The 57,671-nt window shown below is 43.0% G+C and carries 52 protein-coding genes (2 of these 52 cut by a window edge); 13 read left to right on the top strand and 39 right to left on the bottom strand.

Translation table 11 applies throughout. The features are described 5' to 3' along the window. From atpB to FK220_RS07165, 7 genes are all read right to left on the bottom strand, one after another. Positions 1-732, bottom strand: the 5' portion of a protein-coding gene (atpB, locus tag FK220_RS07195; protein WP_152573567.1) for a F0F1 ATP synthase subunit A. The gene continues 408 nt to the left of window position 1, outside the view; only the first 732 of its 1,140 coding nucleotides appear in the window; the start codon lies at positions 730-732; its stop codon lies off the left edge, out of view. Between the two features lie 119 nt (positions 733-851). Continuing rightward, on the bottom strand, positions 852-1,244 hold the full coding sequence (locus FK220_RS07190; protein ID WP_152573566.1) for a DUF6168 family protein: 393 nt from the start codon (positions 1,242-1,244) through the stop codon (positions 852-854). Next, positions 1,244-1,471 (bottom strand): AtpZ/AtpI family protein, encoded by a 228-nt coding sequence (locus tag FK220_RS07185; protein ID WP_152573565.1) that lies wholly within the window; start codon positions 1,469-1,471, stop codon positions 1,244-1,246. Before FK220_RS07185 ends, FK220_RS07190 begins: the two co-directional genes overlap by 1 nt. Beyond that, positions 1,449-1,919 (bottom strand): bactofilin family protein, encoded by a 471-nt coding sequence (locus tag FK220_RS07180; RefSeq protein WP_152573564.1) that lies wholly within the window; start codon positions 1,917-1,919, stop codon positions 1,449-1,451. The genes FK220_RS07185 and FK220_RS07180 overlap by 23 nt, the downstream gene beginning before the upstream one ends. A gap of 4 nt (positions 1,920-1,923) precedes the next feature. Beyond that, a complete protein-coding gene (porW, locus tag FK220_RS07175) occupies positions 1,924-4,470 on the bottom strand; it encodes a type IX secretion system periplasmic lipoprotein PorW/SprE (RefSeq protein WP_152573563.1) in 2,547 nt (848 codons plus the stop codon). Positions 4,471-4,782: 312 nt separating this feature from the next. Continuing rightward, entirely contained in the window at positions 4,783-5,511 is a 729-nt protein-coding gene (locus tag FK220_RS07170) for an ABC transporter ATP-binding protein (RefSeq protein ID WP_152573562.1), read from the bottom strand. 91 nt (positions 5,512-5,602) lie between these two features. Next, a complete protein-coding gene (locus FK220_RS07165; RefSeq protein ID WP_152573561.1) occupies positions 5,603-7,072 on the bottom strand; it encodes a DUF5687 family protein in 1,470 nt (489 codons plus the stop codon). A gap of 131 nt (positions 7,073-7,203) precedes the next feature. On the opposite strand from FK220_RS07165, the gene FK220_RS07160 reads away from it, so the two are divergent. The 3 genes from FK220_RS07160 (at position 7,204) to FK220_RS07150 (ending at position 9,333) form a co-directional block, all read left to right on the top strand. Then, positions 7,204-8,253, top strand: a complete 1,050-nt coding sequence (locus FK220_RS07160) for a ferredoxin--NADP reductase (protein ID WP_152573560.1) — start codon at positions 7,204-7,206, stop codon at positions 8,251-8,253. A gap of 64 nt (positions 8,254-8,317) precedes the next feature. Further along, positions 8,318-8,878 (top strand): Crp/Fnr family transcriptional regulator, encoded by a 561-nt coding sequence (locus tag FK220_RS07155; protein WP_152573559.1) that lies wholly within the window; start codon positions 8,318-8,320, stop codon positions 8,876-8,878. 77 nt (positions 8,879-8,955) lie between these two features. Beyond that, entirely contained in the window at positions 8,956-9,333 is a 378-nt protein-coding gene (locus FK220_RS07150) for a hypothetical protein (protein ID WP_152573558.1), read from the top strand. On the opposite strand, the gene FK220_RS07145 is transcribed toward FK220_RS07150, so the two are convergent. From FK220_RS07145 to FK220_RS07130, 4 genes are all read right to left on the bottom strand, one after another. Beyond that, positions 9,299-10,078: a patatin-like phospholipase family protein gene (locus tag FK220_RS07145; protein WP_152573557.1), complete on the bottom strand. Its 780-nt coding sequence runs from the start codon at positions 10,076-10,078 to the stop codon at positions 9,299-9,301. The two genes, FK220_RS07150 and FK220_RS07145, sit on opposite strands and share 35 nt — an antisense overlap. A gap of 69 nt (positions 10,079-10,147) precedes the next feature. Next, positions 10,148-11,671 (bottom strand): Do family serine endopeptidase, encoded by a 1,524-nt coding sequence (locus FK220_RS07140; protein ID WP_238718924.1) that lies wholly within the window; start codon positions 11,669-11,671, stop codon positions 10,148-10,150. Between the two features lie 199 nt (positions 11,672-11,870). Further along, the gene (locus FK220_RS07135) at positions 11,871-12,326 is read right to left on the bottom strand and encodes an Hsp20/alpha crystallin family protein (protein WP_152573556.1); all 456 of its coding nucleotides are present in this window, start codon (positions 12,324-12,326) and stop codon (positions 11,871-11,873) included. Between the two features lie 105 nt (positions 12,327-12,431). Beyond that, complete coding sequence (locus FK220_RS07130) at positions 12,432-12,593, bottom strand: hypothetical protein (protein WP_166204809.1); 162 nt, start codon at positions 12,591-12,593, stop codon at positions 12,432-12,434. A 164-nt stretch (positions 12,594-12,757) separates the two neighbouring features. Between FK220_RS07130 and FK220_RS07125 the strand changes: the two genes are divergently transcribed. The 4 genes from FK220_RS07125 to FK220_RS07110 all read left to right on the top strand — a co-directional run bounded on the left by FK220_RS07125 (position 12,758) and on the right by FK220_RS07110 (position 15,814). Next, the gene (locus FK220_RS07125; protein WP_152573555.1) at positions 12,758-13,447 is read left to right on the top strand and encodes a TIGR04282 family arsenosugar biosynthesis glycosyltransferase; all 690 of its coding nucleotides are present in this window, start codon (positions 12,758-12,760) and stop codon (positions 13,445-13,447) included. A 106-nt stretch (positions 13,448-13,553) separates the two neighbouring features. Continuing rightward, positions 13,554-13,889 (top strand): arsenosugar biosynthesis-associated peroxidase-like protein, encoded by a 336-nt coding sequence (locus FK220_RS07120; RefSeq protein WP_152573554.1) that lies wholly within the window; start codon positions 13,554-13,556, stop codon positions 13,887-13,889. Positions 13,890-13,947: 58 nt separating this feature from the next. Continuing rightward, positions 13,948-15,003 (top strand): arsenosugar biosynthesis radical SAM (seleno)protein ArsS, encoded by a 1,056-nt coding sequence (gene arsS, locus FK220_RS07115; protein WP_152573553.1) that lies wholly within the window; start codon positions 13,948-13,950, stop codon positions 15,001-15,003. A 193-nt stretch (positions 15,004-15,196) separates the two neighbouring features. Beyond that, on the top strand, positions 15,197-15,814 hold the full coding sequence (locus FK220_RS07110) for a TetR/AcrR family transcriptional regulator (RefSeq protein ID WP_152573552.1): 618 nt from the start codon (positions 15,197-15,199) through the stop codon (positions 15,812-15,814). A gap of 9 nt (positions 15,815-15,823) precedes the next feature. On the opposite strand, the gene FK220_RS07105 is transcribed toward FK220_RS07110, so the two are convergent. From FK220_RS07105 to FK220_RS07095, 3 genes are read right to left on the bottom strand one after another with little or no spacing between them, the layout of a single operon-like run. Next, positions 15,824-16,885, bottom strand: coding sequence for a glycosyltransferase family 9 protein (locus FK220_RS07105; RefSeq protein WP_238718923.1), 1,062 nt, complete (start codon positions 16,883-16,885; stop codon positions 15,824-15,826). After that, complete coding sequence (locus tag FK220_RS07100) at positions 16,882-17,484, bottom strand: DUF4254 domain-containing protein (RefSeq protein ID WP_152573551.1); 603 nt, start codon at positions 17,482-17,484, stop codon at positions 16,882-16,884. The genes FK220_RS07105 and FK220_RS07100 overlap by 4 nt, the downstream gene beginning before the upstream one ends. Before the next feature lie 31 nt (positions 17,485-17,515). Continuing rightward, positions 17,516-18,139, bottom strand: coding sequence for a hypothetical protein (locus FK220_RS07095; protein ID WP_394352413.1), 624 nt, complete (start codon positions 18,137-18,139; stop codon positions 17,516-17,518). Between the two features lie 459 nt (positions 18,140-18,598). On the opposite strand from FK220_RS07095, the gene FK220_RS07090 reads away from it, so the two are divergent. After that, positions 18,599-18,820 (top strand): DUF6341 family protein, encoded by a 222-nt coding sequence (locus FK220_RS07090; protein ID WP_152573549.1) that lies wholly within the window; start codon positions 18,599-18,601, stop codon positions 18,818-18,820. Positions 18,821-18,915: 95 nt separating this feature from the next. Here the strand turns inward: FK220_RS07090 and purD are convergent, their stop codons facing one another. The 10 genes from purD to FK220_RS07040 all read right to left on the bottom strand — a co-directional run bounded on the left by purD (position 18,916) and on the right by FK220_RS07040 (position 30,229). Then, entirely contained in the window at positions 18,916-20,187 is a 1,272-nt protein-coding gene (gene purD / locus FK220_RS07085; RefSeq protein ID WP_152573548.1) for a phosphoribosylamine--glycine ligase, read from the bottom strand. Between the two features lie 49 nt (positions 20,188-20,236). After that, positions 20,237-21,208: a UDP-glucuronic acid decarboxylase family protein gene (locus tag FK220_RS07080; protein ID WP_152573547.1), complete on the bottom strand. Its 972-nt coding sequence runs from the start codon at positions 21,206-21,208 to the stop codon at positions 20,237-20,239. A gap of 57 nt (positions 21,209-21,265) precedes the next feature. Next, positions 21,266-22,456 carry a glycosyltransferase family 4 protein gene (locus tag FK220_RS07075; protein WP_152573546.1) on the bottom strand — a complete coding sequence of 397 codons (1,191 nt, stop codon included), beginning with the start codon at positions 22,454-22,456 and terminating at the stop codon, positions 21,266-21,268. A 107-nt stretch (positions 22,457-22,563) separates the two neighbouring features. Further along, on the bottom strand, positions 22,564-23,586 hold the full coding sequence (locus tag FK220_RS07070; protein ID WP_152573545.1) for a hypothetical protein: 1,023 nt from the start codon (positions 23,584-23,586) through the stop codon (positions 22,564-22,566). Positions 23,587-23,594: 8 nt separating this feature from the next. Beyond that, on the bottom strand, positions 23,595-25,319 hold the full coding sequence (locus FK220_RS07065) for an alginate O-acetyltransferase AlgX-related protein (RefSeq protein WP_152573544.1): 1,725 nt from the start codon (positions 25,317-25,319) through the stop codon (positions 23,595-23,597). A gap of 4 nt (positions 25,320-25,323) precedes the next feature. Further along, positions 25,324-26,592, bottom strand: a complete 1,269-nt coding sequence (locus FK220_RS07060; RefSeq protein WP_238718922.1) for an MBOAT family O-acyltransferase — start codon at positions 26,590-26,592, stop codon at positions 25,324-25,326. A gap of 164 nt (positions 26,593-26,756) precedes the next feature. After that, positions 26,757-27,476: a glycosyltransferase family 2 protein gene (locus FK220_RS07055; protein WP_152573542.1), complete on the bottom strand. Its 720-nt coding sequence runs from the start codon at positions 27,474-27,476 to the stop codon at positions 26,757-26,759. 51 nt (positions 27,477-27,527) lie between these two features. Further along, positions 27,528-28,382: a glycosyltransferase gene (locus tag FK220_RS07050; RefSeq protein ID WP_166204807.1), complete on the bottom strand. Its 855-nt coding sequence runs from the start codon at positions 28,380-28,382 to the stop codon at positions 27,528-27,530. Positions 28,383-28,420: 38 nt separating this feature from the next. Continuing rightward, entirely contained in the window at positions 28,421-29,092 is a 672-nt protein-coding gene (locus FK220_RS07045) for a porin family protein (protein ID WP_152573540.1), read from the bottom strand. A gap of 3 nt (positions 29,093-29,095) precedes the next feature. Beyond that, positions 29,096-30,229: an NAD-dependent epimerase/dehydratase family protein gene (locus FK220_RS07040; RefSeq protein ID WP_152573539.1), complete on the bottom strand. Its 1,134-nt coding sequence runs from the start codon at positions 30,227-30,229 to the stop codon at positions 29,096-29,098. Between the two features lie 163 nt (positions 30,230-30,392). Here FK220_RS07040 and FK220_RS07035 point away from each other — a divergent pair, with 163 nt between their 5' ends. Continuing rightward, positions 30,393-33,371, top strand: a complete 2,979-nt coding sequence (locus tag FK220_RS07035) for a sulfatase-like hydrolase/transferase (protein WP_152573538.1) — start codon at positions 30,393-30,395, stop codon at positions 33,369-33,371. 13 nt (positions 33,372-33,384) lie between these two features. Beyond that, complete coding sequence (locus FK220_RS07030) at positions 33,385-34,263, top strand: diacylglycerol/lipid kinase family protein (RefSeq protein WP_166204805.1); 879 nt, start codon at positions 33,385-33,387, stop codon at positions 34,261-34,263. Here the strand turns inward: FK220_RS07030 and FK220_RS07025 are convergent. The 13 genes from FK220_RS07025 to FK220_RS06965 all read right to left on the bottom strand — a co-directional run bounded on the left by FK220_RS07025 (position 34,244) and on the right by FK220_RS06965 (position 48,731). Next, the gene (locus tag FK220_RS07025; protein WP_166204803.1) at positions 34,244-35,938 is read right to left on the bottom strand and encodes an O-antigen ligase family protein; all 1,695 of its coding nucleotides are present in this window, start codon (positions 35,936-35,938) and stop codon (positions 34,244-34,246) included. The two genes, FK220_RS07030 and FK220_RS07025, sit on opposite strands and share 20 nt — an antisense overlap. A 44-nt stretch (positions 35,939-35,982) precedes the next feature. Beyond that, a complete protein-coding gene (locus FK220_RS07020; protein WP_152573535.1) occupies positions 35,983-37,173 on the bottom strand; it encodes a hypothetical protein in 1,191 nt (396 codons plus the stop codon). A 192-nt stretch (positions 37,174-37,365) separates the two neighbouring features. Beyond that, on the bottom strand, positions 37,366-37,809 hold the full coding sequence (locus FK220_RS07015) for an FISUMP domain-containing protein (RefSeq protein WP_152573534.1): 444 nt from the start codon (positions 37,807-37,809) through the stop codon (positions 37,366-37,368). Positions 37,810-38,007: 198 nt separating this feature from the next. After that, a complete protein-coding gene (locus FK220_RS07010) occupies positions 38,008-38,352 on the bottom strand; it encodes a hypothetical protein (RefSeq protein ID WP_152573533.1) in 345 nt (114 codons plus the stop codon). A gap of 128 nt (positions 38,353-38,480) precedes the next feature. After that, complete coding sequence (locus tag FK220_RS07005; RefSeq protein WP_152573532.1) at positions 38,481-39,893, bottom strand: oligosaccharide flippase family protein; 1,413 nt, start codon at positions 39,891-39,893, stop codon at positions 38,481-38,483. A 9-nt stretch (positions 39,894-39,902) separates the two neighbouring features. Continuing rightward, a complete protein-coding gene (locus tag FK220_RS07000) occupies positions 39,903-40,862 on the bottom strand; it encodes a ComEC/Rec2 family competence protein (protein ID WP_152573531.1) in 960 nt (319 codons plus the stop codon). 23 nt (positions 40,863-40,885) lie between these two features. Continuing rightward, a complete protein-coding gene (locus FK220_RS06995; RefSeq protein WP_152573530.1) occupies positions 40,886-42,577 on the bottom strand; it encodes a class I SAM-dependent methyltransferase in 1,692 nt (563 codons plus the stop codon). A gap of 8 nt (positions 42,578-42,585) precedes the next feature. Further along, complete coding sequence (rfbD, locus tag FK220_RS06990) at positions 42,586-43,452, bottom strand: dTDP-4-dehydrorhamnose reductase (protein ID WP_152573529.1); 867 nt, start codon at positions 43,450-43,452, stop codon at positions 42,586-42,588. Continuing rightward, entirely contained in the window at positions 43,449-43,994 is a 546-nt protein-coding gene (gene rfbC / locus FK220_RS06985; RefSeq protein WP_152573528.1) for a dTDP-4-dehydrorhamnose 3,5-epimerase, read from the bottom strand. The genes rfbD and rfbC overlap by 4 nt, the downstream gene beginning before the upstream one ends. Next, positions 43,991-44,860 (bottom strand): glucose-1-phosphate thymidylyltransferase RfbA, encoded by an 870-nt coding sequence (gene rfbA / locus FK220_RS06980; protein WP_152573527.1) that lies wholly within the window; start codon positions 44,858-44,860, stop codon positions 43,991-43,993. The genes rfbC and rfbA overlap by 4 nt, the downstream gene beginning before the upstream one ends. Before the next feature lie 66 nt (positions 44,861-44,926). Next, positions 44,927-45,976, bottom strand: a complete 1,050-nt coding sequence (rfbB, locus tag FK220_RS06975) for a dTDP-glucose 4,6-dehydratase (protein ID WP_152573526.1) — start codon at positions 45,974-45,976, stop codon at positions 44,927-44,929. A gap of 55 nt (positions 45,977-46,031) precedes the next feature. Further along, complete coding sequence (locus FK220_RS06970) at positions 46,032-47,042, bottom strand: hypothetical protein (RefSeq protein WP_152573525.1); 1,011 nt, start codon at positions 47,040-47,042, stop codon at positions 46,032-46,034. A gap of 3 nt (positions 47,043-47,045) precedes the next feature. Next, a complete protein-coding gene (locus FK220_RS06965; RefSeq protein WP_152573524.1) occupies positions 47,046-48,731 on the bottom strand; it encodes a DUF6909 family protein in 1,686 nt (561 codons plus the stop codon). A gap of 230 nt (positions 48,732-48,961) precedes the next feature. On the opposite strand from FK220_RS06965, the gene FK220_RS06960 reads away from it, so the two are divergent. Continuing rightward, positions 48,962-50,299, top strand: coding sequence for a glycerophosphodiester phosphodiesterase family protein (locus FK220_RS06960; protein WP_152573523.1), 1,338 nt, complete (start codon positions 48,962-48,964; stop codon positions 50,297-50,299). Positions 50,300-50,315: 16 nt separating this feature from the next. On the opposite strand, the gene FK220_RS06955 is transcribed toward FK220_RS06960, so the two are convergent. Both FK220_RS06955 and FK220_RS06950 read right to left on the bottom strand, forming a co-directional pair. After that, positions 50,316-51,812: a GH3 family domain-containing protein gene (locus tag FK220_RS06955; RefSeq protein ID WP_152573522.1), complete on the bottom strand. Its 1,497-nt coding sequence runs from the start codon at positions 51,810-51,812 to the stop codon at positions 50,316-50,318. A gap of 5 nt (positions 51,813-51,817) precedes the next feature. Further along, the gene (locus FK220_RS06950; protein ID WP_152573521.1) at positions 51,818-52,687 is read right to left on the bottom strand and encodes a M23 family metallopeptidase; all 870 of its coding nucleotides are present in this window, start codon (positions 52,685-52,687) and stop codon (positions 51,818-51,820) included. A 200-nt stretch (positions 52,688-52,887) separates the two neighbouring features. Between FK220_RS06950 and tatA the strand changes: the two genes are divergently transcribed. Together tatA and FK220_RS06940 are read left to right on the top strand one after the other, a co-directional pair. Then, positions 52,888-53,070: a twin-arginine translocase TatA/TatE family subunit gene (tatA, locus tag FK220_RS06945; RefSeq protein WP_152573520.1), complete on the top strand. Its 183-nt coding sequence runs from the start codon at positions 52,888-52,890 to the stop codon at positions 53,068-53,070. A 387-nt stretch (positions 53,071-53,457) separates the two neighbouring features. Then, positions 53,458-57,671: the 5' portion of a T9SS type B sorting domain-containing protein gene (locus tag FK220_RS06940; protein ID WP_152573519.1), read on the top strand. The gene runs 2,866 nt beyond the window's last position; only the first 4,214 of its 7,080 coding nucleotides appear in the window; its start codon is at positions 53,458-53,460; the stop codon falls past the right edge of the window.

The raw sequence follows: 57,671 nt of genomic DNA, 5'->3' as shown, positions 1-57,671 counted from the left end.
AAGAAAGGTCAAAAGTGCTAGGGCTACGGTAACTGCAATATTACCGGTAACGTTGACCCCCAAGGGTGTCAGTCCGAATATATTCAGGAACCATATAAAGAAGAAAATCGTCAACAAATACGGCATATACTTTCTGTATTTCTTTTCCCCAATATTCGGCCTGGCGATGTCATCCCTTATATACAAAACAATGGGCTCAAAAAACCGTCCTGCCCCCTTTGGGACACCCCCATTTTTGGCATAGGATTTAGCCAGGCTGGAGAACAGCCAAAACATTAATAGACCTGTAATGAATATCATGACCACGCTTTTGGTAATGGAAAAATCCAGGGGTTTGACATTGGTCGGGTGGTGGTCTTCATCGTAATTAATGGTTCCCTCCGCATCGGTTCTATATATTTTACCGTGATGTAGGGCATAGTAGTTGCCATCTACTTCAGCCAAAGTCTCGCCATGATGGAATTTGGAGGAGGAAAATACTTTTAGACCATTGTCCCATAAGATTACGGGCAATGGCGCCCCAACATACTTGTGCTCCCCTGCATCATTGGTATAGGAATACAGCGAAAAATCATGTGAATCCTGCAAGTGATGGGCGATGTATTCCTTGATTTCGGTTTTCAGATCTTTTTGAGGTTCTTCGGATGAACGTTCACCCTCTTTCGCGAAAACGGCTCCACCCATAAAAAGTATTGCAACAAAAAGAAACTTGGTAAAGTAAGTTATGCGCATATAGCTTAAAAATATCGGTCCTAAAAAGGTTCTCTAAAAATCGGTGCAAATGTACACTATTCCTGCAAAAAGAAAAAAGCATTTTAGTGTTTATTTTAAAGGGATTCGAGCATTGATTTTTAATACAGTTTTTTAAGCATTTTGGCTATAAAAACGGTCTCTATAACGAGACAAATTGCATAGGGTACAAAGAAGGCCGCAAACTCTAAACGGCTCATTTCTCCATCTGCCTTGTAAGCAGGATAGAACAGTATAAAAAAGAAGATAAACTTTAAAAAACTACCCCCCATGAAGAGAAAACCAATATGGTTTTTGAGTCGCTGCCTGAAATAAAACAGGGAACCGTAAATAGCAGCCGCTAAAATGGCATTAACAACGTAGCACAATATAATCCGGTCTGCGTACTGGGGAAGTCCGTTACGGGCAAGTATATTAATATGGATAAAAAAAGCAAGTGCCAATGTAATGAGCATAAGCACTAGGAACTGAACAACAGGATGCAGTTTGGCCATCAATATTGAATTCGTTTCAACTGGCGCAAAACTACCCAAATTGCAATTGCCACACCCAAAAGTGTGGCAATTGCCGTATAAATTCTTTTTTCCGTTTGGTAATGTTCATCCAACCAACTACCGCCCTTGGCCGCCAAAAATATAATGGCGCCCATTTCAAAAGCGATGCCCGAAAGTACCGCAAAATTCTTAAGATTGTTCTTCTTACGAGGCTTTTGCTGGTCCATTTACATTGGTACTGCCAATCGAGGATTTAAAGCTACTTCCCGAGGAAGAGCTTGGGGTGCTACTTTTAGAACCACCGCTGCTTAACGATCCTCCTTTGCCCTTCATGGTACAAGAGGCGTTGAAGGTTGCTCCTGGCTCTACAGCCAATTTATTCACGGAGACCGTACCTTCTATCACCGCGGAGGATTTCAGGGAGAGTAGGTCCGAAACCAGAAGTTCGCCGTTAAAGCTACCTTCGATATCGGCATTTACACATTCTACCTTTCCATGGATGTAACCGTCCTTGCCGATAACTACTTTTCCGGAAGTTTTGACGTTGCCATCCAATTTTCCGTCAATACGAAAATCGGCTTCCGATACAATGTCACCTTTGATTTTGGTGTTCTTTTCTATTCTGTTTGGCTGTCCGCCTATTTCATGCATAGGTCTTTTGTTGTCTGAAAACATGGATTTATGGTTTTGGGGTTAAAATTTGACTTCTATAGTCTTGTAAGTTTTTATGTACTTGGATGATTTTATAGTTGGAGGATAAAATTACAAAATTCTCATTATCAACCTTGTAATCCTTGTTAATTTTTAGCAATTCCACATAGCCCTCCGCATAATTTTTCGATTTGAAGCCGTGAACTACCACGAATTGGTCTTCCAAGTTGTAAATGTCCTTGGAAACAATATTCTTATACCTCAGATCGGTGATCGATTTCTCGAGCAGTCTTTTTAGTTTTTGGGCCTCGTCGTCGTTACTCCTTTTAAAAGGAAAGACCACCTTCCAGTTGCCGGATTCGGTCTCCGAAGAAAACTCCTTTATCGCAAGCTTGGGCAATTGTTCCGCAATGATCTGTTCGGCCTTTTTCCCTTCCGGATTGTTGGGATAGGTGAGCGCCACGTAGTTTAGCTGTTCCTTGAAGGGTTCGAAGCCCTGCAGCCTTCCAATCGCATTGGCCTTCAACATCTCGAATTTGGGCACTATGGGATCCCCCGTGAACTGATTGATATTCTCTTCGGCACCGGTAATGGTCTTCAAGAACTCCTGTTGCCCATAAAGCTCGTACAAGGCAGCATAGCGGGCATCCGGACTATCCTCACCATCCGTGAGTACTGCCCTGGGATTTAAAATGATTTCCGCATAGCGCGAATCGCCATGGTTTTGTAGGATATTTTCTTTCATTGAGGCCATCAAAGGGCTTCCCTCTTCCTCATAGATTTTGTAGAGGTTGTATTTGGAGGGTAGAATTAATCGCTCCTCGGGATTGTTCTTGAGCACATCTTCCAACTTACCGGCGGCTAACAGATTCTCCTTGAATTTTTCTTTGTAAATGAGTCCCAATTGGTAGTTGGCAAAGTTACGTTCCGTGTTCAGGCTATCAATGACGGCAGGATCGGTAGGAATACGGTCGGTATAAAAAGCCACCGAATACCGTTGGTCCTCGGAAGGTTCCGAGCTTAGTGTATCATTTACTGCAACTGCGTCTCCCGCAGCTTCGGAAGGCAGTGATATGGCCTTATTGCTCCATCGCCAGTCATCTTCCAGCTCACGGTTGCCCCATCGTTGTCTAAATTCGGTTTGTCCGTAGCCCAAACTGGTAATATTATAAAAATAGAACTTGCCTTTGTTTTCCTTGCCCCCCTTGGTTTCCCCAAAGGCCGCAAAACCGGCATCCCGCATCTCCTCCTCTTTCTTGGCTGCCTCCTCGGCCGCTCTTTTTAGTTCAGCGATATGCGCTCCAAAATAAGCTTCCCTTTCCTCTGGCGACATCTTATAAAGCGCTATTACGCTATCGGTATACTGAACCACATCCTCAAAAGCGATAACATCTTCCAAATTATCAAGCTTCTTTTTAGTGGCCCTATACTTCTTGGTGTTCTCGGGAAGGTTGGTCAAAACGCTGTCATAATAAGCTCCCGCAGTCTTATACTCGTTTTCATCAAAATTATACTCGGCTAAATTTTCATAGTTCAGGGCATTGAGCTTGGGTTCGTTCTGAGTGGCCCGCAGCGACTTATTGAAATACAATAGGGCAAGACTATCGGACTCTTGTTCTAGATGGTACTCGGCTATCTGGCGATATATTTTATCTAGAAACGGACGGTTTTCACGATTTTCTTCCAAGTCGGTCAAGTGCTCCAAAACCTCCTCCTGATTTTCACTGGTAACCTCCGTATTCCTGATTTTCTGTATCTCGGCATTGATCATATAGACCCTGGGCGACTTTCTATTCAGTTCGACGACCTTATCGAACGCATAGTTCGCACTATCTTTATGGCCCAATTCGTTATACAGTTGCCCGATGATATAATAGAAGCGTCCCTTTTCAGGGTTCTTTTTCGTGTAGAAGGAAGCAATTTTTAACTGCTGTACCGCAGTGTCGATAACTTTCAAGTTAATGTAGGCCTGTGCCATCATCGCCCTTGCATCGGCATATTCCTGGTCTTTCAGCTTCTCATACTTCATCAACCGCTTTAGGTTCTTGATGGCGAGCTCTTCATTCTCAAGACGGATGTTTACCTTTTCGCGCCAAATATGTGCCTCGTTCAGCTTGTCGCTGTAGGTGTATTTTTTGATGATGTAGTTGAAGGCTTCCAATGCTGGAATATAGCGCTGGTCGAAATACCGTGCCTTGCCCAACAGTAAAAATGCTTCATCGGTCTGCGGATTGCGCTCCTCATCCTTGATATCCATACTGTGCTTTTGTATGGCTTTGGTCGCCTTTTCCTCGGCAATAATGAATTTCGGATTGTTGTCCTCCGAGTCGAGTTTGATTTCATCGGTTACCTGAAGACGTTCTATGGGTAGCGTTTCCCAGTAATCATCCTGATAGCTTGCATTCAATTCCTCACGACCTTCCTCGAAGGCATTATTCCCATTATACAAAACATTGTACTTGGTGTTCAGCGCATGGAAATTGCGGTTCAGGAAAGCGTCCTTTTTTGTGGAGCAGGCGGTCAAGGCCAACCCACCTAAAACGGCGCCTAAAATAAGTTTGTATTGAAGCTTCAAAATTGTGTGTATGCGTACGTATAACCTTAACTGAAAAACAACCGTATTATTATGTAGTTCATCGATAAAAATAATAAAACCGGGAGGATGCCCCATACAAGGCTATTCAAATATGTGTTTTAAAAGGTATTTTGCAACCGACCAAACGGTCTGTGCCTTTTGTACTACATGCGTTGTACACCGCAATTTATGCGCTTCACCGACGTAAGCCATCTTGTCGTCGAAGCATTGGAATGATACCCTCCCAAAACCGATCTTACTAACCGACCAAGCGGTCTGTTGCGGGATGATGCCGGTGAAAACCAAGCAAATCTAGGTTCCTGAGGCCGTTTTTGATGAATCGGACTTTTTTCCAAAAAACAATTCCAATTCTTCGAGCGTCTTTTCGGAGGTTTGAATATCTTTCACTACCTCTCCCTTATTCAACACCACGATGCGCTCACAGACCTCGGTTACATGCATTAAATCGTGGCTCGACACTAACACGGTTACTCTTTGCTGGGCCGCCAAATCTTTCAAAACACCTTTTAACCGAATCTGCGTAGTAGGATCCAAATTGGCAAAGGGCTCGTCTAAAACAACCACCTCCGGGTTACCGATAAAGGAGGCGACAATACCAGATTTCTTTTGGTTTCCTTTGGAAAGGTCTCGAAGGTATTTTTTCTGACCTAGAATCTCACCGTGAAAAAAGTCCTCAAAATTTGCCAGCAACGCATTCACGTCGGCCTTGTTCTGTCCGCGCAGCTCCCCTATAAAATAGAAATACTCTTCGGGCGTGAGATACCCGATCAAAAACGATTCGTCTATAAATGCCGAGGTGAAAGGTTTCCAAGCTTCACTGGTATTTACTTGCATGCCATTGTTCATGATGTGACCCGTGGTAGGCTGAATCAAATCTAGCAACAAACTAAAGAAGGTAGTCTTTCCCGCCCCGTTATTGCCGACCAAGCCGAAACTTTGGCCTTTGGGAATCTCCAGACTTTCTATGTTGAGCACTATCTGATTTCCATATTTTTTGGTAAGGTGCTGTGCTGTTATCATAATACAATCTTCAATTTCTAGCCAAAGGCGTTTATGAGGTTGTTACGGTTCAATTTTCAGGTCCCCCTCAAACATACTATTCCGTTATTAACTATCCGTTCTTTTCTTGAAAACCAGCGATCATACCGTATTTTTTCTTGCGATAACTGAGAGTTATGGTGTCAAGAATAGGTTTTCGATACGCAAAACCTACAATACCTAAGATGGCCAGACTTGCTATCGCCACTTCAAAAGAAAACAATAGGGTCAAAATACCATAAATGAGCATAGGGGCTCCAAAAAGAGGTATCCCGACCAAAAACTGGGCCGCTCCGGTGCCCTGTATATTGCCTACAGGGCTTTTTGTGAGATCAATTCGTTTTTTGTTCATAGACCCAAAAAAAAGAATGACTGGAATATTGATTCCCAAATTGTACAAGGCCGTACTAAAGTTGATGGCCAGTGCCTGCCATCCAAAATATACATAGGGAATCGACAGTAAGAACATGACGACGACACTCAGGGCAATCAATCCGGCTTTGGCCTCGAGATACTTTCTCAACGGAATGTTCTGGGACATGATCATGCTGAAGTAGGCGCTATCCCAAGCCGGAATAAACTGCCCGAAATTCATTAAAAAAATACCGGTCATCAATATACCGACGACCACCATAATCACGGAGTTAAGACCAAAATCTTCTATCGAATAGAAAATGAGTCCATAAAAAATCATCGCCAGCGATACGAATACCTGTACTTTGGTACGCTTGTTACGCCATATCAATTTTAAGTCTAGCTGTAAAAAAGGGGCAATATCACCAAATTTTCGGGTCCATGACAAATCCGAAGTCACCGCCTCTTTCGTTTTTTGCCTTAAGGAAGCATCTAAAAAAATCCTATTTCTCAAAAAGCGATAATTGATCGAATAGAGCGCTATGGTCAACAGAATAGGAATTATAGCGAATACAGGTTGTTGGTACAGCGTATAAAAAAGCCTGCCGGCCAGCTCATGAACCGGATAGATATCAAAATAATCGAGGCCATACGACCCTCCCAAAAGTATCAGCAACGCTAAAAGGGCCGTATTGCTTTTATTGATCAGAAAATTGATATAGTTGATACTTAGCACCACTGCTATCATCGCCACGAACCAACCAATAACATGTAGGACCGGATATCCCTGAAAAAGCAAAACAACGGTGAAAGGCGTGAAGAATACTAAATCGAAAAGATTGTAAATCGACACCCCCGAACGCCCAAGAACATAATGGGTGATTGCTCTTTTCTTTATTGGAATGGTAAGTAATGGTTTGATGTCCATCACTGGAAGTTTCTGCATAAAATAACGAAAGAACAGTTCCGCCAAGACCCAATAGATGAGGTAATTACTCACCATTGTCAATGGGTCTGTTCCTGGAAAGGCCTTTTGCAGTCCAAAAAAAAGTCCGATACCGGCCATAAGCATCGTACTCAACATATAGAGCGCAAAAAAGCCCATCAAAATCTTGATAGCCAAACTTTTCCCTAGGGAAGCGGATCTAAAAAAAGATTTCCATTGAAGGGTCGTAAAATGCTTGAACATGTTTGACCTGCAATTTGGTGCTATTCGTTTGTGTTTAAAAATAAGCTATTGTTACAAAACCCTTGTATTTTTTAGACCTTCCAGTTTCAAATGGTCGCTTCAATGCTTAGTTTTGCACCAAAATTGTCTGCATGAGCCTTTTTCACCCACTAACCGTATCAAAAGTCAAAAAATTGACCCCCAATTCGGTCGCCATCACCTTTGATGTTCCCAAAGACCTTCTTCAGACCTTTGCTTTTACGGCGGGGCAATATATTACCATCAAGAAGGAAATAAAGGGCGAAGAACTTCGCAGGGCCTATTCGATAAGCTCATCCCCAAAAAGTGCCGGTATTACCATTGGGGTCAAGAAAGTAGATCGTGGTGGATTCTCGGATTATGCCAATTCCCGATTAAAGGCGGGCGATATACTAGAGGTTATGCCTCCAGAAGGAAGGTTCGTTTTCAAGGCATCGGATCAAGCGAAGAATATTGCAGCTTTTGCAGCTGGTAGTGGTATTACCCCGATTATGAGCATCGCCCGAACAGTGCTGGACAGCCACCCGGACAATAAATTTGTTTTGGTCTACGGGAACAAATCGAACGAGGAGACCATGTTCTATACCGATTTGACCAAATTACAATTAGACTATACCAATCGGTTTTTTGTTTATTTCATTAATAGCCAGGCCAGGGAGACAGATGCGTTGTTCGGTCGTATCGATGTTTCTACGGTGAACTACGCGCTCAAAAACAAGCACAAAGACCTACAATTTGATGCCTACTATATCTGTGGACCGGAACCTATGATCCGTTTGGTCGAGGATACCCTTAAGGAAAACGGGGTGGTAGAGGAAAACATTCATTTTGAGTTGTTTACGACCGACGAAATACTGGAAGAGTTTCCCGTAGCCGAAGATGGACAGACCCAAGTTGAAGTGACGGTAGACGACGAAACCTTTTCGTTTAGCATGGACCGTAAAATGTTGGTGCTCGATGCAGTCTTAAAGGAGAATATCGATGCTCCCTACTCCTGTCAGGGCGGGGTGTGCAGTAGCTGTATTGCCCGGATAAAGGAAGGGAAGGCCGACATGGTCAAAAACCAGATCTTGACCGATGGGGAAATTGCCGACGGATTTATCCTTACCTGCCAGGCACATCCGCTGACACCTACCTTGAAGGTCGATTATGACGATGTTTAGCCAAAGATGGGGCCTGGATCCTTCGCGCCAATAGCAAGATGCTTTTGGTTTTAATTACAAATGGTTGGAAGCTTTTAGAACTTTTTTTTCCCGGTATGTCGACTTCACCCCTGAGGATTGGAATACGATAGCGCCCACGTTTCAGAAAATTGTTGTCGGGAAAGGGCAGTTACTATTGAAGGAAGGCGACATCAGCAACCACCTTTGCTTTTTGGAAGACGGTCTTTTGCGGTTCTATCTTTGGAAAGATGGGGAGTCTGTTACCAAGTTTTTCACAGAGGCTCCTTATATGTTCACCTCCCAGCGTAGTTTCAACCAACGACAGCCAGCCAGGGAAAGCATAGAAGCGTTGGAGGATAGCATCATTTGGCAAATAAGTTACGAGCAACACCAGGAATTGCTTCAAATGACGGTATGGAAACGATTCGCCGATAAGATTACCCAAGAGGTACAGTTCTTTACCGAAAACATTCTGGAAGAGCTACAAAACGAAACCGCGGAACATCGTTATCGGTTGCTATTGGAAAACAGGCCAGAATTAGTACGGCGGGTACCCTTGAAACATTTGGCGTCCTATCTGGGAATCACCCAACAATCATTGAGCCGCATCCGTAGAAATATTTGATGAAGAAACAAAATTTACCATACGGTAACTAATTTGTGCTTTGTCTCACTTAGATTTGCTTCACATATTTGCTGAAAATGATTGCCTTAAAAATTGTTTATATCGCCAATATCGTGGTGGCTGGTTGGATTGGTATAACCTCCTTGTTCGACCCCAAAAAAGCAGGCGCTACGGTATTCCAAAATGCTTATCCCTATTCGGAGGTCATCCGATTGGTCGGCAGTTTTTGGTGGGCTATCTTCCTACTCTCCGTCGTCGGTCTTTTTTATCCCAGGAAAATGGCGTTGGTTCTCCTTTTTCAGTTGATATATAAAGGCTCCTGGGTACTTTTCGTACTGCTTCCCGCGTTATGGCATAAACAGCCCTATCCTACTGGTATGGGCACCTTTTTTATTGTCTGGTGCGCGGTGCTGCCGTTTGTTATTCCTTGGAAAGATATTTTTCCAATTTCCTAGCCGCATGGTCGTAGCCAATGACATAGGCTTTTTCGATACCCTTCTTATCCAATACCCCGATTTTTTCCAATTCCATCGCTTCGAAAATAAGGTCACATTGGTGTATTTTTTGCCGATTGATCGCGTAGATCATTAGCGCCGTGGTTCGGTTGGCCAGCTGTAACGAAGAACTGATATTCTTTTTTTCGACCTGCTTAATGACCGAAACGTTACTTCCAATCATAAAGTCGGCCTTATCTTTAATAGGCTCTAGGGGAAAATTGTTCATGATACCCCCATCGGCATATAAACAGTTGTTGATTTCTACCGGTCCGAACACCGGTGGTAAGGCGGCCGAGGCCAAAAGTGGATGTATTAACTCCCCTTGGGAGAAAAACTCCTCCTCCCCTTTCTGTAAGTTCGTAGCAACCACATGTAGCTGCCGTTCGAGGGCTTCGAAACTGTTTTCGGGGAAATAGCCCTTGAAAATATCGAAATAACGTTCAGTATCAACAAGCCCCGGCTTCAAGATGGTGATGAAGTTGTATTTGAACAGCGGCGTCTCCTTAAAGAATTTTAGCATATCCTGCACCGGGTTTCCGTTTGCGTACAAGGCCGCTACCAAGGCACCGACACTACTCCCCGAAACTATTTGTGCCGAAATACCATGCTGTTCCAAAGCTCTCAACACTCCAATATGCGCCATCCCCCGTACACCTCCCCCCGAGAGCACAAGGCCTACGGATTCTGATTGCAATGCCTTCATCTTATTCGATTACAAAAAATGCCGTATGGATAGATTCCATACGGCATCAAAACTACTCAAAATATCGACTTAGAAAGAATTGTCGAGACCAAAGGCATAATAGTATTTGCCCGGTTGACCGTCGTAGACTCCCTCTAACATAACGCCTCCCTGCTTGCCTTCCAAAATTTCGGCCACTTCGGCAACCGTTTCCACTTTTTTACCATCGATGTGGGTGATGACAAAACCTTCCCGCATTTGGGTTTGCTTTCTGATTTGTCCAGGATACAGGCGTACTACTTGTACACCTCCGTCGATATTCAGCTTTTTTGCCATCTCTTTGTCAATGGTCTCAAAATCTGCCCCTAAGAGGTTAAGTACTTCCTTCTTCTCTTTTTTGTTGATGTCTGTGGTGCCCTGGGTATTTTGAAGTACTACTTCAAACTCCTTTATTTTACCTTCACGATTAATGGAAATATCGACCTTATCGCCGGGTCTTTTGCTTGCAATGATCTCCTGTAATCTCGGTGAGGTAAGGGTCTGTTTTCCGTTGGCCTCCAAAATAATATCCCCGGGTTCGATTCCTGCCTTTTGAGCGGCGCTGCCTTCCCCGACGTTCTCTACCCAGACTCCTTTGACAAAATCGACCCTTTTCTCTTTGGCTAAACCACTATCCATTGTACGAATGGTTACACCCAACATGCCCCGTTGCACGGTCCCATACTTTAAGAGGTCCTCGACAACTTTGGTCACAATGTTACTCGGTACGGCAAAACCATAACCATTATAGGTGCCTGTTCTACTGGCGATGGCCGTATTGATTCCAATGAGATTTCCGTCTAGGTTCACCAAGGCGCCCCCGCTGTTTCCAGGATTGATTGCCGCGTCGGTCTGGATGAAGCTCTCCACAGCAAACTTATCTTTGTTGATATTGATATTCCTGGCTTTGGCACTAACGATACCGGCGGTTACCGTAGAGTTCAATCCCAAGGGGTTTCCAACGGCCAACACCCACTCCCCGACCTCAACATCGTCGGAGTTGATCAGCGCCATCGTTTTTAGATTGTCAGCCTTTATTTGAAGCAATGCCAAATCGGTCGAGGGATCGGTTCCGATCACCGTTGCCTTGTAGGATTCATTATTGTATAGGGTTACCTCGACCTCATCGGCATTCTCAATAACGTGATTATTGGTCACGATGTACCCTTTTTCGTTAATAATTACACCAGAACCTGTGCCCACCATAGGCATGGGTTGTAGTCCTTCCGGTGATTGGCCTTTAAACCTATCCCCAAAGAATTCCCTAAAGGGATCTGGCAATTGGCGTGCCTCTGCCATTCCGGAAGAAGCTGTTTTTGTAGATTTAATATGCACCACGGCGTCCAGCACCTTGTCGGTCGTTTCGGTAAAATCAAGGGGTTTGATATTGCCTTCATTATCGGCCGTGTAGAGTACCTTCTTGCTAGGCACATCGACTACCTGTACCGCTGCGGTATTTTTTGATTCTTCGTTCTTGTTCAAACTCATTGCCGCAAGGCTTACAATGAGGGCTATCAAGGCCGAAAAGAAGTAAACTGTTAACTTGGATCTGTTCTTTTTCAAATGTGTCATCATAGAAATTTGATTTATAGGTTTTCTAATTTTTTGCGGGTTCCAATGAGCAAATCTTATGCCATCAAATGTTAGTGTTTTGACAAAATATGATAATAAATAGTTAAAAACAGGTTATTCCTATTGCGGAAGTTTGACCGTGCTGTTAAGCGCGTACTGGACAAAAATGAGGAGCGGCGTTCGGCCGCTCCATAAAAACGATTTAGGAAATTGTAATGGTCCTAGCCGGTTTCTTTTTCGCCTCCTCCTTTTTGGGTAGATGCACTGACAATAAGCCATCTTGATAGGTGGCCATAATTTTTTGTTCATCCACCGTTTCAGGTAAGGTGAAGCTTCGGCGAAAGGCTGAGTAGCCGAACTCGCGACGGGTATAGGTACCCTCTTCCGATTCTTCCTGATGTTCCCGTCCTGTCGAGATGAGCAAAACGTTATTTTCCAAGGCAATTTCAAAATCGGACTTTTTCATTCCTGGAACCGCCATCTCGACGAAATAAGCGTCGCCTGTTTCCCTTATATTAACGGCTGGGAGTGTGATACCTCTGTTGAAGTTGCCGTTAAACATACTACTTAGATCGTCGCCAAACCAATCGCTTATCCATGAATTTAAACTTGGCCTGACTACATTACCGTTGTTAGGTACGGTTACTTCTGTACTCATAACTTAAAAATTTAGGTTAAACAATCAATTAAACAAAGTGCTATCCGTAATGCCGGAAAATGGTCAAAAGAACTGAAAAATTGACAGCTATCGCATAGAAAACTGTCATTTTTTCAAGTGCCGCTTGGGATGTTTCCCATCGGCGCCGTTCGACTTTTCCCGACGCGGAATTATCCTAAAGTCCTCAAAAAACAGCTTGGCGGTGAAGTATAAAAACACCAAGTAGAGAACCGTCAGAATCGATAGACCGTATGCCAACTTTTCCATAAATAGATGTTTTAATAACCGTGATTCAACAGGACAAATTCCGTGCCACCCAAATTCTTGGTATTGCTAAAAATTTTTTAATTTTTTCCAACGTAGAGAATCCACAAAGTTCACGACCTAGGCACTAATTATTTCTTTGTAATTTTATTGACTAAAGGATCGCAATGGGTCGCCCCATAAAAGATAACACCCTCGTTCTCGTATTTGCCCGTTCCCCGGAAGAGGAAATGAGGCATAAGGCTATTGACCAAGGTAATCTGCTCTTCGATGCACTCACGCAACAGACCCTCAAAACAATTCGCAAAACAGGGCTTTCTTATCTTCATATGGATGAAAGCTCTCAAAAAGGTGAAACTTTTGGGGATAGGTTTACCAATGCCATTAAAACGGTTTTTGAGCAAGGATATGAGCAAATAATTACCTTGGGAGGCGATACCCCTCAGCTTCGGGTTTCCCACATTTTACAGGCTAAAAAGCAGTTACAGGAAAATAAATTCGTTTTAGGACCTGCAACCGACGGCGGTTTTTATTTGATGGGAGTCCATCGGTCCCAATTCAACGCATCTACTTTTAGGGAGCTCCCCTGGCAAACTTCCAGTGTTACGAAGGCACTTCTTAAGTTGGTTTTAAAGGACAAAGTCAAGGTTTTCAAGCTTCCGACCTTATTCGACATTGATACTGCCGCAGACTTGCCCCAATGTTTCCGGCTTGTCAAAGGCGTTTCGACGACCGTTCTGGGAATCGTCGTATTCATCCTAGGTATTGGCGAGCACGGGTACCATTATCAGTTCCCTGGCGCTCTTCTATTCAATTCCTCGGTGGCCTATAACAAAGGTTCTCCTTTTTCCTGCTAATCTCCTTATTTTTTAGGGCTCAAGCCCTTCTTAAAACGTAACAGCGTCTCCTAGGCCATCGTACATAGTCTAAAGAGACCACACTATTCTATTAAAACAAATTCACATGGCAAATTCATATTACGATCCGGCAGACCTTAGAAAATTTGGAAACATCACGGAATGGAGCGAAGAACTTGGTAACAGGTTTTTTGAGTATTACGGAAAGGTTTTCGAGGAAGGGGCCTTGAGCGCTCGGGAAAAATCCCTCATTGCATTGGCAGTGGCCCATGTGGTCAAATGCCCTTACTGTATCGACGCCTATACAAAAGATGGCCTGCAAAGAGGCATCACCAAGGAGGAAATGATGGAAGCGGTGCATGCCGGTGCCGCCATTGAAAGCGGAGCCACTTTGGTACATGGCGTACAGATGATGAATAAGTACAATAAATTAAGCATGTAAGTGCTGGGCGGTTGCAAGATGCGACACTAATGAACACTAAGTTACCGAATATTTAAAAATGGCTACAAAATCGTTAAGGGCAAGAGAAAACATGCTTGCCGAAAGCAACAAACAATTGGAAGTTCTCAACGGTGGTGTCTTTGCCAATGGGGAACTCCCCTATTTTAAGGACAAAATTGCCAAAACGGGGCATTTTCCCTTGCGCCCTAGAAAGCTCGAAATTCTTCAAATCAATGTGGGGTATATGTGCAACCAGGTTTGTGAGCATTGCCATGTCGATGCCGGCCCCGATCGAAAGGAAATTATGACTCGTGAGACGATGTCCCTGTGCTTGGACATCGTTCGCACTACCGGTGCGCATACACTGGACCTTACGGGCGGAGCCCCCGAAATGAACCCTGATTTTCGATGGTTCGTCGAGGAAGCGGCCAAGGCGGGTATCAAAGACTTTATCGTGCGGTCTAATTTGACCATCATCAGAGCCAATAAGAAATACCACGATTTGCCCGAATTCTTCAAAAAACACAATGTGCACGTTATCTCTTCGATGCCCCATTATACCCGGGGCAAGACCGATAAGCAACGTGGGGATGGTGTTTTCGATAAATCGATAAAAGCCTTACAAGAACTGAACGCCATAGGGTATGGGATCCCCAATAGCCCGCTCCGCTTGGATTTAGTCTATAACCCCTCCGGAGCTTTTTTACCGGGGGACCAGGCCGCAATGGAAAGGGATTTTAAAAAGGCGTTGAAAGAAGATTTTAAAATTGATTTCCACAACCTCTTTGCCATTACCAACCTGCCGATTTCCCGATTCTTGGACTATCTCATCGCCTCCGGTAACTATGAGGATTATATGTATGCCTTAGTGGAAGCCTATAATCCCGCCGCGGTCGAAAACGTAATGTGTACCAACACCTTATCAATTGGTTGGGACGGGTGGATCTACGATTGCGATTTCAACCAAATGTTGGGCTTGAAGGTGGCTAGCAAGATTCAACACATAAGGGACTACAACGAGACCGTCCTCAACGACCGAAATATCATCATCTCCCAGCATTGCTACGGATGTACCGCCGGGGCGGGGAGCAGTTGCCAAGGTTCTGTCGTTTGAAAAAGCGGTGCTTTTGGTGATGTACTTACCGACCAAAAGGTTGGTCACTCTTAGGAATAGGGGGCCGATCGCTAGTATTTTTTGCACTTTGTCGATTTTAATTACCCTTTGACCCCTATTAATGAATAACCTAGCGCTTTCCTTGTTATTCATAAAAGACTTAGCGGTCGGTTTAACATAAAACCCAAATCTTATGGATAAGAACCTAAAACGTATGGCAACTATGCAACGGATGCAAGTTACCGGTCTGCGCCTTTTCTACACCAACGGTTATTACAATACCAGTATTGACGACATCCTCAAAGAATTGTCCCTTTCAAAAGGTGCTTTCTATTACCATTTCGAATCGAAAGAGGATTTTTTTATCCAGATTATCGAAAATCTGTTGGTACGCAAAGTATACAGCATGCTTATCGAGCCAATAGAAGGGCATGAACATACCTTGGACCTGATTTCAAATTGCTTTGAAGATGCACTTGAAACCGCCGTACATAACGATCTTGATTATGGCTTTGTACTGAACAACTTCATCAATGAGTTCAACGGCAGAAACCAAAAAATCATGAAACACTTGAACGATATCCTGAGGGTATGGGAGGTAAATCTGGTGTCTGCCATACAACGTGGAAAGTTCAATGGCCATATTGATCGACACGTCGATGCCGAAGGCGTGGCTGTTTTTTTGATGAGCGCCTATATGGGTGTTCGTACCTTGATGGTCGAAAATGCCCCCTCGGCCCGAAAGTATCGGTTTATGTCGCAGCTTCGACATTACTTCAAATCGTTGGAGGCAAGAACGACTCCCGTCTAGGAACGTTGCTCAAGTGACCGTAAGTACTTCTTGTATCTTTTCTACAACCTTTTCGGGCGGAATACTCGCGATTGCCTTTTCATAGCCTTTGGGAGCTTTGTTCCCGTAGACGGATGTGGGAATGAGCGGAAACCGTTCCCTATCGGCCAATAATGCCAGGCCCTCTTCCTGTCCAAAAGGATAAAACCCCGCAAAGGGATGCGTTATGCCCCATAAGGTAATTACAGGAATCCCGTACATAGCTGCCAAATGGGCGTTTCCACTATCCATTGCGACCATTAGGTCCAAATTGGAAATTAAGGCCAGTTCCTCTGCAAAAGATAACTGCCCTGCGACAGAAGTGCAGTCATTATCGGCTGCCATTTTTTCCAACTGTAGCTGCTCTTCCTTTCCACCGCCAAACAGCAAAACTTTGTACTTCTTCGTTTTTTGAAGGGATGTAATGACCTGTTGCATAAGCTCGATCGGATATTGCTTGCCCTTATAAGCGGCAAAAGGGGCGATACCCAGCCATTTTTGGGTATTCCTTCCTACCAAGGCGTGCGCTGTATTGGACAATGTTTCCTTGGATAAAAAGGATGGGACGGAAAGGTTTAAAGGATATCCCATTTGGACGAAAACATCCGCATAGCGTTGATGTGTGGTTTTCAAAGGTTCGAATACCTTATTTCGTGCAGCCGTCAGCGTCTTTTTGCCTGCCCGTCCTTTATCAATCTGAAAAAAAGGGAATCCGCCCCACAAGAAATATCGTTTTAGCACATTGCTACGCAACACATTGTGCAAATCGGCCACACGCTCTATACCTAAGGCTTTTAGCTCTTTGTACAGCCTAAACAACCCAAAAACCCCTTTATGCCTTCCCTTTAGATCGGCTGGGAAAACATGGGTATTTGAAAGCTGGGAAAACATGGGTGAAAAAAAACCTCTTGTCAAAACGGTAATCTTCACGGTAGGATATTGCCGTTGGAGGGCCACAAGCAGCGGCACAGTCATTGCCACATCGCCCATCGCGGACAGGCGCATGACCAAAATATGTTCTTTTTTATCCATGACCGCCGGGGAAGGCTTCATTTTTGTCGCCGAAGTACAGGATTCAGTTCGTCGTCGTTGTACATCTTCATCTGCCGGTACACTTTCATGTACTTTCTGCCTGTTTCGATATCTGCCAACAACTGGTCAATAGCCGTAGAAAGGTCTTTTCTTTGCTCTAACAAGACTGCAAGTTTCCCTTGACACTTTTTAACATGTTCCGAAGTGGCATCGGTTCGGTTCGCTTCCTCCTGCATGTGGTAAATCTTTAGTGCCAAAATAGACAAACGGTCGATAGCCCAAGCAGGACTTTCAGTATTGATCGTGGCGTTTTCAAGCACTTCTACCGATTGGTATTTTTTTAAAAAATAACCGTCTATGTACTCGACCAAATCGGTACGATCTTGATTGCTCGCATCAATTTTGCGTTTAAGTACCAAGGCATCGGCGGGATCGATTCCCGGATCCCTAATGAGATCTTCATAGTGCCATTGCACCGTATCGATCCAATTTTTACGGTATAACAAATGGGCGACATCATCCTTTGGGTAAGGATTTTCAAAAGGCTGATCCACTTTGTCCTTGATGTGGTAGTTGTTAATACTCTCTTCAAAAATGCGAAAGGCAAAATCACTGAACATAGGATACGATTTAGGGGCAAAGATACCCATATTATTTTACGGTCAAGCCTACAAAAAATATCATGAACGGCACGAAAATAGAAAGCATCAACGCAATCTCCTTGATATTTGGTCTTCTAATGGACTCGATGTATTTCGTCAAAAAAACCGAGGCTGGAAAAAAGGTTACCATAATAGGGTATACACCCTCGGAGGTAGTTAATATCTTTAGGACGATTCCTAGAAAAAAAAGCATTGCAATAAGCCTCATGGTGGCTACTTTCCCCATACCGGCCTTTCCCAATCGTATGAAAGAAAACAGGCCGACCGTCGAAATGCCTATGACATAGAGCACTAGCTTGGTACTGTTGCCCCAATTCAGAAAATAAGTTTGGTTGAAAACATAGTCAAAACCGTAATGTTCCCACATGAAATCGGTTCTTCCGGCGAGGACCAGTACGCAGTAAGAAATCATTAAAACCGTGAAGATGCCAGCGAATGGAACCAACCAATTTCGAAAGTTTTTCGGTTCGTAGATATAAATGGCCATAAACACCAAAATCAGGTAGAGCACGGCCCAATCATAAAACAAACTGGCCACCATGATCCAAATCGTGGCATCAAAAATCTTGACCCTTATGTTCTTTAACGAACGTAAGCTAATTAATCTTCTCATCGATAAAAGAAGAAAAAAGCTGCAGCAAATTGCATTGTTATCTACCAAAGTCTCCGGAAAAACAACCATTAAAAGGGCAAAAAATAACAGACTATAAGAATTTGGTGCCGTTACCTTATTGCGTTTCAATATGAAGTTGATCACGAAAAACCCGAAAGATAGTATCCCTAAAACCACCAGGTGTAATAGCAATTGTTCCGGGCCAAAAGAACTATCAAAAACAAAAAAAAGGGTGAACCAGTAGAAAATAAAAACGAAAGCGAGGATAACAATATAGTTTATTGGCTTTGTTTTGCTAAAAAAGCTTGAAATCATCTCGTGTTTTTATATTTTTGCAAAGCAAATATACTGATAACATCGGCCTTGGGGAATCAAAACTGAGGGCAGGTCATGCAAAACAAACCGTTTTAAACAATCAGTGGCCATCAGTTCGCGTTGAATAAGCACTAATACAAGCACATGAAAGCATTTTTTGAAGGTATCGAGGATTTGTTCGTTAATTATCTTTTTTCTCCCTATGATTTCTTTCGTTTTATGGAAAACTGGTGGACCTCCAATGTCGTAAATTGGCTGTTTTTCATTATCGGTATGGTTGCCTTCGTATATTGGATGCTTGAATTGAAGAAGTACAACGACCGGGGCGAGGAGGATAAGAGCATCACCTCTCATTCGTATCTATAGGTGGCATTTACTAAGCTAGCCTGCCCGAAGTAGCTGGTTCGTGGGATACCAGTAACGGCCATTCGTGTTTGGATTCCTGGTTCATAGAAGGTTTGTCATAGGTCGAATCCTATATCCTTTCTGTAGTTCATGTTATCGAAATGGACCTTCTTCACATTTCCGTACGATTTTTTGAGCGCTTCCTTAAAATCAATCCCAAAAGAGGTAATTGCCATGACCCTGCCGCCACTGGTCACGACGTGTCCCCCTTTATTTTGAGTACCGGCATGGAAAACCAAGGAGTCTTTGATATGTTCGTACCCTGTAATATGCTTTCCCTTTTCATAGGCTTCGGGATAACCTCCCGAGACGAGCATCACAGTAGTGGCTGCTGCCCGCTCAATCTCTAGGTCAATATCCTCCAAGGTACCCTGGGCCACGGCCTCAAAGAGTTCGACCAAGTCATTTTTTATCCGGGGGACCACCACCTCGGTCTCGGGGTCTCCCATTCGTACGTTGTACTCGATCACAAAAGGATCATCATCTACTTTTATCAGACCGATGAAAATAAAACCCTTATAAGGCAGATTATCGATTTTAAGCCCTTCTACGGTCGGTTTCACTATTCGCTCGTGTACTTTATCCATAAAAACGGTATCGGCGAAAGGAACGGGTGATATGGCCCCCATACCGCCTGTATTGAGTCCGGTGTCGCCCTCTCCAATGCGTTTATAGTCTTTCGCCGTTGGGAGTACTTTATATCCTTCGCCATCGGTAAGCACAAAAACACTGAGTTCGATACCTGCTAAAAACTCTTCTATCACGACGGTTGCGCTAGCGTTTCCGAATTTGGCATCGACTAGCATGGTCCTGAGTTCCGTCTTCGCTTCTTCCAAATCGTCCAAAATCAATACACCTTTGCCTGCCGCCAAACCATCGGCTTTCAAAACGAAGGGGGGGTGTAACCCTTCCAAAAAGGCATATCCTTCCTCTAACGTATCCGACGTGAAGCTCTTATAGGCCGCGGTAGGTATGTTGTGCCGCTTCATGAACTCCTTGGCAAACTCCTTGCTCCCTTCGAGCCGGGCCGCTGCCTTCTGCGGACCGATTACCGCAATATGGCCCAATGCCGAATCGGTCAAAAAGAAATCGTGCACCCCGTTGACCAAGGGATCTTCAGGACCGACCACCACCATGCCGATGTCTTCTTGGAGTACGGTTTCCTTAATCTTTTCGAATTCATTTACACCAATCAGTATATTATTTGCGATTGTTGCGGTACCGGCATTGCCTGGAGCCACAAACAACTTTCCAAGCTTGGGGCTCTGACTAAGTTTCCATGCCAAGGTATGTTCCCGACCTCCGGAACCAAGAATTAATATGTTCATTTTTTTCACTAGTTTATACCAATAATGCGCTACTGTTATTCACCCTACCCTATTTGAATTCCCTATGCGCTTTTCGCTGTAATACTGCTGTTGGCAGCGATTTGAAATAATCGTATACGATTTTTAATCCTTGTGAACGGGCTACTTTAGGTTCCCAATCCAAAATTTCCTTCGCCCTGGATATATCTGGTTGCCGTTGCATTGGGTCGTCCTGCGGCAAAGGTTTGTAGACTATCTTTTGGTGGGTGCCCGTTAACTTTATGATCTCTTCCGCAAACTCCTTTATGGTCGTTTCATGGGGATTACCAATATTGATAGGGTCGGTGTATTCACTAAATAACAATCGGTATATGCCCTCTACCTGATCGTCTATATAACAGAAAGATCGGGTCTGGCTGCCATCACCGAACACCGTCAAATCTTCCCCTCGAAGTGCCTGACCCATGAAAGCGGGCACCACCCGCCCGTCGTTTAAGCGCATCCGTGAGCCATAGGTATTAAATATTCGCACAATTCGTGTATCGACCCCATGAAAACGATGGTAGGCCATCGTAATCGACTCCATAAAGCGTTTGGCCTCGTCATAGACTCCCCTAGGGCCGATGGGGCTTACATTCCCGTAATACTCCTCGTTTTGGGGGTGCACTAACGGATCGCCATACACCTCCGAGGTAGAGGCCACCAAAATCGTCGCTTTCTTTTCCTTGGCCAGTCCCAATAGATTTAAAGTTCCCAGCGAGCCTACCTTCAAGGTCTCAATGGGAATTTTTAGATAATCGATGGGGCTTGCGGGCGAAGCAAAGTGAAGAATATAATCCAACTTCCCAGGAACATGTACAAACTTGGTCACATCGTGGTGATAAAACTCGAACTGCTCCAGGGGAAAGAGGTGTTCAATGTTCTTAAGGTCGCCCGTAATCAGATTGTCCATCGCAATCACATGAAACCCTTCCTTTATGAAACGGTCGCACAAATGCGATCCTAGGAAACCGGCAGCTCCGGTAATCAATACTTTTTTCAACTTCTACTTTTTAGTCTTTAACCGAACATTGGGAAACACTTTCAAATAATAAACAAACTAATTTTCCTGTTGCTCTTCCTTTAAATTTTTCCTTTCCTTTTTCGTCTTTTTTCTTTTAAAGTTTGTCTCCTCCACCTTTCCCTTAATCCGATTTACCTTTCTTCTCAACAAAATTTTCTGTTTCAAGGTGGAAAAGCTGTAGTTGTACTTAAAGAAAATATAGCCTAAGATGATAACGACCGAAACAAGCATAATCACCATTCCTAAATTTTTAGCGGTACTGCCTAAAACAATAAACAACATTACAAACAGCAAATTGAAACAACCGATAATAAAACTGGCCTGTTTATGGGTAAGCCCCCAATAATCGATTAGTACATGGTGGGTATGGTTTCGATCCGGCGAAAAAGGTGCTTTTTTATTGGCAATCCGTATGGCAAATACCCTTGCTGTGTCGAATAATGGAACGATTAGAATACTAATCGCTATCAAAGGGGCATTTTCAAGAAGAAAAGGCAGTTCTGTATAGGCATGGGGCCGAAGGGCCAAAAACTTCAAGGTTAAAATACTGATTACAAAACCGACAATAAGGGAACCCGTGTCGCCCATAAATATCTTTTTGTCGGAAGAAAGATTAAAACCGAGAAAAGCCATTAAACTGGCATTCACCGTAATGCTCAATAATGCAAAAAAATATTCCTCGGTCAGGTAAAAGATGGTTGTATAGATGACCATGATCACGATACCCACTACAGAGGCCAAACCATCAATCCCATCGATCAAATTGTACGAATTGATGATCGTGAGCATCATGAATCCCCCAATGATCAAATAAAGATAAAAGGGTATTTCATTAATGTTCAGAAAACCGTTCAGCGAGAAAATGGTAAAGCTTGGGTTCGCCAAAATAAAAGCGATTGCCAATACTTGTGCAATGAGCTTGGCCCCCGGCGAGATGACCACCAAATCATCTTTTAATCCCACAATGAATAATATCGTAAGACCAGGAATAATGTACATCGCCTCATCGAACGCATCACGGCCCCTGATGAAAAATAAAGCAAAAACCAGCGTGTAAAAGAAAGCCACACCTCCCAAAGTGGGAGTTCTTAATGAGTGCGAACTACGCTGATTAGGGTCATCCATCAAACGTTTATGCTCGACCACTTTAATGATTTTTGGGATGGTGAGATAGGTGAGTAGGAATGCTCCTATAAATATCAATATTGCCGTTTCTAGAAAAAACAACTGCTAGGTTTAAAGATTATTGGAAGGTATGGTTTATTGTTCAAAAGACGGTTTTCATAGCATAATTTTTAAGCGTTGCCCGCAAAGTTACTAAAACTGGGCGAAGTTTATTTTGCAATGGGCGTCCAAAACACCTCCTCTAACCACCCTTCGATAGAATATTTATAATAAATATCATTATCTAAGTCTTGGTAGGGTGTCTCAAAAAAACTGCTTTCCAAGACCATGTTTTTCCTATTCATATAGTAGATATTGTTGGGGTTATAAAAATCATAGTCTAAAATTTCCTTGTTGGTCGTTATTATCTTCTTTTTGGCCCCTATCATTTCAATAGTGCGCATGGTGAGCCCTTTTTGACTAGGATGTTGGATGTCCAGGACCACCCTGCTCTTTGATATCTTTTGAATCAAAGCTTGTTTGCCTAAGGAGTTGAACTCAAAATCTGATATTTTGGCGGTCTTGAATGACTTGTTAGCGGCTTTTTGGGCGTAAAACAGCTTCTTGCTTGGAAAGAACATAAAGAAATCAACGTTCTTGCCTAATTTCCCGCATTCTTTTTTTACATCCATCAACAGTTGATAACGATCACTATGTACAGTGCCTACGAACAAAAGGTCTGTAACGGTCTGTTCGTCGCAGCCATTAATATCTCTGAACATGTCAAGAAAAAACAAGGGTCTAAAATGAAATCCATATTGAGGAACAAGGCTATCTTCCTTATCAAATGTAAGTTTTCGATCAAAATGTGGTAACAGGTCCAAAGTGTATTTCTTGTTTTTCAGGGAATCCCACATATAAAGAACAAAGGTTGCCGCCCGCTGATTTTCTCGCAATAGCCGAAGGTTTTGGGGGGATATCGCCTCTGCATTAAGAAACACTACAAAATGATAGGTATCCTTTTTTAATTGTGAAATAATCCTTTGGTAATACCTATCTATTTTTTTTGATAGTAGGGATTTGTTAAGACGAATAATAGCCTTGGTAACGAAATCATTTCCCGGACGCTCATCAAAATAATCTACTTCAGCCCCAAAAGATTCCAATTTATTTGCAATTTCTTGACCGTAACCAAAAAATTGGGGTGAAAAAAGTAGGATTCTTTTACTAATGAAGGCTTTCGTCGTTTTCATGCTACTTCTTACTTAATTTTCTCTCCTATTTCCCTTTCCACAAAACCCTCTATGATAATATCCGGCTGTACTTTGCCAACATAATATTCCTTATATCCCCATATATAGGTTACTTCGTAAAAATGCAATGAGAAGAACTGGATTAAACTATTCGAGAATGAATCCCTAAAAATTAGAGCTTTTATTTTGTTACCGCAATGTTCGTTTCTTGTTCGAACGGTTAATCTTGGAAACCCATCTATTGGTAAATATTCTATTTGGTCTTTGTTTTCCTTAATAGTAAATTTTGGGTTTTTTTCCTTAAAAAACCCTTTGTTCCTAACGCCGAGCATTTGTATAAACTCCCCGCCGGAATAATCCTCCCATCGGATTTCAAAGTCTTCCTCAGACTTTGGTAACATTCCAAGTGCCTCCTTATTTGCGTTAAAAAAAGAACGGTATGCCAAGAAAGCTCCATAATCGTTCCAATGGGAATCGAACTTATGATACAACACTTTTTCTCCCTTTGATTGCAATAACTCTGGTCTAACATCGTGTAACTTAATAGGGGAGTTATCCTTTGCAAGTTGCTGAAGGATTTGGTCTACCCTAGAGAGGGTATCCTTTATCTGCACTTTCATTGTAATCGGGAGATACTCGGGGTAAATACTGTGCTTATTAGGCCAAAAGGACAAAAAGTACTTTCGCCCCTCTGCATCGAACCGCTTTTTTTTGTCCTCCCACTTGTTTATGACCATACGCAGGGTATCTTGAGGAAGTAAGTTGGTCCTAGCATAACTTTTAAACATTCTACTTCCTTCCATCTTGTTGTAAAAAAGCCATTTTTTCTTCCCAAATTTCACAAGTTCGGGATGTATCGAGGATCGAAAAAGCTTCGTTCTGTAGGTGCCTCCCCAGTTGACGAGATTATTTCGGAGGCCAAAATTATCATTGTAATAGGTTTCAAATTCCCTGGTAAATGATTTACTCCATGAATACTCCGGCATTTCGGCAAGTTCCCTTTTCTCAAGGTTCTCCAAGGGTTCAGTAAGCTGTAGTTGGTTCTGCAGCGTAGGCAGTATGAGAATAAGAACGAAGGCTCCTACAAAGAGGGCTTCTGGTGAAACGGAAATTCGATTTACGTTATATCCCACAAATAAAAAAATGGCCAAGCAGATAAAAGCTGAAATCAGGTATGGATATTGGGTAAGCTTGTTCTCGCTGATCGACTCCATTTCCGTGGAGCTGTCCACCGAAATAAAATAGGGGTCATAAACGGGTTTCATGTTAATGGTATCTCGTTTTCCCTCAAAGCTCCCGTTTTTGGATTGAGCAACATACTTGTTTGGCGCAAACAACCTCTTAAATTCCTCAATTCCATATACCAGTGCTCCCCCCTTTTTGATAAACCTGATTTGTTTAATATTGACAGTCCCTTGGTTCAAATTTTCTCCGATATCCAACCGCAAACGAAAAAGATCGTAGATGTTGGGGAGTTCAAAGGTGATATTCTGAAATTGTTGAGATCCGGTAACTTTCGTCCGAACTGAATTGGCAATCTGAAACTTCGATTCGCCCCTTTCCCAATAGAACAGTTGGAAAACGTCATCCTGTGGGACTTTTGCATTCAGTACCACCACCATTTGCTCCAATTCTTTGCTCTCGGATTTTTTCAAATAATTGGCCAAGAACAAAAACGTTGCCATCCCTAGCAGGGCTACGAGATACCTCTTTCCGATGTTATTCAATATCATTATCTCAAAATCTATAATAAATAAAAGGGTTATAACTGGATTGTGCCAATTCTATAATGGACAATACCAACAAGGCGATATAAAAAAAATAAATCCCAGTTCTAAACCCTGTCCGTACCCAAGTCGACTTAACCTTCAAAATGGCTTCATTCATTCTTTGACGTACCGGCATGGAAAAAATAATTGCTAATAGCATTATAAACAGCACATAAGGGTTTACATAGATTAGAGCAGTAGTATCGTCCCCTCCAGACCGTCCGATCATATTGTTTAAATAAGCGAATGCATCGGTCATCGTTTCTGCCCTGAAAAATACCCATCCCACGACAACAGTTCCCAAGACATAAATATGCTGAAACATTATAGGCCATTTTTTAGTATCTAAAATCCCGCTTCGCTCCAATATAAGAAAGGCACCATGGAAAAGGCCCCAAAAGACAAAGTTCCAACTAGCCCCATGCCACAGCCCGGTAACAAAAAAAACAATGATCAAATTGGCATAGGTTCTCCCTAGGCCTTTTCTGTTGCCCCCCAAAGGAATGTATAAATAGTCCCTGAACCAGGTTGAAAGTGAAATATGCCATCTTCTCCAAAAATCCTGGATAGACTTAGAAATGTAGGGATAGTTAAAATTCTCCTTAAAATTGAACCCCAACATTTTTCCCAATCCTATGGCCATATCCGAATAGCCGGAAAAATCAAAATATATTTGAATGGTATAGCATATAATGCCCATCCAAGCGGTAAGGGTAGATATTTCAGTAACTGTAACAGAAAATACCTGGTCGGCAATTAGGGCGGCACTGTTTGCAATAATTACTTTTTTGGCAAGGCCACGGATAAACCTAATTACTCCCGCGGTGAACAAAGACACATCGATAGAACGCTCCTTTATCTCTTGGGCAATATCATGGTACCGCACAATGGGGCCTGCAATCAACTGTGGAAAAAACGAGATATATAACCCCAAATGAAAGAGGTTATGTTGCACTGGAGTTTCTTTTCGGTGCACGTCCACCAAATAAGAAATGCCTTGGAAGGTAAAGAATGAGATCCCAATTGGCAAGAGAATATTTTTATGGTCGTATTCCAGGTAAAACCCCATTTCCTTGAGGGTCGCTACAATGAAATTGGCATACTTGTAATAAAACAAAAGGCTAAGATTGACGGTCACCGCCAAGGCCAAAATTATTTTAGAATAGCTGTGCTTGCGTTCGAGAAAATACGAGATACCAATTCCTGAAATGTAATTGACACTTATAGAAGAAAGCATAAGTAAAACTAGGATGCCCTCACCCCATGCATAAAACACCAAACTGGCAAGAAGGAGGAAAAAATTTCGATACTCCTGTTTCAATAAAAAATTGATAGTCAAAACCAGCGGCAAGAAAATAAAAAGAAAAACCGTAGAGCTAAATACCATATTGGAAGTAAAACTTAGTTGTTTTCTGGTTTCTTAAACCAAACGCGCTTGCATAGGTTGATTACAAGGTCATATCTGATCTTTATTTTAGTGTAAAGGGAATTTTTACTTTTATTACCTGCGGTGGAGGCGGTATTTTGGTGCCTTCGATAATAAATAAGAGGTTCATCGATATAAAAGGTAGAGGCCGTTGTTTCGGCAATCATTCCCAGCCAGATATCATGCATCGCCAAATTTCGCGGAAAGGGAAGGGCCCTTTCCAAAATAGCTCTTCTAAAGGCCATCGTGGCCCCCAAAAACTTAACTTTAATCAAATTGGACAGTGTGCCGGTCTTCTTTCTGGAATCTTTAAAGAAAAGCTCGTTTTCCTCTATTTTTTCTCCTTGAAACATGGCCGCATTTGAAAATACCAATGCGTATTTTTTTAGATAGTGAACACATTTCTCTACCTTATTATCGAACCAGATGTCATCTTGGTCGCATAGGAAAATAAGGTCCCCGCTTGCCCTTTTCAAGGCATTTTCGAAATTGAAGATCAGATTTTGATGGGTTGAGTGAAATAGTTGTATTCGCTCGTCAGCGTAAGACTCAATGATATCGACCGTTCGATCTGTGGAACCATCGTCCGAAATAATCAATTCGTCATTGGCGGATAATTGCTTCAATACAGAGTCCAGTTGCTCCCGTAAAAATTGCGCTCCATTGTAGGTGGCCATGCAAACTGAAATCTTCATGCGGTCAGGGATGGTATCTGGGTGCAAACTTAAGACAAATCCAGGTGTTTGCTATGGCTTTGAATGGTTAGGAAACAAAAAATTGTTGAAATAGGTCTTTAAAAACTGCCATTCCCTGTACCGCCCCGTTAGTCTCAAGGCCCTAAGAAAAACGACTCCATTATACTGAAGCCAATCCCAAACCCCTCTTTTTTCGATATTTCGCGCCCCTTCGCAATAATACTTAAACCGGTTTGCCTGACTGGAATAAGAAACTTCGTCATCCGAGAAATCCTGTTGGCATTCCACATCCATCACATAAAAATCGGGATATCGCTTTCGAAAACGCTCAATAAACTGAAAGTCGGCAAAATCCAGTTTTACCTGCTCATTATATCCTTCAACACTAAAAAAAGCTTCAACGCTCACCAGCATTCCACTGTTCACCGGGGATAATCGGTCTAGTGGGTTTACACCCAATTTCAGATCATCGGGATAAAACCCCCTTTTAAATTTAAAGGTACAAGGAGAGAATATTTTGCCGTTGGCCAAACGTAGTATGGGAACAAACAGATCAATTTCCGGGTTTTGGGCCACTGCTTTTTCATAGTCGGCCAGGATGGTATAGGGCAAAACAGTGTCTTGATCGAGAAGTAAGACCCATTTATTTTGGTGCTGCCGGGCATGGGCGGCCCCGGTATTGTATGCTTTACTCACCCCGGAGTTTTTTGGGTCATGAAAATAAGTAATCCGCAATCCGGGATACTCTCCAATGCGCTGTGGGTTGGGGGAGTTGTCATAAACGAAGATATCTAGCGGGGTTCCGTTCCCTACCATTGCCACCACCGATTGGAACGACTCGGAATCATCCAGGGCGGTGTTGTATACCACGATAATAATCGAGAGGGAGTTTATGAAATCATTCATATAAGTCTGATTACGCCTATGGTGAAATTTTGCAAAATCTATTTTCGTACATTTATCCAGTACCTCAATGTAGCGTTCCATCCCACGTTCTTTTTTCTGGCACCAAAAGGAAAGGGGCCAGTAGCATTATATATCCCTGCCACAAAATTTACATCCATAGAAAACCTTAGATAGGTAACCCCCAAACCCGCTCGAATGCCCCAATCAAAATTGTCCATAAGCTCATCTACCGAATTGACACGAACATTTGGTGGAGCATCGTATAGCTGGTGCCTACCACTTAGCAAATATGAAAAATAGATTCCTCCCAATGCATATGGAGACCATTTTTTTTGTTTCCCGATGGTTGCTTTTAGCATTATGGGGAGCTCCAAATAATTAAGTGTGAGTTTTCGGGCATAATATTCGGTTTGAAATTCCAGAAAAGGGTTTTTGACGCCATCTGCCTGAAATCCTTTTTGACTATATTGCAGCTCTCCCAAGATTGACAACAGGTCGTTGAGTCTAAAATTCGCAAATCCGCCAAAGTTGACACCAAATACGTTTTGATAATTTAAAAAATCCGACGTGCTGGTCTTGCAACAACTTCTAGGGGTAGGAATAAAATGCTCCCTTAGGTTGAAACTGTTTATTCCAGCACTTATCCCAAAGTCCTGTCCATAGGAAGCGATTGAAATTAGTAGTAGGAATAAGGAAAGGATTTTTCTCATAGCTTACCTGTACATGCCCTTCTTCTTCATTTCAGCGATGGACTTTTCATAATGGTCTTCCTTGATTTCTTGGGTGTTCACCCATTCCGTGAAACAGCGAATGCCCTCTTTGAAATCGACCTTCGGTTCAAAACCCAGTTTGGCCCTTATCTTACTAAGGTCTGCATAATTATGTCGTATATCCCCAAGCCTGTAATTCCCAGTAATGGTCAATGGGGTTTCGATCCCATAGTTTTGAATTAGGGTATTGGCAACGGTAACCACATCCGTTGCCACTCCCGTTCCTACATTAAAAACTTCCCCATTGGCCTCCTCCTTTTCCAGTCCAAGAATAGTCGCATCGACCACATCGTCTATATAGACAAAATCACGGCTTTCTTTGCCGTCCTCAAAAATGTTGATGCCGTTGCCATTCTTGATCTGGGTGGAAAAAATGGATAGAATTCCGGTATATGGATTGGACAAGGATTGCCCAGGGCCATACACGTTTTGGTAACGGAAGGCCACGGGCGAGATTCCAACGGTAGGGCATACGGTCATCACCATCTGCTCCTGATTCTGCTTGGTTATTCCGTAAACCGATGATGGATGTATTTTTGATTCTTCATCAGTCGCTACCAATTCCAAGGGCGAACTGTCAGGGTACTTCACCTCAAAGTCCTTTTGGTCCATATCGGCCCCGTCCCTGTGCTCCGGATATACATGCCCCAATTCTTTGCTAAAGTACTTTCCCTCTCCATAAATTGATCTAGACGAGGCGATAATCACTTTTTTTACACCGTTGGACATATTGACCAAAAGGTCTAACATGAGTGCAGTTCCCTGTATGTTGACAGATACATATTTATTCACTTCGTACATAGACTGACCCGTTCCTGTCTCTGCCGCAAAGTGGACTATAGCATCCTGCCCTGCTATGGCTTTTTTCCAATCCCCAATATTGGTAACATCCCCTTTGATCAATTTGACCTTATCTTTTATGGAATTGTACAAGGGTGAGGATTCCTCGGGGTCTTTTCCATGGATTTGCTCTGAAAGACTGTCCAAAACAGTAATTTCATAGCCCTTGGAAATCAGTTTTAGTGCGAGATTGGAACCAATAAATCCTGCCCCACCGGTAATCAAAATATGTTTCATGCAATGATTGGTTTTTGTTCCGTGATGAATCTAAGTTTCAAAAGTAGGAAATTTGAGTCTTTATCCGTCTCTGGTAAGTTGCGATTCTTTTCGTTCATAACTGCGATTAGCGTTTTAAGTGGTAGTCCGCTATATTTGCAGACAATTATCCAAATGACATGGAATGTTGGCAATTCAACTGATTATACTATTACTGATTCTGTCAATTATCAGGTCTTTTATTCCATTAGGAAACAAGGTTTTTTCAGTATTCCTATCTTTTTTTTTAGCCCTTATATATGTCGTCCAACTCAGTTCGGTCATTGTAACCGGAGAAATTGCCGATTATAGGTTTTATGAGAATTTTAATCTAGGAGACGTGCTCTCTGTTGCCGGATTTTTTGGAAAAGAAGGGGTCTTAGTAGTCTTGGCCCTATTTGGAAGTATAGTGCTCATCCACTACCTCGCTAGGTTTATTAGGTCCAATTTTCATAATCGGCTTCCTTTGGTCGTAGGACTGGTTGTAGGTGTCATTGTGTTGAGTTTATCTGGCGGTATTCTCAATAACGCCTATTCAACAATACTGCTAAAATTTGCTGGGAACGCTTCCTTCAATGAGGCACTTTCTTCCCTTAACATTGATGAAAACCAGTACGTTGGAAAGGAAAAAATAAAGGCCTCCAAGGGAAAGAATATCATTGTTCTATCCTTGGAATCCATGGAAAAGGGATATTTGGGAGCAAAATTAAAGCACCTTACCCCAAACCTATCCGACCTAGCGAAGCGCCATTCCTTTTACAATATGAAGCAATCCCCGGCTGGAGGATGGACCTCAGCATCTATGTATACCATGGTGACCGGGGTACCTGCTTTTTTCGGGACCCATGGCAACAGTGTTTTTCAGAATAGTTATGAAAATAAACTCACGTCCCTAGCGGATGTACTAAAAAGTGCAGGTTATGATCTCCAATATTTTATTGGAAAAAAAGAGTATTCCGGAATTGATGATATGCTAAAAACCCTCGGCTTTACAGTCAAATCGGAAAAAGACTTTGACACCAAATATGACGTAGTGGATTGGGGTATTCAGGATATGGACCTGTTTGCCGAATTTAAGAAGGAGCTTCTTTTAAAAAAAGAATCCACAGAACCCTTTGCCTTGTTCCTCTCCTCAATTTCAACACATTTTCCCAATGGAGTTCCAGATAGAAGGGTTGACAGTCTATTACCCTCTCAAAAGAGCAGGTTGGAATTAATGGTCTCGGCAACAGATTATTTTGTGGGAGACTTGATAGATTTCATGGACAAGGAAGGGATGCTTTCGAATACAGTCTTTTATATATATCCCGATCATCTCTTAATGGGAAACAAATCAAGGGTTTTGGAAGATTTTGAGGAACGGTCCCTATATGTTATCACGAACTCAGAAGCTGTACGATCAACATATCGGCTGAACCAAGACATTTACCAAATTGACCTTCCTAAACTTATCTTGGATGGGGCGGGGGTCAAACATAATGCAAAGTTCCTGACCGATTTTATAATCGAGCCGGATAAAAACGCATTTTTGCGCCAGAACGATAAAAATCTGTTAAGGCTGAATGATGCAGCGCTTAAAACACTGGACTGCGAAGATGGAATTTACGTTACGATAAACAAAGAAAAGGCGGAATTTGAAATCAGGAACAGCGAAGACCTTATGGTGCTGTCGAACAAGTTACCGGATAGGGGATCGTGCCAACGTGTTTTATTTGATAAAAATCTAAGACCTTTTAATGACTATCAAATAGAGATAAACCGATTGCTCAATGATCCCAAGTCATTTGCCTATTTGGATATTTTTGTGACGAATGGGAATCTTCATGGGTCTCTTAAGGGTGAACATCACTTTGGAATCACAAAAAAAGGTACGGACGAACTAGTTTTTGACAAGGATGATTTAGCACTCTTGGGCAGTATTGCCCTTGTGGAGGATAAACAGGAATACATCATCCTTGAGAGCAATAGCTGGAACGCCAAAAAGCCCAGTAGTTTCTCAATAAGGGGTAAGAAAGAACAGGTATCTAGAGGCCTGACCCTCCTTTACTTCAATACCACGAAAATGGGGTACGAACACAGAACTTTTGATACTTACGGTAGTCGGGAGGATACGAAAGCATTTATCGGCATATTGGAAAGCTTGACGAAAGACAATGCACAGTACATCATTCTTGCCCATGACTCGGCCGCCAAAAGTCTACATCATTTTTCAAATGAACTCAAGGCATTAGGGTTAGAAAAACTAAGTGGACTATTGGACAGACAAGCCTATTTAGGCTATAGCCTTGAGGGAAAACAAATTGAGCTCGTAGATGGTACGACCTTAAAAACGGACGTTCCCTACCCTAAAGATATCAAGAATAATAACAGCTATTTTGCTCCATCCAAATTGGAATTTGTTCCCAGGACAGATCGTTATATTGCCCATGCTGGTGGAATGATAAATGGCATTAAGTATACAAATACCAGGGAGGCACTCGATTATAATTACGCGGAAGGATTTCGTCTTTTCGAACTTGACATACTCGAAACTTCCGACGGGGAGTATGTCGCCGCGCATGATTGGGGTCATTGGGCCAAAGAAACCAAATACCTGGGGAATACCCCTGTCTCCCTTTCAGAATTCAAACAGTATAAAATACGCGATAAGTACACCCCCTTGGATATGCGCACGATCAACGAGTGGTTTGGGAAGCATTCCGATGCGATACTGATAACCGACAAGGTCAATAACCCGGAAAATTTTGCCTCACAATTTGTAGATAAAAATCGTCTCATGATGGAACTGTTTAGTCTTTCTGCGGTTAAAGAGGCGGTCACGGTCGGAGTAGTCCCCTTGCTTTCAGAAAGTCTTTTGGGCAAGATTGAAGGGGATATTATGTCCTACTTGAAGGCAAACAATGTCAACCACATTGCCATGTCGCGTAGAAATATCGCCAACAAAAAGCAATTACTCTCGGCATTTAGGGAAAATCAAATCAAAGTATATGTTTATCACGTGAATTTTGATGCCGGAAAGGATGAACAACATGTCTTTGATAACGAAATAGGATTGGTATATGGTATGTATGCCGATCAGTGGATTCCTTCGTTTATGACCACTGCAGAAACCCATAGTAAATGACAAGATAATATCGTTGAGAAATCTCCATTTCATCGTCAACCAACTTTCCCCCAATGCCGCGCGAGTGAAATCCGAGGTACAGCGGTATTTTAACATGCATGAATATCTGCTGACCATTAAATTATCGAAATACAAAGGACACACCATAGAACTAACCATGGCATCCATTTCAGAAGGAGCCCAAACCATTGTAGCCTGCGGGGGCGATGGAACGGTCAACGAAGTGGCTCAATGTTTGGTGAATAAGCCTGTGTCAATGGGCATACTCCCCATTGGCTCTGGAAACGGGTTGGCCAGACACTTGGGTATTCCGACCAGGCTTTCCTCCGCTCTTAGAATACTAAAACAGTCCGACAGCAGGAAAATGGACGTTGGAAGGATAAATGACCGTTATTTTTTTTGCAATTTCAGTGTTGCCTTTTCGGCCCAGGTCATCCACTGCTACGACCAAGTGCCGCAACGGGGTATGAAAGCCTATTTCAGGGCATTTCTCAAGGCAGTTTCATCTTTTAAATATTCCTCTTTTGAGCTTTTGGAAAACGATGAAAGCTTAAAGTCGACCCCCTTCCTACTGTTACTCTCGAATACCGATCAATTAGGCTACAATAGAACCTTAACGCCGGATGCAAGCCTATTCGACGGAAAATTGGATATGATTCGGGTAGAACGATCGAACCTCTTTTTACTATCCTTATTCATGGTTTTTGCCTTTTTTCGTAAGTTTCCATCCTTTACAAGAATACATCGGAAACAATTAGAGGCCATTACTCTTTTAGGCCCTGATCAGCCACTTAAAATCCAGATTGACGGTGAGAGTTTGGAGTGGAACGTACCTTCATTAAATGTTAAGGTCTTGCCTAAGTCTTTGGAAATTATTTGCCCGCGGCCTTAATAGTTTTTTCCGGACGGTAGAACACCGTAAATAAGAAGGCAATTGTGTAAAGCGAAGTCGTAGTTCGAAATGGTGATTCCACTACCATCAACATCAACACCATGAAACTCACCAGTACCATGGTTTTGTTTCCCTGTTTTACAAATTGATAGAATAGCCATAAAAAGGCCGCAAGAAAAAGCAAGGTGCCCAACAAACCATTTTCCAGAAGATAAGTCAGGAACTGATTGTGGGAGTGGTTGACTTCCATGAGAATATCTACCCCGCCCTTATCGATAAGCAGATGGTCCGGCAGAACGGCATCGGATGTTCCTGTGCCATGGCCCAGCCAAATCTTATCCTTGAATGCAGTCCAGGTAACGTTCCATAGCTGCTCCCGTTGAACGTCCAAAACGCCAATAAAATATACGATTCCGGCAAAAATCGCCATCCAAATGGGTACCACCCATCGGGATAGGTGCCTGACAGGTAGGCGATACAAAAAAGGCAGGGCTAGGCCCATGAGCAGGGCAAAGCGGGACCCTAGAAGGATTAAAGTACATAGGGCGAACAAGGCGTACATTAAGCCATAGACCCTGGATATCCCTCCTTTTCTATAGAGATCCAAACAAAATAGGCCGCCAATCACGATAAAAAATGATAGAAAGGTGGTATGCGGATAGTATAACCAATACAAGGTAGCATGTGCGTTCGATTTTATATTGGTAAAATAGTTGAACCAATTAATATTGTAATAATACCCACTATAGAGCATCAACAACAGCCAACTCACACAAATGATGGACATCAGCACAAAAAATACCGTTATGTATGTTTTTTTGATGGCTACACCATGGGCTGAAAAATCAACCAGCACCCCAATCAGGGAAAATAATACAAAACCCAGGGGAATGGCCAGTTTGGAGGCTTCACCCTGCCCCAAAAACAATAATGGAACCAAAAAAAATACTAGTAGGGCGATTTGACTTGGACCAAACTGGAATCGTCTTTTCCGGTAACCATTCAACATGGCGTGAGCCAGTAACAACAAGCTAGCAAAGGTGACCCAGGCGATTTTTAAGGGAATTGCGCCAATAAACAAGCCAATAAATAGTAAGCTATAGTGTCCTTGTTCCTTTAATTCACCCAACCAGCGCAGTAACGGCAATACTAACAAAACCAACCAAGGGAGCACCAACAGCAGCGTTCGTTGCCATTTGGGATAGATCAACTCGTTTACCGGGTCAAAGACAATATAAGGGTCAAAAGGGGTCGTGTCGACATTCAGGGTAAAAACCGCGGCGTTCTCTTGCACATCGGAAATACCTGCCATAAAACCCAAGCGCTTCGCTATAGTCGACTTTTCCAGAAGAAAAAGGCGGCTTTTATCATTGTAAAAAGCGACAGAATTAATTTCAACCTTATTTATACCGATGTCCGAACCAAAGTCTAAGCGAAAGTGTCTAAGCTGTCCCCCTTTTCGCATCTGAAAAGGAAATCGCAGTTGTTGCCTTCCTTTACCTACGATCGCGGTAACCTGTTGGGTATTATTGAAGTTTTTTCCTGTATCGTACAATAGCTGCATGCTGCCATTCTTTGGGTATTCGGCATCCACCAAAACAGAAAAACGCCCTTCCGAAAGCAAGGATTGGAGGTGATAGCCTATCAGTATGTTCACAATCAAGGAGAGGGCCATACATAACACTATTCTGGGAACCATAGCAATTGAACCCGGAAACTTCATGAGCCAGACACATTTACAGCCATTTTTGAATCATCTCTTTTCGCGGTCTTATTGAGCGCGGTGAAGGCGGATAGCGCAATCATGAATAGTGATATTCCAATGGGATTATTAAAGAATGGATTGGTCAAAGACAACAAAATAACAAACAGGACAGCCAAGAAAAAGGGTTTTCGGATTTCGAGAAAATTTTTCTCCCTAATATAGGTGTTGTACAGGATTATAAAAAGGAGTCCCCAGAGAGATAGACCAAGAACACCCTGTTTATGAAACACTTCCAAATACCCTATTTCCATATGTACTTCCCGAACAGGCACACCGATACCAAATCCGTGGCCAATAAAAAAACTAATAGGATTTATTCGTTCCGTCACCTGTATCAGCTGCTGTATTCTAATAGAATCGCTGAGGTCTTTATCGCCAAGTTCAAAATTTCCAAAGAAATAGACACTGCCCAAGACCAGCACCGCTACCAAAATGAGCACCTTGATATTCAGTTTCAACAACAAGGGGATTCCGTAAAACAAAGCATATAACAAGCCGAACATAAGTATGAAGCCCCTGGTTCCCGTAAGAATCATGGCGGTCATCAATATGAGGATCGATATCCCTTTATATTGCGAGTTCTTACTGTGAATCCAAAAAATGAGTCCCACCACCATGTACAAAAACCCCTTATAAAAGAAAAGCCCCTGCGTTCCCCTGAAGATAAAATCTGAAGAGGACACCTTCGTATTTACATATTCATAAAAAGGCAAAAAGCTAATTTTCCCCAGAAAAAAAAGCAATTGAATACCGATATAGGCCAAAGCCATAAACAGACTAGTCTTCTGGATCAGTGAAACAATCAATTGTACCCGTTCCTTGCTATCGATAAAATAGCTAAAAAAGAGGATGCTAAAAAAATAGGACAAGGGTTTTACATCCTCGGCAATCAGTGCAAATGGAGCTCCGTTGAACCATCCCAAAACGGCATAAAACAATAAAATGCATAGGACCGAGGCCACCAACACCACGACATATTTTGGAATTTTTGCTCGATACACATAGAGCACTGAAACAATCACGATGTTCAGGAAAAAAAGCAGGATGCGCAAGGTGGCCCCACCAATTTCGAAGACCCTTCCACCACCGCCCACAAAAAGCTCCAGCAAAGTGATTATAAAAATAAGCTTAAGAAGGCTTCGCATGTTTGGCAGTAGCTATTTTCTTGTTGTGCAGGTAATTAAATATGGATAAAAATACAACAATAAGATATCCGGTACAGAATTCGGCTAGAATTTTCAGATATCTGCCTTGGCCTATTCCTCTTAGTGTCAGAAAGGTCAGGAATTAGGGAAGTTTGTGGGGTTCAAAAACGAAAAAGTGAAGTTCTAAAGGTCTTATACACATCTACAATACCCCGTCTGAAAATAGCGCGCATCTTCAATCGATACAAAGTCATCATCCCAAAAAGATAGTATGGAAACTGGTTTATAATTGGTTGAAGCAGCCCAAAAGGAAGTAGCCGTCCCGAGACCGGAATAATCGTAAAACTGAAACCTCGACAAATTACCCTCGGGCAGTACAGAAAAGTTTGTTTCATTGGTAGCCTCATTCGGAGCTGCCCATAAATCAGTACCCTTTGACTTTAGAAGCCTTCCAGCATTTTGAACTCCCCCAGAATAATTGACTAGCTGTAGCCATTCTTCCACCGTAGCGACATGCCATCCTTGTGGACAGGAAATGTCTAAAACAGAACCGTAAATAAGTCCGTAGGTTTTATAATTATCCAATGATATTGTATAATCGTAATCATAATCAATGGGCCAACCTGCTCCGTCCAACTCCCCAGAATATCCGTAGACTTAAGCTTCATTTTCTCCAAAAACAAGTCCCCTCGAGTGTTTTAGATTTTCTGCCATCCATGTCAGACCATCAATAGTAACCCACTTGTATTCCATATTGTCCCGGACATCAATAAATGAACCTTTATCGGTAAAATATTCAGTTGCAGTACTAAATGAGATTTGTTCCCCATAAATTTAACTCTCACCAATTTTGGCATAGGCTGGTGCATAATATTGTGTGCTTCTATCTAGATCGACCATATTAATCTGGTATTCTGCAATACCATCGAATACGGTATTGCTGGATGCTTGTTTAAAATCATTTATGGTCGGGTTTTGGGACTTACTCCAGCATAGCTCTTTTTTGGTTGTTTCCGTTAAAGGAGTTTTATTGGCCACATACCCCTCCGAAGCAGCAAAATTTAACCCAATATTAGAAATAGGAAGCGTTGCTATTTCGGCCTGAACAGCATTTTCATCCTTGGAGCAACCGCCAAGAGCAAATCCGATAAACAGCAGAACAATAAACTTGAATCTCATGGAATTTGATATTAATCCTTACAATGGTATGTCGATTTATAAAGAAGTTTAAGGGAAGGAATGACATTATCACATTTTCATAAACCTAGATATCATGATTATTATTTTATCAACAATCCTAAATATTATTACCCTACCCCTTTTTCTCTCAAGACCTGTTTCAAGAAATCCAAGTTATTGCCCTGCCTCATTATACCGAAAACTGTCAATAGCCAGAGTGCAGCACAGCCCAAGACGATCCAAAGACCGCCACTGGTCACATGATGTATCATTCCGTAGATGATAATGGTAACCGCCACCAAAAAGAGGTTCGATAGGGAATGGAGCTCAATAGAAGGTACTTCTATCCTGCTATAGGCAAAATACATTCCAAACAGAATCAGATGAACCAAGACACTGATCCACGCCGCTGCTAGGATACCATATTTTGGAATACATATCAGGTTTAAAAGCAGGCTCACAAACAACGAGACACTAACAGTGATTACCCGGTAGACCTGTTTGTTCGAAATGGTCAAGATATTCCCCAATAAGGTGGACACCGTTCGCAGAATCACAACAATGGAAAACGGCAGCACCAGAGCAGCGGCCTCTTGGTATTCTTGAGTGTATAGAAGTGTTAGCACTTCGGTCTTAAACGAAGTGAATGCAAGAAAAAGGGAACAGCCAATAATCAATAGGTACAAAAATAGCTTTGATACAAGTTCCCCAACGTTTTCCTTATTAAAAAATTTAAAGGATAGATAGGGCAATAGTACGTTCGACATAATATCCGAAAACACCATCAAAATCAATATGATCCGAAAAACAGCTTGATAAAGTGCCACCTCCTTGGCCCCAAGGTAAACCGAAATGATCTGGGTATCCACCATAAAATAAAAGATGCCCAAAATTCCAAACACCCCAAAAGACCAACTGTTTTTAAGCAGTTTGCCCATTAATTTTCCGTCATAGGAGAACTTAATGAAATCGAATTTACACAGTACTGTCGTCCAAAGCAGCTGCATGGCCTTGGCGGCCAGCAGACATAAAACCAATTGTAAAAGGCTCAGTTTCAAGTGCCAGTACAGCACTACGGAAATGGTTACAGCCAAGGCATAGACCAAATTGGACTCGGTATACTTGTTAAACCTATTTTGGACTTTTAAAAGCGATTGTAGATAAATGGTGAAAGAGGCCACGACAGCGAACACCAGGTACAAGCCACCCACTTGTAGCCATTGACCATTATAAAACAGCAGTAGGTATATATAGAAAAAAATGCCACTTACCGCCGCCAGGACCATTTTGGAGAGCAGGCTATTGGCCAGGTACTTGCCACTTTGATCGCCTTGTTTAGGGTAGTCCTTAATGACCATTAGGGAAAAACCGAAATCCGCCACAATGACGGCCAATGCCGAAAGGGAAAAACCAAAACTTAGTATTCCAAAATCTTCCACGGCCATCAGCTTAGCAAGTGCGATAAAGACAATACTGCCGGTATAGAGTTGTAGTACGGAGGTGATTAAGGACCAAAAAAGATTTTTGGATATGGTGGCCATAATTGTGGATCAGTCGATTTGAACGGTGCCTTCCAAGCCAGAGACGTAGTTCTTGTTGATTCTTAATTCCTCCATCCAGCGACGCACTGAGAGTGTTTTATGGTTCCCTGTATCATATCCTTTCTGATCGGCCCTATTGTTCCATAACCATTCAGGGGTAGGCCACAAGGCATATTTGGCGCCTACGAGCCGATAGAATTCTTTGTCCACCCCTTCCTGCCCATGATGGGCCATCTGTACATAATCGGCCCTTAACTTTTCCGGTGCGGTAATCTCCATTATTTTCTTGCCCCCCAGAGGTCCCATATCCCCAAGGAACAAAATAGACTTCGACTTGCTTGAAATTTTAAAGACCAGGGAAGAATTGTTGATGGCGTTCCAGGTGATATCGGGCATGGTTGTACTAATAATTTCGATTTGCACGCCCTTTCCCAATTCATAAACCGCCTCTTTTTGGGGAACGAGCAGAGGGATTGACGATGTTTGCACGGTGTTGAGGTATCTCGAAAAGGTGTTTGCGGCAATCTGTTCGTGTTCGATAACCCAAAAGCTATCAGGGGGCGCATGCAGCAACCGTTCAATATGGATGGTATTCGCGGCCAGAATTTCCAAAAGCGCATTCACATGGTCTGTATGGCCATGGGTAATGATCCAAGTATGTACGGTACCCCCGAGTTGTTTAAGGTAACTTTCCAGATAGGGTGCCGCAAAGGCCCCACCGCCGTCGACCACCACAACTTTGCCATCATCGGTCCGGATGATATACCCCATCTGTACCTCCTGAAAAAAGGGTTCCAACTGCCAAAGGGAAAAATCTTCGGTACGGTCTGGAAAGGACTGGATGGCCAGTTCCCTAGTGTAGTCGTCAGAATTGGAACAGGAAAAAAGAAATATCATGAAAATCCAGTGCCATTTCACACCAAAAATTCCGGGCGTTTTCTTTTCCAATAAGGAGAACAACCGTTTCATTTCCCAATAATTTCAGTCCGTATTTATCTTTGCGCAAAGACCCCGTATAAAAGATACTTTTTGATTTCCTTTAATTTATGCAATAACAGAAAAACCAACGACTTTTTTATTTGCAAAGGGGCCAAGCCCCCCGGTCTATTTACCTTATTTCGAATAACCTTGTCTTGGGCCTCGTATTTTTTCAACTTGCTTTTGCTGATTTCCTGGAGACCGCACTTCAAAAGTACCCGATTTACAAACCCTGAATAGGAGCTCGAGTACCCGCGGTACAGACCTTTGTTCCGTTTGTGCATGGCAAGGTAACGTACTACCAAAAAAGTGATGTCAAAGGGCTCTTCTGTCGTCCATTCCTGATCAAAAAGATTAAACTTGCCATTCTCATCAACAATGATATTGAAAGGCAGCGCATCGAAAAATTCGGGCCTGACCAGGGAAGCTGCCCCACTGTCATGAACCAATGTCTCCGACTTCAAATAATTTACCCAGTCCACCATATATCCCTCAAATTCAGAAAAACGTCTCTTAAACAACGCCCCGGTAATGATATGGTGCAAATTAGCGCCTATAATATAGTCCGATTCGTTCTGAATATGCTGCGACAGGCCGCTACCCACAGCTACAGGTTCATTCCCTAGTCGGCTTTTCCGAACCCTAATTTTATCTTCCCCCAGAATATGGAAGGAAGCACGGGTATTGTGGGGCTCAAATCTATTACAGGTATAATACTCTGCCAAAAGCGATTGACCTAGCAATTCTTGGTTCGTGCTTTTGGAGGCAACAATTAAAAATGAGTTGGAAAGATCCTTTATCAATCCATTTTCAGCCAAGGAGTCCCAAACCAAATATTCATTGAGCAAATTTGCTTTGGGCCTGGGATTATAGTGTCGGTCCTTGGTAAAACGAATCAAATCAGCCGCGTTGAAGTCATCGTTTTTCAAACCGCTATCCGTGATCACCACTTTTGGAAGTTTATAATCTGGAAAAGGATATAGAAATTCGGTGGATTCAAATCCGCTTTTTTTCAACATCCCCTCGATTTCATCATGGCCAAAAGTGGTGATGTCCTTTTCTCCGTACCTACTTTCAAGACCAAAGTAGGCCTCTGCAAAATGGTCTTCATTATAACCGGAGAAATATTTTAGACCCAATTTGTTCTCAATGGCAATCACAAGGGAACCATCGGGCTTTAAGAGGCTTGCATAACTTTTCAAGGCTGTATAAAAAGGATTGTCACGATTTGAATACTTGGCAGTATATTCAAAAACACCTATTAAAGTGATAATATCGAATTTTTCCTCAAACTCAACATCCTCTACATTACTGCACACCACAGTAACATTTTCCAGATCTCTACAGCGCTCGGCGATACACCTTGCTCTCGACAGGCTTCCCTCGACCGCAGTAATTGTCGCTCCGGTCTCGCCCAAATACCTTGTTATAGCCCCGCAACCAGCACCGATTTCCAGTACCTTATGTTCCTTCTTAATCTTTAAGGGGCGTAGAATATTGGCTCTAAAGGTGGTCAAATGATACTCGCTGCTCCAATCCCGGATACGTTCAAAGAGTTCCATTGAGAAAATGGAGGTATCTTTTGCATTTTTCAAGGAATCAAAGGTATACTGTTCGCTTTTTGCGCCATCACTATAGTCGATGACTTTACCAGGATTCAAGTATATCCCATATTCTTCATTAAATGCCAACTCTTTTACTTTCATATTTTCTTTTAGTGGTTTCCCTCTTCTATTTTTTTTAACGCCGTGACCAAACTATCCCTCCAATAAGGGATTTCTATATTAAGTGCCGCTTTGATTTTTGACTTGTCCAGTACGCTAAAAGCCGGTCTTCTGGCGGGCGTTGGATATGCCTCCGCTTTTATAGGTAACAGTTTTACCGCCGTACCGCTCAAATCAAAAATAGCCTTTGCAAAATCGTACCAACTGGCTACTCCTTCATTACTAAAATGATAGGTGCCAAAGGCATCGACTTTTTCCGTAATAATTTTCAAGACCAGTTGAGCTAAATCACCAGCGTAGGTAGGAGTGCCGATCTGATCAAACACCACACCCAACTGTTCCCTTTCAGCACCCAGTCTAAGCATGGTTTTCAAAAAATTGTTCCCATGTTCGGAATATAACCAGGAGGTCCTTAGGATATAATGATTGTCCAGCGCGTTTGCTGTTGCCACCTCGCCAGCCAGCTTCGTCAACCCATAGACACTTAGAGGGTTGGTCTTATCTTTTTCGGTATAAGGTGAAGAACTGTTGCCGTCGAATACAAAATCCGTCGATATCTGTATAAATACCGCATTCTGGGCCTTGCAGGCTTCCGCAAGGTGTTTCGCGCCGTCTACATTCACCTTTTCCGTCATCTCATTCTCGACCTCTGCCTTGTCCACTGCGGTGTAGGCAGCACAATTCACACAAACCGACATACGGTTTTGATCAAAATAGTTCTCTACGGCCATTTGGTCCGTTATATCAAGTTCGTCTAAATCTATAAAGGTAAAATCGTAGTACGGATAATCTCCCGCGATATCCCTTATGCAAGTGGCCAATTGGCCTTGACCTCCCGTAACTAGAACTCGCTTCATATCCTCGCACTGTCAAAAGTTGGCAATACCGAGTCCTTTTCGGAAACCTTTAGCTGATCGGACGGTAATTTCCAATCGATATTCAGGGTAGGGTCGTTGTACAGAATACCTCCCTCCGCATCTTTATGGTAATAATTATCGCATTTATAGAAAAACTCAGCAGTATCTGTCAACACCACAAAACCATGGGCAAAACCTCGAGGTATGAATAATTGTTTTTTGTTTTCATAACTGAGTTCTACCGCCACATGTTGTCCAAAGGTGGGAGAGTCTTTACGAAGATCTACCGCAACATCAAGAACGGTACCACTAAGCACCCTTACCAACTTTGCCTGGGCATATTCCCCAAGCTGGTAATGTAGGGCCCGTACCACGCCCTGGGTAGAGAACGATTGATTGTCCTGTACGAAATGCACTTCAGATCCGACAGCCTTATTAAAGCGTGCGGCGTTAAAAGATTCGGTAAAATAGCCCCGTTCATCACTGAAAATGGCAGGTTCGAGGATAAAACAACCATTTAGTCTTGTTTCTGTCACCTTCATTGATGCTTATTTAAGATTCCCAGTAGATTTTTTCCGTACCCACTTTTCATCAACGGCTCAGCCAGTCGCTTGAATTGCTCTTTGTCAATATAGCCCATTTCATAGGCCGCTGTTTCAATGGCCCCGATTTTAAGCCCTTGTCGTTCCTCGATTACCTCTACAAACTGGGATGCCTGCATCAAGGATTGGAAGGTACCCGTATCGAGCCAAGCGGTTCCCCGGTCCAAAATACTGACACTCAGCTTTCCCTTTTGAAGGTATACTTTGTTAACATCGGTAATCTCGAGTTCCCCCCTTTTGCTGGGCGGGATATTTTTCGCGATTTCCACGACGCTGTTATCATAGAAGTAGATACCGGGCACCGCGTAGTTCGATTTGGGTTCCTCCGGTTTTTCCTCTATACTGATGGCCTTACCCATTTCATCGAATTCCACCACGCCATAACGCTCGGGATCATGTACCCGGTACGCATAGATAATGCCCCCATCGGGATCATTATTCGACTGCAGTAGTTTTGCCAACCCAGACCCATAGAAGATGTTATCGCCCAGGATCAAAGCGACTTTGTCGTCCCCAATAAAGTCAGCACCAATAATAAATGCTTCGGCCAACCCGTTCGGGGCCTCCTGTACCGCATAGGAAAAAGAGCATCCGTACTTCTGTCCATCACCAAGCAGTTCTTTGAACAAGGGAAGGTCTTTTGGGGTAGATATAATCAATATTTCCCGAATCCCCGAATACATCAACGTGCTCAAAGGGTAATAGATCATGGGTTTGTCATAAATAGGCATCAACTGCTTACTCACCGACAACGTTAAAGGATGTAGACGTGTTCCGGAACCGCCTGCTAGTATTATTCCTTTCATTTATTTCTTTTTTAAGTCCTTCCCGACGGCTCATCGGGATATGGCTACATTTAACCACTTACTGCATTAGTTCTCTTGGTACATTTTTGCATAGTATTGTTGATAGTCCCCAGAAGTCACGTGATGAAGCCAGTCTTCATTTGATAAATACCAATCAATTGTGCGTTCCAAACCTTCCTCAAAGGTAACCGAAGGTTCCCACCCCAATTCCTTTTTTATTTTGCTTGCATCGATTGCATATCTGAGATCATGGCCCGGACGATCCTTGACATACGTTATAAGTTTCTCGGATGCTCCTGATGGCCTATCTAATTTTTGGTCCATTAGTTTGCACAATAATCTCACTAAATCGATATTCTGCCATTCATTAAAGCCTCCGATATTGTAGGTTTCGTGATTCTTACCTTTGTGGAATACCAAATCAATCGCTGCGGCGTGGTCTTCAACGAACAGCCAGTCACGTGTGTATTTTCCATCCCCATAAACCGGTAAAGATTTATTTTCTAAGATATTGTTGATAAACAAAGGAATGAGTTTTTCAGGAAAATGGTTGGGGCCATAATTATTGGAGCAATTTGTGATAACATAGGGGAGTTCGTATGTCTCACCATAGGCACGAACAAAGTGGTCGGAACCAGCCTTCGATGCCGAGTAGGGTGAATTTGGGTCGTAAGCAGTGGTTTCAGTAAACAAACCTTCAGCGCCTAAAGAACCATAAACCTCATCGGTACTAATATGATAGAATCGCTTCCCTTCGTAGTCATCGTTCCATAGGTTTCTAGCAGCATTTAAAAGGTTCACGGTACCAATGATATTGGTCCGGACAAATGCCAACGGATCGCTTATCGAACGGTCTACATGTGACTCGGCCGCCAAATGTACGACACCGTCAAAACGATGCTTTTCGAAAAGGTCGTTGACAAAGCGCTCATCTACAATATCCCCTTTAATAAAATGGTAGTTAGAGGCATCTTCAATGTCCTTTAGGTTTTCCAAGTTGCCTGCATAGGTAAGGGCATCCAAATTGTAAATATGATACTTTGGATATGTATTCACGAATTTCCGAACGACATGGGAACCAATAAAGCCCGCACCTCCGGTAATTAAAATATTCATAAAAAGATGTTTTATGTTATAGGAATGACCAAATTGTCAGTCTTTGTAAATTCTTCTATTCGATAAGTTCTTTGGATCTTTTGTTTAGGTATGTTATCAAGGATACTACAAAAAATATTCCCAGAAAAATCGCTGGAATCAATGTAAGACTTTTATTCAAAAACTGTTTTTTTACCTCTTGTGGCTTTCCAAAATTTATAATCTTGATTGCGTTGTTCTGTTCGAATATCTCAATTCGTTTTTCCTCTATTTCTTTAATTAGTCTGTTCTTTAAGGACAGTAAGGCTGTGATATCGACCTCCTTCTCCTTATCAAATAATACCATCCCTTCGCGACCGACCACTTTGTTTTCCGAAGACAATTGTTGCGAGTAATTGTTAACCAATATGTCGATTTGTTCAACTAATTCGGTATTCTTGCTAATTCTTTCCAGGGCATTTTCAGAAGACACCTTTTTCAGTTCATTAAAGTATGGATTGTCGTTGATGTAACCAACAAGTTTGGATGCATATTCCGCTCCCTTTTCCTTGTCTCTATGATAAAATGTTATTCTATGGGTAAGCACCGTATTCTTTAAAATTTCTGACTTAATAGCTTCAACAACAAAATCGTTTTCCTTGTAATTTTGTAAAATATCAAGATACTCGTTTCGCTCTTTTGTATCCTCTTTGTCCAGTTCTTTGTTTTCAATAGGTGACACTGTAACTTCAAACCCACGTATTTCAGCTACTTCAATTCCCAGATTGCTAAAAAAAAGAGTGTCCTTTGTAAGGATATTTGCCTGAATTTCATCCACTACGTCATACAAGTAGTCCTTGCTTTGAAAATTGGGCTTCACTATCACTTCCGTTTTTAGTTTTTTGTCTATAAACGTATTCAGTAACAGTCCGACCGCAATTCCCAGTATGATAAGAAGTCCAAGTTTTATGGCATTCTTCTTCAAGTAAAGGAAGATGCGCAAAACACCGCTAAAAATACGGTTGAATCCTTTTCGGAATAACTGCAGTAACTTGCCCAATTCTATTTCTTCGGAATCATTGGAAGCAGTTTCTCTTTGATTTCCCATATATTACGAATTGAAAATTTGTTTTAGAATCTTATCGGTGATCAAGTAAGTCGGTTTTACGCCGGTAGTGCCCAACCCTCCGGAAGCCAAAGTGCTACCGGTCTCCAACGGATTATCCGAAGCATAGTAGGCATATCGAACCTTTACATCTTCACGAATGCTTTTACGTATCTTGGAGGCCGACTGTATCGCTTTCTGGTAGTGCACCCCCTCCATTTCAAGTCCGACAACGTTCCAGGTACTATTATAAAAAAACTTCAAGATATCCTTGTTTTGGAGTGATGTTCCCAAAACCGTCACCATGGTACCCTCAAAAACCCTTAGGCCATAGCCCTCAAAATCCGCTGCGCACAACTCGTTCTTAAAGGGATAATTATCTGCCGTACCTTCAAAAATATGGGCCGACGGAATCATCAGATCCCCTTTACCCCCCTCCAAAATACCTGCCTTTCCCATAATCGAAATGGACTCTATGTTCAAAAAGACCCTTTTCTTCTTGCCTTTTCCGAACGGTCGCAGCAACTCATCGACCGTTTCATACGCCTGCTCCCCAAAGGCATAGTCCATCACAAAGATAACAGGTTTTTGGTCTTCCGATAGGTCGGCCGCAAGTTCATAACAACAAGCATCTTTTCCAATCTTGGCCATATCAAAAATCTGCACATCGATATTGGTCCCTGACGTATCGATCAATTCGACCATTCCATTGTTCTTGGCCATCGTGGTCACCTTTTTTCGCAGGGCCGTATTCGAGGAAGAGCTCAGCGCCTCATAGATTTCCAAGGAGCCGTTGTTCGGAAACTCTTTCTTTAATGCATTCCGTGCAAAAAGGGAGTTCATTACGCTATGCATATTGGCACTGATAATATGAATGGGGCGCTGTAGCAACCCGTGTTTTGAAAGGGTTTCCTTAATGGTATCGGCCCAAAGTTCCCCGTGAATATGATGGCCCAGGCGCTCGCGAAGCAGGGTGCTGAAGGTGATGGCCCGCTTCTCTCCCGTTACCTCTTCCTCAATGGCCAATTTTCCCATCCAGTACACGATGTGGAGAAAGCGTTCAGGATTCGTTTTGGTGGCGAATTTCGAGTATACCTCCAACACTTCCTCGAAAGAACGTCCAAGGATATTGGCTGTATGGATCAAAGCGACTTCCTTTTCCGCTTGGGTTAATTTTGTTTTTCTAACCGCAGACTCCAACTTTGTCCAGTCACGGATGGTTTTGTCGGTATCCTCGATCAATACCCGTTTGCAAATCTTTTGTGATTCAATAAAAAGGAAGGTCAAATGGGTAAGAATGTCGTAAATATCCGATCGGCCCCTGGTAATCTCAACATTCATTTGCTCCTTGTCGATCCGATAGCAATTACGTCTTCTTTTGGGCGGTATGATCGGTTTAAAATGCGATTTCCCGTAGCCCTCGTCCGAAGTAAGATTGATAAAACGGCATTGCTCGATTCCTTCCGGCAAACGCTCCAAAACATAGATCAATCCGTTCAGTTCTGCCTTTTCCTCGGCGATGCTTCCATAAATCTCAGGACGTAATTGAAGCAGGGCGTTCTTCAGAGTCTCGCCGGAAACGCCCGTAGGTTTATAAAAACCACGGTTGAACAAGTGGCGCATCGTAATATACAAACGCTCGATAGCGTTGGTCGATTCCTGTGCACGGGTGGTGTTGGTTGTTTTGCCCATTGTAGAATTTCGAGCAAAATTACGATTAAATATTTAAGATGGATCACCGAGTTGAGTCCTGTTTACAGCCTAACGGATGAGATAAGCAAATTACGGAGCCAAAAGAAAGATACGAACAATGCAAATGTTACTATGGGCCCCTAAAATTCAAAAAGGTACCTATCGTGGTGAGAAACCTGCAATAAGATTGATGCAATTGCGTTCAAGTAGCAACCAAATCTTCTTTTGTTATGCGCCTCATAACTACTATATATGATCTCCTATATGACAAAACCAATCGTTTAGTGAATACTTCACTGTTTTGTTCCCTTGTTATTGTACTCGTTTGGGGTTCGCCAATAAATCTTCTAGCCGCTAAAAAAGGGGAAACTGCCAACTTATTTATTCTTTCCGAAGACCAGATTGTATTGAACAGCCACGGCTTTCATGCACAAAAGAAAAGTGGTTTTTCGATCGGTGGTGTCCAGGAGGGAGTTGAAAGGGGATTGACAGTGGTGCACTTTAAAACTTCTTCCGATTACGAATTCAAATCATTCGATACCTACGGAAGCGAAAAAGCATCGGAGGAGCTTATGACCGTTCTCAAAAAATTGCAAGAGAACAACGCCGTTTTTGCAGTTCTGGCGCACGATTCCGCTGCCGGCGCGCTCAGTAAGTACGCCGAAGAACTTCAAAAACTTGGATTTACGGTATTAGGAAGACTCAAAAATAGGCAAGCCTATGCCATGCACAACTTCAACGGAAAAATTGAGGAAAGAGTCGATGATGTATCCATTCGTCTAAATTTGGACATTCCCGACGATATTCGGCATGAACATGAGTATTTTCCAAGGATCCGGTATGAATTCGAACCGAGCAACGATCGCTATATCGCCCATGCCGGAGGTGAAGTAGACGGTATCAAATCAACCAATAGCCTCGAAGCCCTCGATCAAAACTACAGGAGGGGATTCCGGCTATTTGAGCTGGATATTATTAAAACCAAGGACGGCCAACTCGTGGCGGCGCATGATTGGAAAATGTGGGCCCGATTTACAGATTACACGGGGGAACTGCCGGTAACCCACGCCGAGTTTAAGAAGCACAAAATTTATGGAAAGTACACCACGATGGACTTTGAGGCGATCAACCGATGGTTCGCTGCCCATCCCGACGCTATTTTGGTTACCGATAAGGTGAACGACCCTATCCAATTTGCCGAACAGTTCGTTGATAAAAGTAGGTTGGTCATGGAACTCTTTAGCCTGATGTCTATAGAGGAGGCCTCAAAAAATGGGATATCACCCATGATTTCCCAAGAACCCTTAGCGAAAATAAAGGGGGATAAGTTGACGTATTTGGAAGCCAATAAGGTGCAATATGTAGCGCTATCCAGAAGAATTATACAGAAAGAAATCGATTTACTCCTAGCACTAAGGGATGCGGGCATCAAAGTGTATGTCTACAACGTGAACTTTGATCCCGGGAAGGACGAAAAATATGTACAGGAAAACGAAATTGGTCTAGTCTACGGCATGTATGCCGATAAATGGGTCTTCGATCCCGCACCGGAAGGCAATTCCAAATAAGGTTTCCCAAACACGACTATGCTTTGTACTCGACCAATACATCGGCCACCTTGCGGTCGTTGGAAAGTCGTTGCACCTTGTTCTGGCCGCCCAATTTCCCTATTGACTTCATGTATTCCAAAAAGCCGCCTTGTTTAATGGGGGTTATTTTCAATGTCTGCAATATACTACCGGCAATCAGGTCGTAGTAATAGCTGTTCTGTTCTTGGAGGGCAGCATCTAAAATTGTGATGAACCTTGGCATATCGGAGGGTTCTTTTTGAAATTCTATCAACCATTCGTGATAGGGCAACTCCCCTGTCTCCGTTGTTATTTGAGGAGCTACGGTAAACTCGTTTACCTGGGCATCGGTTTCGGCAATGGCCCGTTGCATTGCTTCCTCCACTTCTTTCGCTATCACGTGTTCGCCAAATGCGGAAATGAAGTGTTTGACCCTACCGGAAACAACGATCTTATATGGTTCCAAGGAAATAAACCGAACGGTATCTCCAAGGTTGTACGCCCACAAACCTGCATCGGTAGAAATAATCATCACATAATTCACATGCAATTCGACATCTTTCAACGTAATGCGGACGGGATTCTCTTCAAAAAACTCATCGGCCTTGACAAATTCATAAAAAATGCCCGAGTTGAGAAGTAATAGCATCCCTTTCTCTTTTTGAGAATCCTGATAGGCAAAGAAACCTTCACTGGCAGGAAACAATTCGATGCTATCGACCTTTCTGCCGATCAAATCCTCGAACTTGGCTCGATAGGGCTCATAATTGACGCCTCCATAAATAAATAGCTGAAAATTCTTAAAGAGCTCACCGACCTTCCTCCCCGATCTGGTATTTAACTTCTCAAAATACATCTGTACCCAAGAAGGAATACCGGCAATGACCGTCATATCCTGGTCGATAGTTTCCTCGACGATGGCATCGACCTTGGTCTCCCAGTCATCGATACAGTTGGTTTCCCAACTGGGCAGTCGATTTCTTTGCAGGTAGTTGGGCACATAATGGGCCGAAATGCCTGAAAGCCTTCCCAGTTTTATCCCGTTCTTCTCCGTTAGCTCAGGGCTTCCCTGTAAAAAAATCATTTTACCGTCGACGAAGCTTGCATTTCCAGTCTCGTGGATATAACTCAGGATAGCGTTCCGTGAGGCGTCGACTTGATGTTTGATCGACGTTTTCGTGATCGGGATGTATTTAGCCCCTGAAGTTGTACCAGAAGTTTTTGCAAAATAAATAGGTGTCCCTGGCCATAAAATATCGCGATTGCCCGCGACGACCTGCTCTATATAGGGTTTTAGTTCCTCATAATCCCGAATGGGTACCTTTGCGACAAAATCTGCATGTGAACGTATCCCCTCAAAATCATGATCTTTTCCAAATTTAGTAGTTTTAGCTGTTTGTAAAAGTTTTTTAAAGACCCGTTCCTGCGTGCCTAGCGGATCACCCGCCCATTGGGCGGTTTTTTTGGCAATAATATTGGCAAATATTTTGGCGGCGAACGATTTGAAGGACATTGGCGCTATTTAAAATCGATATAGTCCGTAGGGTTTACGGGAGTGCCATTATTCCAAAGTTCAAAGTGGAGATGTGGACCCGTAGTCAGCTCGCCGGTGTTTCCGACGGAGGCGATCACTTCACCCGAGGTCACAATATCACCCTGGCTTTTGTTCAAGGACCCGTTGTGTTTGTAGACACTCAGCAATCCGTCCTTGTGCTCGATTATAATGACATGTCCGGTATCTGCCGTCCATTCCGCGAAGATGACCGTCCCATCGGCGACCGCCTTAATTGGAGTTTCCCTTGGTGCGACCACATCGACCGCGTAGTGCTTTTTCTCGGCATCGTACGCCTGTGATATGGTTCCACTTAAAGGTGGAAAAAACACCAGGATGGTGCTGTTTACGTTGCGCTCGAACAAATTGTATTTATCTTCCAACGCTACCTCGGCCCTCAGAAGCGAATCCTCCTTGATCGGGGTAAGATCTACCGTTGACGGATCCAGTTTAAAACGCTCGAAAAGTGAATCCCGGTTAATCTCGTTGTTTTCAATGTCCCCCCTAAGAACCATACGAACATTATCTAAATACCTATTGGTATAATTCAAGGTACGTACAAGGGAATCTGTTTTGTAGGTAAGTTCAGTGGCCTGCTTTTTAAGTTTGGTCGAAGAATAGCCCGGAATATATTCCCGCAATGGGGTAAAGGCAATCAAAAGTGTAGTAAGGCCAATAAGACCAATGATACAGAGAGACCCGGTAACAAACACGTTCAGCCTGCTCAGCTTAAATGAAATCTTCTCCTCAAAGGTACTTTCGTTCAGGATGACCAACCGATACTTGTGCAGCAGCTTTCTTTTAATTTCCCCTCTTTTTCTGACTTTTTTGGCCATAGCTTCACAAAGATACGCTTCGTATTGAATTTTTACGGCTGGAGAATAAAATTTATGCCTGCCCACGAAAAAGCCATTCCTTCTGTTGACGGGAAAAAACGCCTAAAAGGCTTGGGCAATTAAAAATGGAAAGCTACGTTAGTATTACGAACATCCTATGGACTTTTTTAGTATCTTTGATATCCATTAAATCATAAACTATGGTAGCGTTACAAACATTTTTGGCGATTGGAGCTCCTCAAATCATATTAATCGTCGTGGTCGTACTGCTTCTCTTTGGCGGGAAAAAGATTCCAGAGCTGATGCGAGGCCTTGGAAGTGGTATCAAGGAATTTAAAGATGCCTCGAAAGAGGATGATAAATTAGAGGAAAAGAAAGAATAGAAAAAACATCCTATATCTTTGTCGCCCTTGGATTTCTCCAGGGGCTTTTTTATTTCCGGTATTCGTTTCTTTCGATACACCAACTTTTGTATCCATGTTAACATCCGCTCTAAAAACGACCGGTATAATATTGTCATTTATTTGAGCTATAGCTACTTATCATCCAAGAGTCTCAGTGGTGGTTCCTGGAAACCCAAAGAAATCCTCCTTACACCACAACTATATCCTTTCCTCACCACAGCTTTCCCTTGTCCTTACAACAATCAAGGTACTTGACGTATTGCAAATGTTAAAATTGCCGTTAATGATGTGTAAATAAAGATAAGACCGCGCATTTTGCCACTGAGCATAGCGATGGTCTAATCAGACCCAAGTTGCAAAGGAATCATGCCCAACCTACACTTTCGACATTTGCTAACTATTCCGATTCCAAGAGTACTTATCGGAGCATTACTATTGTTTGTCCTGACCAACACGGCGGAAGCACAGATAAATAACAATCGTTTCAGGGTAGGCATGACCTCACATGATATGGGGCCTTGTGGTGGAGCCAATGATGCTAGAACATGGGCTACAATTACTGCAAAAAACAATACCGTTCACAACTTTGAAATCGCCTTCGATCTTCCCGACGGAGTTGACTTTGTACCAGGCAGCGAACAGATAGTGTTGCAACAGGGGTCATCGGATTTTACCTTGACGGTAGTAGATATATCCAACCTGAACGCTCCTGTATTTCGATTGGAACGACCAGGAGATGCTAACTGGGAAGTAGCCGATCAAGTGAGGTTTCGATTCTATAAAACGGCTTCATGCGATGCCGTCAATTATTCCTATAATGGAGGCCTTTTCAAGGATGCCCATACCATCACGTATGACGATCTCAATGGTCCACAAAGCGCCAGCGATAACGATCCCACTATTAACTCTTACAACTTTTTAAGGGCCTACCTCGCTGTTCTTAACTACAACAATATTCCAGCAGAAATCGGCGACATAGTCACTAGGACATTGGACATCACCAATTCCGGAAATGGCTCTTTAACCAATTTTGTGCACAACGTAACCGTTGACAACAATTTTGGTTCCTACACCCTGTCCTTTAACGGTACTACCTTGACCCCAACTACGGTGGCCGGTAACGTTTATACCTATACCATTGATCTGTCTGCGGCTCCTTTTTTAGGCAATGTGGGAGACGGGGACGGTATTTTTGAAAATGAAACGATCGCCCTCGAGGAATCGTTCGAAGTGCTATCCTGCGGAAGCCTCACTGTTGGGCACCAGCCCACGTGGGGGTGTAGTGCCGTCGAAATTTGTCAGCAGCTTCCTCCGGTGACCGCTGCCGTGGTTTTGGATACCGGGCTACCCCAGATAAATGTGACCAACGTTTTAAACCCTAGCTATACCGAGCTCTGCGGCACCACCACCTATACTGCTAGAATTGCAAATGACGCCTCTTCTGCGATAGCTTACAATGTCGAAATCAACACCGGGTTCGGTGTTGGATCGTCTTCACTTACGACCCCCACACAAAATGGTCTTTGGGGAAATGATAGACCAGATAACAGCAAATCGATTTCCAATTTGCGCCTTGGGGGCAATCCGTTTACGCCCGATATTAGACCCAATACCCAATTTGGGGGTGTTGGAGCCGGTTCCTATTTTATTGGGAGAACTACCTTCATCTCGGATCCCGATGGCCCCGGAGGGCTTGAGGACCTGGATGGTGATGGGTTTTTTGACGATCTTGCCGCGGGTGCGAGTACTGAACTAACGTATGACTATAGCAACCAGCATTTGACCAGAGGCTGCGGCACCAATAATATAGACTACATACGAGGGTTCGCCGTTTTTGTTGACGCTTATGCCAACAATCAGTGTGACGTAAGCTCGGACACATACCGGCATTTTTTAAACAATCCCAATTTTAGTAGGAGACCCGTTGATACCTCCTCGCCAACGGATATCTTTGACGGCTCAAGTTTCACCGTAGGTGTGCAAGGTAGAATGGGTGCGGGTGGTTCTGACCCCCCTCGATGTAATGGGCAATTACCCTTTTCAAACGATCCAAGTTCCCGTTGGACCGTCACCTTGACCGTACCAAATGGTATATTATTGGACGGGAGCCCGGTCGGCTTTACACAGGTGGATCCAAATACTATAGTTTTTTCGACCACGGACCTGAATTCGGGCAACTACTTTAATATGAACGTTCAGTTTCCACTGACCATAGACTGTTCTGCCTACTCCGGCCCCCAAATAGTGCCCATATCATATGTAACCCGTTATGAGTGCTCCTGTTTTGTGCAGGATATCCATTGTGGTACAATCGAAGGAATCCGATCCCAATGCCCTGTGGTCTGTGATGGTCCGACTATCACCTCATTCGAGGCCCAAAGGGAAACAGCGGGATGGACCGACAACACCATGTCAACAAAGGTCATTTTGGATTCCAATAGCCATAACCTGGAAACCTATATGGCACGTGATGAAATGGTCATCAACACTTCAGCGGTTATGGACAATACCAATCCGGACAACCTCTGGTTTGATCTTACCTATTCCACCGAAAGTGCCAGTGCGGGAGGTTCTGACGTTATTCAATTCCTAAACGGTGCCATTACAATTAATGACTTGTCATCAGGAGCCCAGAGTACCGCGCTAACGGTTACCCCTACTATCATTACCGATAGCCCCAACAATTATCGACTCCGGTTTGATTTGTCGAGCTATGCTACCATTATCAGCCCTACCTATACTTACGGAGAACCCAATGGAGGAGGGCCCGAGCCGGATGTCGTTGATCTGGTACTTCATTTTGCGTTTAACGACAACTTTACCGAACGAAACTTATATGAACTAAGCAATTTTTCAGGGGAGTTCTTTACAAATAGTCTTTTGGGTGCCAAAGTTCCGGGATGTACGATTTTAGGAGATCGTGCTTTCTACTTCAAAAATCGACTGGATGCCTATGTGCCGAACAATCCGGAGTCACAGGGCTGTGAAGTATTCGACCTTCAGGTAAATTTGGCGATTCAAACGGTGACCGACGATCAATTTCCAAATGAGTATAGGCCTCCGGCACTTTTTACCTCGCTGGATGTCGAGATTCCCACCGGAGCCGAATATTTGGGAGTAGCCACCAGTAATTTTGTCGGTTCACCTAGCTCGTCGAACGGTGGCTTGATAGTAACGGTCGCTGGCAATACTGTTTCAGTCGCCCCGGGCCCTAGTTTTAGAAACTTTGACCAGCAAAGTGACGATTATCCAAGAATTCAACTTCAGATGAGGGGGTCGAGTTTGTCACCTCCTACCAGCAATTTCAATTGGGTCTACAACTATGAGAATTATGCGTACGCCGATGCTACCGATGCTGTAGTGGACTCAGGCACCAATACTTTTAACTTTGAGCAGCCGGCATTTTTACTTTCTTCACCACAGCCTATTGTCAGTGGTGACCGGGCGACAGCAATCTACGAGGTCGATTTATGTATGGACAACCCCACCGATATCGATTTCAACTGGTTGCAAGTAGCCAATGGAACAAATTTTACGGTATTGAACGCCTACGAGGTGATAGGTGCGGCAAGAAACAGTCTAGTAGTCACTCAAAGTGCGGGCAACACTTGGATTGAAATGGGCCAGTTTACAGCAGGTACGGGGGTTTGTAAAAAAGTCGAATTTGAGATTGACTTTACCCAATGTTCCGCCTTCAATTTTGAGGTATCGCATGCATGGGATTGTGGGTCCTACCCCTCGGATTTCTCTACAGCGAACTATATCAACCCAATAAATTTGAGATTGGAGCCGAAGGAGGCAGTACTTCAAATGGCCATCTTAAACGAACCAGGTGGACCCGTCGACGTTTGCTCAAACTTTGACATCGCTGTTGAAATTAGAAATGCAGGCACCGGTAATCTAACGAATCCCACTTTGCGTTTTGAAATTCCAGGAGATGCTACCAGCCTTTCCTTGAATCAGGTCGACGTAGAGTATCCCCAAGGTTCAGGGGATATCCAGGCGGTCTCCTCAAATTTAGTAGGCAGTACAGTTACGATTAATTTAACCGACCATACGGCCATCGGGGCAAATGCAGGAATACAGGGATCGATAAACGCCCCGACTATCAATTCGCAAATTGCCATCATACAGTTGGATCTTAGTGTCCAATGTAACTTCACCTCCAATACGGCGATTACCTATACGGCAAATGGTGAAAATCCTTGTGGCAGCCCTGCAACCGGTGATGGTAGTAGACTATCGACCAATCCCATAATTGTTAACGGAGCTATCCCTTTTTACGATGCAGTAAGCACCCTTTCGGTTCCTAACGGAAATACATTTTCTGGGTGTAACGCGGAAACCATTGCTGTAGAAAGTGTTGTTGTCGGCGGACCTACGGGAAATACGGATTTTGCTCGAATCATTTTGCCTGATGGATTACAGTACGAGCCTGGTTCCTTCGTCGCAACGACTACCAATGTAGCAACGTTCAATAGTGTTACGGTCGTAGGAAGCCATGAAGAAATTTTACTCAATATGCCGAGTGGTGTCAACAATGGGGAAATCATAGGATATACCCTCGATATTACCCCCAA

Origin of the sequence: Pelagihabitans pacificus (assembly GCF_009371985.2) — a bacterium.
Classification (GTDB): Bacteria; Bacteroidota; Bacteroidia; order Flavobacteriales; family Flavobacteriaceae; genus Pelagihabitans; species Pelagihabitans pacificus.
The sequence above is the reverse complement of the archived record's forward strand: the minus strand, read 5'-3'. Positions and strand labels throughout refer to the sequence as shown.

Coding starts and splice junctions, on each gene's coding strand:
- FK220_RS07190 (WP_152573566.1), bottom strand. CDS start 1,244: ATGGCCAAACTGCATCCTGTTGTTCAGTTCCTAGTGCTTATGCTCATT.
- FK220_RS07185 (WP_152573565.1), bottom strand. CDS start 1,471: ATGGACCAGCAAAAGCCTCGTAAGAAGAACAATCTTAAGAATTTTGCG.
- FK220_RS07180 (WP_152573564.1), bottom strand. CDS start 1,919: ATGTTTTCAGACAACAAAAGACCTATGCATGAAATAGGCGGACAGCCA.
- FK220_RS07170 (WP_152573562.1), bottom strand. CDS start 5,511: ATGATAACAGCACAGCACCTTACCAAAAAATATGGAAATCAGATAGTG.
- FK220_RS07165 (WP_152573561.1), bottom strand. CDS start 7,072: ATGTTCAAGCATTTTACGACCCTTCAATGGAAATCTTTTTTTAGATCC.
- FK220_RS07160 (WP_152573560.1), top strand. CDS start 7,204: ATGAGCCTTTTTCACCCACTAACCGTATCAAAAGTCAAAAAATTGACC.
- FK220_RS07150 (WP_152573558.1), top strand. CDS start 8,956: ATGATTGCCTTAAAAATTGTTTATATCGCCAATATCGTGGTGGCTGGT.
- FK220_RS07145 (WP_152573557.1), bottom strand. CDS start 10,078: ATGAAGGCATTGCAATCAGAATCCGTAGGCCTTGTGCTCTCGGGGGGA.
- FK220_RS07140 (WP_238718924.1), bottom strand. CDS start 11,671: ATGATGACACATTTGAAAAAGAACAGATCCAAGTTAACAGTTTACTTC.
- FK220_RS07135 (WP_152573556.1), bottom strand. CDS start 12,326: ATGAGTACAGAAGTAACCGTACCTAACAACGGTAATGTAGTCAGGCCA.
- FK220_RS07130 (WP_166204809.1), bottom strand. CDS start 12,593: ATGGAAAAGTTGGCATACGGTCTATCGATTCTGACGGTTCTCTACTTG.
- FK220_RS07125 (WP_152573555.1), top strand. CDS start 12,758: ATGGGTCGCCCCATAAAAGATAACACCCTCGTTCTCGTATTTGCCCGT.
- FK220_RS07120 (WP_152573554.1), top strand. CDS start 13,554: ATGGCAAATTCATATTACGATCCGGCAGACCTTAGAAAATTTGGAAAC.
- arsS (WP_152573553.1), top strand. CDS start 13,948: ATGGCTACAAAATCGTTAAGGGCAAGAGAAAACATGCTTGCCGAAAGC.
- FK220_RS07110 (WP_152573552.1), top strand. CDS start 15,197: ATGGATAAGAACCTAAAACGTATGGCAACTATGCAACGGATGCAAGTT.
- FK220_RS07105 (WP_238718923.1), bottom strand. CDS start 16,885: ATGAAGCCTTCCCCGGCGGTCATGGATAAAAAAGAACATATTTTGGTC.
- FK220_RS07100 (WP_152573551.1), bottom strand. CDS start 17,484: ATGTTCAGTGATTTTGCCTTTCGCATTTTTGAAGAGAGTATTAACAAC.
- FK220_RS07095 (WP_394352413.1), bottom strand. CDS start 18,139: ATGAGAAGATTAATTAGCTTACGTTCGTTAAAGAACATAAGGGTCAAG.
- FK220_RS07090 (WP_152573549.1), top strand. CDS start 18,599: ATGAAAGCATTTTTTGAAGGTATCGAGGATTTGTTCGTTAATTATCTT.
- purD (WP_152573548.1), bottom strand. CDS start 20,187: ATGAACATATTAATTCTTGGTTCCGGAGGTCGGGAACATACCTTGGCA.
- FK220_RS07070 (WP_152573545.1), bottom strand. CDS start 23,586: ATGAAAACGACGAAAGCCTTCATTAGTAAAAGAATCCTACTTTTTTCA.
- FK220_RS07065 (WP_152573544.1), bottom strand. CDS start 25,319: ATGATATTGAATAACATCGGAAAGAGGTATCTCGTAGCCCTGCTAGGG.
- FK220_RS07060 (WP_238718922.1), bottom strand. CDS start 26,592: ATGCTTTCTTCTATAAGTGTCAATTACATTTCAGGAATTGGTATCTCG.
- FK220_RS07055 (WP_152573542.1), bottom strand. CDS start 27,476: ATGAAGATTTCAGTTTGCATGGCCACCTACAATGGAGCGCAATTTTTA.
- FK220_RS07050 (WP_166204807.1), bottom strand. CDS start 28,382: ATGAATGATTTCATAAACTCCCTCTCGATTATTATCGTGGTATACAAC.
- FK220_RS07045 (WP_152573540.1), bottom strand. CDS start 29,092: ATGAGAAAAATCCTTTCCTTATTCCTACTACTAATTTCAATCGCTTCC.
- FK220_RS07040 (WP_152573539.1), bottom strand. CDS start 30,229: ATGAAACATATTTTGATTACCGGTGGGGCAGGATTTATTGGTTCCAAT.
- FK220_RS07035 (WP_152573538.1), top strand. CDS start 30,393: ATGTTGGCAATTCAACTGATTATACTATTACTGATTCTGTCAATTATC.
- FK220_RS07025 (WP_166204803.1), bottom strand. CDS start 35,938: ATGGCCCTCTCCTTGATTGTGAACATACTGATAGGCTATCACCTCCAA.
- FK220_RS07020 (WP_152573535.1), bottom strand. CDS start 37,173: ATGCGAAGCCTTCTTAAGCTTATTTTTATAATCACTTTGCTGGAGCTT.
- FK220_RS07010 (WP_152573533.1), bottom strand. CDS start 38,352: ATGAGATTCAAGTTTATTGTTCTGCTGTTTATCGGATTTGCTCTTGGC.
- FK220_RS07005 (WP_152573532.1), bottom strand. CDS start 39,893: ATGGCCACCATATCCAAAAATCTTTTTTGGTCCTTAATCACCTCCGTA.
- FK220_RS07000 (WP_152573531.1), bottom strand. CDS start 40,862: ATGAAACGGTTGTTCTCCTTATTGGAAAAGAAAACGCCCGGAATTTTT.
- FK220_RS06995 (WP_152573530.1), bottom strand. CDS start 42,577: ATGAAAGTAAAAGAGTTGGCATTTAATGAAGAATATGGGATATACTTG.
- rfbD (WP_152573529.1), bottom strand. CDS start 43,452: ATGAAGCGAGTTCTAGTTACGGGAGGTCAAGGCCAATTGGCCACTTGC.
- rfbC (WP_152573528.1), bottom strand. CDS start 43,994: ATGAAGGTGACAGAAACAAGACTAAATGGTTGTTTTATCCTCGAACCT.
- rfbA (WP_152573527.1), bottom strand. CDS start 44,860: ATGAAAGGAATAATACTAGCAGGCGGTTCCGGAACACGTCTACATCCT.
- rfbB (WP_152573526.1), bottom strand. CDS start 45,976: ATGAATATTTTAATTACCGGAGGTGCGGGCTTTATTGGTTCCCATGTC.
- FK220_RS06970 (WP_152573525.1), bottom strand. CDS start 47,042: ATGGGAAATCAAAGAGAAACTGCTTCCAATGATTCCGAAGAAATAGAA.
- FK220_RS06965 (WP_152573524.1), bottom strand. CDS start 48,731: ATGGGCAAAACAACCAACACCACCCGTGCACAGGAATCGACCAACGCT.
- FK220_RS06960 (WP_152573523.1), top strand. CDS start 48,962: ATGCGCCTCATAACTACTATATATGATCTCCTATATGACAAAACCAAT.
- FK220_RS06955 (WP_152573522.1), bottom strand. CDS start 51,812: ATGTCCTTCAAATCGTTCGCCGCCAAAATATTTGCCAATATTATTGCC.
- FK220_RS06950 (WP_152573521.1), bottom strand. CDS start 52,687: ATGGCCAAAAAAGTCAGAAAAAGAGGGGAAATTAAAAGAAAGCTGCTG.
- tatA (WP_152573520.1), top strand. CDS start 52,888: ATGGTAGCGTTACAAACATTTTTGGCGATTGGAGCTCCTCAAATCATA.